A 57,671-nucleotide genomic window follows, 5' to 3' on the forward strand; every position below is an offset into this window, starting at 1 on the left:
TAGCGTTATAAATTAAATATTGATGGGTCAATTTTATTTGCAAAAGTGGGTCAAAAGTAGTTGACAATCTACAAACAATGTTTATAATCATATAAGTTTAAATTGGTATTCATTCATTTTTTATAATATCTTCAGTTATTACAAGGTATTTAAATTCCCCATAATAACTAGCTGTAAATGACCTTAAATATGATCCTGTTATCCCATTTTACTCCTCCTCTATTTTTATAAATAAAATACCGTATTATTTCATTTATATTATGAAATAATACGGTATTTAAATTTTCCTCTATAAATCTAATGAAATTTGCTTAGATTTTTCTTGATTAAGTTTTTTTTCAAGATATTTTTTATCACCCTTTAATAACTTAAAAAGAATCTTAAATATATTTTTATTTTCTTTTTCAATATTTATAGTTAATTTAGTTTTAATATCTAAATAAGATATTTGTGTAAATATTAGAGAAAATGACGATAGTAATCTTAAAAAATCATTTTCATTATTAGCGGTAGTTTGTTTATTAAGAGAGTAATTAAAAAAATCGGAAATAAATTTAGATGAATCTGAATAATTACTTTTATTTATAAAATGCCTATATTCATTAATTGATCTCTTATCAGAATTTGAAAATAAATATTCAAAAATAATAAATAAATGAAAGTATTCAGTATCTTTATCTTTATTTGAAAATCCTTTTAATCTTGGCATCTTCATATATGAATAAGACTTGGATTTAATAGTATCTTTTTGAACATTTTTATAATAATCAACAATGCTATGTATACTATAAAAATATCTTTTAACTAAATCAGGAAGTATTTTAAACTCAATTGAATTCTCAATATTATTAGTTGGAGTTATACAAGTTAATATAAGCTCATTTTCTTCAAAACAAATATAAATTGGGGGCAAAAAATTAATAAACGAATCTATTTTACTTTTTGTATCCAAATTATCTAAAGTAAATTTTAGCATTTTATAATATTGAAAAATGGTAAAGTTATGAGAGGTATAATTTTGAAAAATATTTTTTAATTGTTCTAATAATGCCTCTTTTATTATAGTTTTTTTATTTAATATATTTTCCTTTGAGTTTTCTATTTCTCTAAATGAAACAATTGACTCTCTTGACACATCTAAGTGAGTTAATGATGGTGGAAAATTGTATGTTATTGTGGAGCACCTTGAATTATCTAAAAGTAATGTCCTTCTTGAATCAAAAGCTTCCTGAAGATATATTCCTGAATTTAAAATTGTAATGTCACTATTATGATAAGGCTCTATTTCAAGTAAATTATTAAATGTAATAAAAATACCATAGCATTGCTCAAGCAAATTATTTTCTTTACTATATGATATATCTCCGCTTTCACTTATAAAAACATGTATAACAGCATCTTTTCCATAACTAATTAAATCCATTAAACGTTTTTTTTCAGAAAATTTATGAATTGTATTGGATTCATTATTTATTTTTACTATTATATCAACAGGAAAATCCAAGAATACTTTTTTTATATAATTATTTATCTCTTCAAAATTCATCGAATTTTCTGTAGAACTAGTTTTTTCATATAGAGTTATTGTGGTTCCTATATTTTCATCAGTTGTAACTTTATTTACGAAAAAACAACCATCGAAGTTTGGTATATTAACACAAATAGTATCAGAGTTTTTTTCAAAGTATTTAGTTTTTACATCAACTTCTTCTGCTACCATAAAGCATGATAAAAAACCTATACCAAAATTACTTATTGCATTATACTTTGCGTTTTTATTTTTCTTTAAATCTTCATAATCATGAGATGTATAGAAACTTCGACCTACCCCTGTAAAGTATCGTTCTATATTGTGAAGATTCATTCCTATTCCACTATCTCTAATTGATAAAAATTTAGATTGTACTTCATGTTGCTTGGAAAATTTTTCTGATTCGGTTTCAGTTCTCATTTCAATTGATATATAATCATCAATATTGCTTTTAGGGTCAAGTCTTTTCCTTAACATTATAGCGTCAAAACTATTTTGAATTAACTCTCTAACAAAAACTTCATTTTGTTTATATAAGTTTTTGCCTATAAGTAACTTTAATAAAGTTGGTAGATATGCCTCAAAATTATAATCATTTTGTTCATAGCCGTATTTTTCCACTTTTGTTTTTATATGATATAGTTTTAAACCTATGTTAGCAAATTGCTTTTCATATCTATTTATATTTTCTTCTAAATTTTTAATAATTATTATGGCAACTTTATGAAAAGACGGATTTTTACACTTTAAAGTAATACTTATCTCTCTTCTGTCAGGTATCGAATAAAAACCTATTTTATCTTCAGGAATATTGCTACTATATTGGTTTATATCTACTTTAATATTAATTTTATGCTTGATATGATTAAAATAGATATCTGTGTATTTACTTAAAAACATGTACATATCAGTTATTAAAGTAGTTGCAAGGACAAATGAAGTATAGTTTTTATACTTAATATAAACATCTTTAGTCAGATCTTTATGTACCTGATGATTTTTAATAAAATCAGTTTCTATAAACTTTATAAGATCATTATAATAGGATGTACTAAACTCAAAACTATCGATATATTTTTTCATAAATTTTCTTATACTCTCAATAGAATTAGTCGTTTTATCTTTATATGTGTTTACTCTATAGTGAATAACTATTAATATGAACAAAGATAAATATTTATCCTTTTTTAGGGTAGCAATTACATCAGGAAAATTTAATATGGTATTCTCTACAAAGGCTGTAATTTTTGATATTTCATCATTACTAGATGTAACATCCATTTCTTTTAAATTATTTTCATAATCAATTACCAAAGCACTATTTATTTCCTCTAAGGTTTCTTTTAAAATACCTTTTGAATTTGTTTCTAAAATATCTTTTGGAGGAATTTGAATTATGGGACTAATTTCACATTTATCTTGATTATACTTAAATTTTGTTATTTTAAGTTTATTATTACTTTCACTTTTGTTGAATATTTCAATTATTTGAAACATCCTGTTTGTTATGTCTCTTTTACCAATAGAGCCAGCTGAAATTGCATATATCATATCATTAGGATTCTTAATAAATTGCTCATTAGTTATTGGATTTATTAAATCCATATGTTTATGTCCATGGAGGACTACATTTATTCTATGTTTTAATAATGACTCAATAACTGAAGATGAATTTTTCATTATACTGATATCATTTTTGTTTTTCAACATTACTTCAGGGAATAATTGGAGATGATGATGAAACACAGTAATAATTGTATAAGAATCTATATCATCTATGCTATCCAACAATCGTCTCATATTTACAAGTTGCGAATCGGAAATAAAGCCATAATCTAAATAATTATTTTGCGTTTTAGAATTTATACTTTTTAAGAGATCTTCTTTTAACGATTTAATATCTAAATCAGGATTATTTTTAATAACTTCAAATTCATGAAAGTTTGTTTTGTTAATAATATTGCTCATTTGATTCTGCGTGTTTACATCCTGTGAAACACATGCAGAATTTAAACTCAAAATTGCTATTTTATTTTCTTTAAATAGATTTATAGAAATTAAATCATTTGCTGAATTATATTTTTCATATAGTTTATACTTGTCCATATACAATGAATCGCCATAAAATTTTCTTAAAAAGTTGGTGTAGACACTAAAATCTGCTTCTTTAGTGGTTCTTATAACATCATGATTTCCAGGACAAAAAATCACATTTTCTTTTTCAATTAAAATTTTATCAGCCTCAAGATTAGATAAAAGAGTTTCAAAAAAATCTATTGCATCATTAACTAAATTATCTCTTTCTTCAATTTTTGAAATTTTACTACCTTCAAAAATATCGCCACTAACGACTATAGTATCAACTCTAGATATTGATTTTTTATTTTCGGCTATTTCATTTGCGATTTTAAGAGCTAAATTTTTTACATCGTTATCGTATACACAGTCACCTATATGTATATCAGATATATGAAGTATCTTTATACTCATAATCTCAACCCCCTATAATATTAATATCAATATTATAACAGATTATTAAATTTTTACATATATATTAAGGCCTTTAGCAATCATGTTATTAGTTTTTTTAGTAATAAAATATTTAAGCATAATTATTTTTATTCTATCAAATTTTGAAAAAATTTATATCCCTATATTTAAATATTTTTAAGAATAAATATTCTAATATTCTTAAGAATATATAGTATTCATGCGTATTCTAGGGGTTTCACTTGTTTTAAATACCGTATTATTTAATTTTCAAAGAACATCAAAAAAATTACCTCGCCTCCTCTTCTCTCTCAGGAATAAATCATCTCACCATTTATAATTCCTTCTTCTTCTCTCTGTACTAAGCCTTCTATTTATTCTTAAGCTATTTTCTATTGAATAGCTTTTAGCTTCTTTTTCACCTTTTTCTTTTAATTTCTTCTTCTTTTCATCTCTATCATTAACATATTTCATAAAATCTGCTAGACTCATGTTTGCCTCCTCCTAGTACCAGGTATTAGGACCAACTACATGAAGCCACTCTTTTTTACCTAAAATAATGTATTCAAATCTCAAATAGTCTTTTGATTTGACTTTTGAAATCTTTAAAGGAATTATTGTTTCTCTGGTGTCTTTCTCCCAGGAGTCTAGAAAATTATTTAGAAATCTACGGAACATGTCCTGGCTAACTTTTAAGCTATTAAATCCTTTTATTTTTTCAACTTTTATTTCAAACATGATAACTCCTCCCTTATTCTAATTTCCTCATTTTTAAATACATATAGGTACCGCCTACTATGTCATTTACTTGTACATCACATTTAGTAAAGATGTATCCAGGATAAAGTTTTTCAAATAGAAATTTATCATCTGGGTATTTAGACATTTCTTCTATTTTTCTTTTGCTGAATCTGAAGTCATTAACTTTTACTGTAGGGGTTTTTAGATTTTTGGATTGAGTCCATCTTTTTGAACCTTTAGGATCTTTAGTGATGTATTTACCTAGAGCTTCATATCCAAACTCATCTGATTTAAGTCTGTCTGCATTAGCTCTTCCTTTTCCCCATAGATTTTCTATTACATCTCTATCCATATCACTTAGTACTACATGATGATGAATCCTTATAGGCTTCTTTCCCTCTTCCTGATCTCTGTACTCTATTACTGCTATATATTTTAATTCTGGTAATCCATTTTTCTTTCTATAATGTTTAACTCTTCTTAAAAAGTTTGTTACATCTCTCCTGGCTTCTTTTTCACTCTTGGGTAAATATCCATACTTATATGTGAGATGTAATACTAAGTCTCTATCAGTAAAGTTATTATTTAAAAGTCTGGTTAAGTTTCTTCTAGCATTTTTATCATTAAGATTTTTCTGCTTAGGTAAGGACTCCTTAATTTTCTGTTTCCTCTTCTTATTTCTCTCTTGTAAACTTATTGGATAATAATCTACTTCTAAATATTTACCCCCTTCTCCTGTATAAACTTTTTTCTCTCTATATGGCACTTCTATCCCTCCTACCTTTAATCTCTTCTCTTTTTATAACTGCTTAGTTGAAAAGATAATACCTATTACAAGGCCACTAAAGCCCTATAATGTAGCAAGTTTTTATTGTTTTAGTGCCAACTATATGGTAAAATATTCATATAGATTTGCACTTGATTTCTTTTAAAGAAAACACATTACGCTACCGCCAAGTAAAAGTAATGTGTTTTTTCATGTATTTAAATATTCTTTTTTCCTATACCTGCAGAAGATGAGGCTTGTCCTATCATCTAAGTATCTACACTTCATACAGTGAGACATACAAACTACTCCTTCACATCTTGGGCAATGAACCCATGAATTAACTGCTGAACCTTCTTTGCAGCATATAAGACACTTGTTGTCATTTATAAGCATCCAATCATTCTTTGCTACTGCATACATTCAGCTCTTTCTCTCTGCTCTATTGATATTAATTGATCTAGTTCTTCACTTAGCTTTAAACTTTCAGGATCTAATGTAGAATGATTAATAAGATGCTCATCTAACTCTTTCTTTAACTGTTCAATCTTTTTATTTCTATCCATAATTAACTCCTATATTTACAAATACATTATTATGTTAAGTTTTGGGACAAGGCTATTCAGCCTAGTTATCCTTATGCTTCTCTTCTATCTTTTTATCTTTGTTAAATAGTTCTGGATACTTGAAATAAACATCAATTAACATTTGAGTCCAAATAGTACTGACTTTACTCAAGTCTCCCACTATTTCAACTTCTATTTCCTCGTATTTCATAGTGATCCCCCTTGTAGTGCTGATATATTATATGAATTTTAAAGATTTCTGTTACTTATTTTTTGATAAAGATCTTTCAAGCTCAATTGCAAATAATCCATGTCCGGGACATTTTTCTAAGCCACAATTATAAGGTTTATGTTTTATCCAACAGTTAGGACATACTTCATTGAGCTTTTCTCCTGTTTCAGATGAAAAGTTGGCTTGCTTCTCCATCTCTTCACGCTCCTTTTAGTTTGTTTGTTCCTTTCTGCAAAATATGGTAAAATTTTGTTGAAAGGGGGTGTCTAAATGAGTAAAGCTCTAATTACTTTTTCTAATGGAGAAATTTTAGAAGTAAGAGATGGTCAATTAATTTCTACAATAACCCAACGTATTGACGAAAATGAAGAAATTACTGTATCTCATTCTCCAAGTTATACATTGTGGAATCATACTCATGATGGATTAACTACAGCAATTTGTGAGATGCTTTGCAGATGTGACTTTTTTAGCCCATCTGATTCAGCTAAAATATATTTTTCTAAATCTGTAGTAAGCATAGAAAATATATAAAATACTATGGACGATTTGTTAGTGGCAAATCGTTCACTTCTTTATCTAAAAGCCTTTTTGATTCAGCTATTAGTGCTGCATTAACAAACTTATTACTATCACGAGTAAATCTGATTTGTTTATCAAATAATTCTAATTTGCTGTACAATTCTTTATAAGTACTACAATTTATCTTTAGTTCTTTAATTAATTCCTCTGCTTTTTCATTAGTAAAACTATTAAGTTCAGCATATATAGACTCTAATTTTAGGTAGTTTTCCACCTCTTCACTCCCCTTTCATATAAATTAATGTCTTAAATCTATATCAGATTGATGGAATAGAATTTCAAGTGGAATATCAACTTTTAAAACACTTTTTATTTCTTTAGCTTCAGATAAAGTTATAGGAGACTTTCCATTAAGCTTTAATGATATGGTTCCAATTGTAAGATTTAATTTCTTAGCCAAGTCTTTTCTTTTTATATTTTTTCTTCTTAATTCTGCTTCTAAATTGCTAAACAAAATAATCACCTCCTAAAATTATTAACGAAAATCCGTTAACTATAATTACATTATATACGTATTTGCGTTAATGTCAATTATATATTAACGAAAAAACGAAAAAAATAATGTTTTTTTCATTTTCATTATTGAAAAATCGAAAATATTGATTTACTATATCTTTAGGAGGTGTATTAAAAATGGAAAATGTTGAAGAGTCTTTAAAAGAATTAATTTTAAGTAGATACAAAAGTTTAAGAGAGTTTACTTTAAAGATAGAAATGCCATACTCTACACTAGACACAATATTGAAACGTGGTGTAGATAAAGCTAATATTATCAATATTTTAAGGATATGTGATGAATTGAATATTAGTGCTGATAAATTAGCAAATGGATTTATCGAAAGTAAAACTATAAATATGAAAGATCTAGATGAAAAAACAACAATACTAGTTAACAATTTTAATAAGCTAAACGACTTAGGTAAAAAAGAAGCTAATAAAAGAGTTTCTGAGCTAACTGAAATATCTAAATATATAGATGAAAATACTATAACTACTTTCGCTGCTCATGATGATGGACTTGATCCAGATAAAGCTAAAGAAAGAATGGAAAAAGCTAAGGAAATATTTAAGCAAATGGATGAGGAAAAGTAATCGCAAGGAGGAGATTACATGACAAAGTACGAAGAATTTTTGATTAAGGCTGAATCTTTAGGTGTAAGTGTTAAGGAAATTGACTTTGGTGATGATGAAGAATGTGGCTACTACTCTGACTCTAAGGTTTTGATAAATAGTAATTTAACTGAAAGTCAAAAGCTTAGTGTTCTTGCAGAAGAGCTAGGCCATCATATTTATACTTATGGGGATATAACAGATCAGTCTAAGATTGAAAATAAGAAACAAGAGAAAGTTGCTCGTAACTGGGCTTATGAAAAACTTATTGGCATTATTGATATTATAAATGCTTTTAATAAAGGCTGTAGAAATTTCTATGAGATGGCTAACCACTTAGATGTAACTGAAAAGTTCTTAAGAGATGCCATCGAATATTATAGAAATAAATATGGCCTTCTTTTGAAAAAAGATAATTATATTGTTTATTTTGATCCTAATTTTGGAGTTTTAAAGATGTTTAAATAAAGCTTCATAAAATCCCTTTTATCATAATAAATAATATAGTATGTGAGGTGATTTCATGCTAAGGATAGCAATCTACTCTAGAAAATCAGTTTATAGAGAGCAATCAATTTCTATAGAGTCTCAGATTGAGTTATGTAAAAAGTATTTTGAGGGTAAGGAATGCTCTTTTGAGATTTATGAGGATGAAGGTTTTTCTGGTGGAAATACTAGTAGACCATCATTTCAAAGAATGATGAATAAGATTAAATCTAAGTTATTTGATGTTGTTGCAGTTTATAAAATAGATCGTATGTCTAGAAATCTTTTAGACTTCTGGGATACCTATAGTTTGATAAGCAGACATGGAGTTCAATTTATAAGTATTTCTGAAAATATTAATACCACTACTACTATTGGCCAGATGATAATGCTTCAGTATGCAGGTATGGCAGCTCTTGAAAGAGATAATATCAAGCAAAGGGTTAAGGATTCCATGGAGAGCCTTGGTAGAATGGGTAGATGGTCTGGTGGAACTCCCCCAACTGGATATAGAGTTGTTGAGGTTGAGCAGCATGGTAAGAAAGCTAAGTACCTAGAATTAGATGAAGCTATAGCTCCAATGATAGAAAGAATGTTTAAGCTCTACTCTACTGGATCAACTATATATGAAATACAGAAAGCTCTAAATGTTCCTAACAAGACAATATTAAATATATTAAGAAATCCAGTTTATTGTGAGTCTGATTATGTATCAGCTAAATATCTTGAATTACAAGGCTACAGTGTTTATGGTGAAATAAACGGTAATGGTTATCTACCATATAATCGTAGACAAAGAAAAGACGGTAAGAAAGAAACTAAAAGTAAAGATCAGCTAGTTTCTGTAAGCAAACATAAAGCTATTATTGATTCTAAACTATGGGTAAATGTTCAAGAGAAATTAAATGAAAAAGCTAGTGATCCTAAGCCTAGAATAAGTGATAAAACTTTCTTGGCCCACCTGGTTAAATGTAAATGTGGATCTGGAATGTTTGTTTATCCAGGAAAAACTAAAAAAGATGGCTCAACTGTCATATACTTTAGATGTAGCGGTAGGAAAAATGGATCAGAATGTAATTCTAAGTTTTTGAGAGCTGATTTTGTAGAAAAGAAGGTTTTAGAATCTTTAAGCAATATAGAACTTGATAAGAGTTTGTTTAATACTTCTGATATGTCTAAGTATGATTCGCAGATTAAAAGCTTAAATAAAAACTTAGTTAAAAATAAGAAGATGATTGATAACTTATTAAATAGATTGGCTCTTGCTAGTGATGATATTGCTAAGAGCATATTAGATAAAGTTGAAGATATTAATTCTGAAAATAAGAATTTAGAATTTAAATTATTAGAACTTGAAAGATTGAATTTAGAATCTATGAATACTAAAAATAATAAAGAAGCCTTTTATGCTCAGGTTAAGTCTATACTAGATACATTCGATACTCTACCAGTATCAGAGCAACAAAAAATGATATCTACCATCATTAAAAACGTGGTATGGGATAGTGATACTAAGAAGATTCGTCTAGAAATTTTTGAAGGTATTTAGTCTGGGCTGTACAGCCAGCCCATCCACCGCCAATAACGAGAACTTTCATATAAATCTCCTTCCTTCAAAAATATTTCTTGGATCTGATTGTACTTTGCATAGCCTTTTAACTACGTGACCTGCAAAACGAGCAGTACAACTTCCACAAACCCCTTCACCACAACACATCTTGGAATTATTGCAACAAGATAAACTAACATCAGCTGCTTTTATAGTATCTAAGAAATTCATAACATTGAAAGTAAGTATATCCGCTCCACCACAATGTATTAGATTAACATTATCTTTTTCTATAGAATCTCTTATAATAGTTTTACATTTATCAGTAAGTTTTCCTGTTTCCAGAAGGTTAGCTTCCGTATAGCTTAGATTCAAAGACGATAATAAATCATCTACATATACTTCTTTATAAGGAGCTCTATCAATTATAATATTTAAGTTATTATTTTGTTTTTGAAGTGCTTTTATAACAGGTATCATAGGAGCTATACCTATACCCCTGGCAAGTATTAAACAATTAGAATTTACAGTGTTTTTTATATTTTTCAGTCCAAATACACCATTCCAATAGGGGCCTCTAATAACTAACGGATCATTAGCTTTAGCAGTTAATAACCTCTTAGTTTTAATTCCTCTTACTTCAATTAATATAGAGGCAGTATTATCATCTATATTGCAGTTCATTATAGATATAGGAACATCAAAATAGAAATTTTCATCAGTTCTTAGGAATATATAACTACCTGGATTCATTAAATCTAAAGATAAATCCTCAGGTAAAGAAAATTTTATATATAATAAGTCTTTTTCGTAAAGTTCGGCCTCTAATATATTACAAGTATAAGTTTTTCTTCCTTCTTTTGCTTTTTCTCCGTTAGCTATCCATCCTTGATATATACATACTCCTTTCCAATTTAAACAATCACAAAAGCATTCACCATGAAGTTGTGAACATAAGATACATTCCCCAGCTTCAGCTAAATGACAAGGACAAAATTTTGTGCCTGAATCTATACAATCTATTTTTTCACCTTTCATTTTTCCTCCATAGAGAGTACTCTATTAATAATTTATTTAAATAAAAAGATATTGTTACAAAAATTTCAATATGGCTTAAATGAGATAGTTGACATAAAATAAATAACTACCACCTAGCTTTAGGTGGTAGTTATTTATTTTACAATATTAATTTCATAAGAAGATAACTTCTCCTTTATATCTAAAAGCTGAGAATCTACTAAGCTAGCTTCATCTATATGATTTAGTATAGTATCAGTAGTTATTTTGAGAATATCGTAAATATCATTAATTTCAAGATGCATATCCTCTATATTAGTTATTTGAGAATTAAGAGTTTTAATAACCTCTTTTACTCTTTCATCTACTAAATATATATGTGATAAACTTTCATCAACCTTATTTACAGCAATATTAGAGGCTTTTACACCTTCTTGAATTACGGAACTAGATTTATAGGAGTTGTTTAACACCGTTTTAGTATCACTTTTTATACTTTCAATTAAAAGGGATATATCAGTAGTACTTTTTTTAGTCATTTCTGATAATTTTCTTATTTCAACTGCAACAACAGAAAATCCTTTTCCATGTTCGCCTGCTCTAGCTGCTTCTATAGCTGCATTAAGAGCCAAAAGATTAGTTTGAGTAGCTATGTTAGTTATTAAACCAACTATTTCATTAACCTTGTTGAATCTAGACACTAGTTGATTTATACTGCTCATACTGTTTTGGTTTTCTAATTGAAGAGTTTTTATTATGCTAGACATCTCTTCAATAGCGATTTTTCCTTCTTTAGATTTAATCACTGAAGCATTAGTTGTGATATCTAAATTCTTACTTTCAGAATGAAGATTTTGAGTTGATATATTTGTTTTATCGGCTAAACCAGATAAGTTACTCATATGTAATTTTATCTTGTCTGCAAGTTTGGATAATGAGTTATGTTGGTTATTTACAACATGATGTTGACTTACAGTTTTCTCTAATAAAGCTTTTATAGATTTTATAAAAGTAACTATATCACTATCTTTTTTTTCTGTGACTTTAGTTGTTTCTTTAAGTTCTTCCTTAGAAACAGATTTCTTTTTTGGTTTAATAAAATTTATAAGCATACTACTTCCTCCATATTTCTATAAGAAATAGTATAATGCTTTAAAAAGTTTATAAATATGATTCATATCACATTAATAAAATAATTATACAAAATTAGGATGTATTTTATTGGTACCTTCTTTATAATGATTTAATTTGTGGGTAGCGGGACCTTCTAAGATTTCTCCATCATAAGAAAATCTTGATCCGTGACACGGACAATCCCAAGATTTTTCTGCATCGTTCCATTTTAATTCACATCCTAAATGTGTGCAAGTTATATCAACTAGATGAAGCACCTCATTTTCATCTTTGTATGCACCGTATTTATTACCATCTATATCAACAACCTTGCCTTCCCCTATTTTTAAAGTAACCTTAGTTTCTCCACCTTTTAATTTCCCCATAACTAATTCTTTAGCAACATCAAAGTTTTCTGTAACGATGTTTTTATATGCACGTAAAGTTAGTGATCTAGATGGATTATACACTTCTTCCCAAGGATTATTTTCTGATAGAATTTTATCTACAAGTATTCTAGCGGCAGCTGTTCCATTTGTCATACCCCATTTTCCAAAACCTGTAGCCACGTATATGTTTTTATCTGATAAAGATAGATTACCAACATAAGGTATTTTATCCAGAGTAATATAATCTTGGGCTGACCAATTATATAAAAAATCTTCAACTTTAAAGGTATCTTGAGCAAATTTCTGTAAATTAGAATAATGAGTGCTGAAGTTTTCTCCATGAGCGACTTTATGTCCATCTCCGCCTATTAGGATTAGTTGTTTTCCTTTGTTATTTTGGTATCTTAAAGAACGTGTTGGTTTTTCGGCGCTTATAAACATGGCATTAGGAAAAGCTTCTTTTATATTAGCGGCTACGATATAAGATCTCTCTGGTCTAAGCCTTGCTAAATACAAACCCAACCCATCATAACATGGAAAATGTGAGGATATTATAACTTTAGACGCAGTTACTTTTTTTCCTGCATTAGTAGTTATTATGATAGAGTTCCCTTTTTCTATGTCTAAAACACTTGTATTTTCAAAAATACAATTACATTCCTTTGATAGATAGTTAGCTAACTCTAGAAGATATTTTCTAGGATGGAATTGGGCTTGGTTTTCAAATACTAGAGCATTTTTAATAGGAATATTTATAGGAAGGGAATTAGTTACTTTAGCCTCTATTCCAATACTAGAGGCAATCTCTGCTTCATTTTCTATTTTCTTAATATATGAATCATCATTTGTGTATACATATGCTGGTAATCTTTCAAAATCACATTCAATTTTATGAAGATTTATTGTATCTTCAATAAAGTTTATAGAAGATTGGTTTGCGTCTGCGTATTGTTTTGCGTGTTCTATGCCAGAGGAATTTTTAATAGTTTCATATATAAGATTGTGTTGAGAAGTCACTTTTGCGGTTGTGAAGGCACTAGTTCCTTGAACAATTTGACTGGCTTCAAGTATAGCAAAGTTAACTCCTTTATTTTTTAATAGATATCCTGCAGTTATTCCAACCATTCCGCCACCAATAATAGCGACATCAACATTTATATCATCTTGAAGTGATGGATAATTAGTAGTATCAGTAGAATCTATCCAATAAGATTTTAGGTATTTATGAGCATTTGGCAAATCATTATGTTTCATAGTACTACTCCTTTCATAATTACAATTATTATTTGATTATTTTGCCAAATTATTCACTCACCTTATTACTGTGCACTTAATTAAATTTCTTTTAATATTATACTTTATTATGTGAAATAAGAATTTTATAAAATTTTATCATAAATCTGTTTTTAAAGAATATTCTCCTGATTCTAAGAGTCTTATAGTAACATCAGAACTTAATCTATGTTCCATAACTCTATTTACATTTTTACTGTCAGTTCTTTCGTAGAATTCAAGTGCTTGATTATATGTACTTCCTCCTTTTAATTTTCGTTTAATTAATCTATCCTTTAATATGTCACCAGCTGCCTCAATGAAGATACTATAATCACATAATTCTTTTAGTTTGTCCCATTTATTTTCTGCAAGTAAAAGCCAGTTACCTTCTATAATGACAATATCTGAAGTTACTTCAATAGCATCGGATATTGGATCATGTAAAGTTCTATCATATATAGGCCATTTTAAATTTTTATTTTTAAGAGTATTAATAGTCTTATATAAACTCTCAAAATCAAAAGTTTCAGGCATCCCTTTTATATCATATAGAATATATTCTTTGCTGTTAATAGTAGCTCTATGATTTTTCAAATAGCTATTAGTATAATGAAACCCATCTAAAGATAAAGCTTGCACATAAAAAAAATCCGTTAACTTTTTACTCAACTGCTCTAAAAACAAAGCCAATGTAGATTTACCTGTAGCTGGTGGTGCAGCTAGAAACACTATAATACGATTATTACGTTGTCTCCTTATGGATATTAATTTATTCAATAAAGGAATAAATATTTTCTTTATTTCACTTTCTGAATAAGTAATATTATACTTAATGCCATTAACTTCTAATTCTAAATTCAAAATACCTACCTCGTTTATCAAATATTTTAATTTTGTACTAGATTAAAGTGATCTTTCAATTTCGAGGAATATATATAGATAACTATATAACTATATATAGTGTTCATGCGGGTTTGGGACCCATGATCAATATTTTATTCAAAAAGCTATGCAATAAACTATTTGCATAGCTTTAGAATTTTTATAAAATTTTTTTTAACTCATCAATATTTTTTTGCTCAAATTGTAGTAACTTGTTAGCTAAACCTAATATTGTTTGATCTTGACTCTTATACTCTTTAATTTTTTTAGTTATATCAATTATGCCCATAGTACTACCTTGGATTAACATCTCTGCCATATGTGAAGGAGTTTTGTTTATTAAGGTATTAAAGTTTATAGATATATAAGTAGAAACTTTAGTTAATGTACCTATGCTCTTTGATTCTTTGTTATTAGATTTTAATTTTTCATCTGCTTCATTAAAGATACTATTATATTCATTTAATTGAGACTTTAGGTTGTTTTTAAAATTTTCATCTGTAGTCATCTTTATTAGCTGAGTTAATGTATCTTTTCCCATTTCAGAATTTTGATAGATATAATTTAATAATTCTATATTTCCATCCATATAAAATCACCTCCAAAAATAATTTTAACTAAATTAGTTAAATTTATTCTCATAGAAAATAATTAAAAGACCACTTTCAGCAAAAAAATGGTCTCTTATTGATTAATCTATTTGTGGATTTTCAAAGTTAGCAAAAAGAAAATTTTTAAATGTATCATGCTCAGTTGGATCTTTAAAAAATCTTTCGGGAATTAATATGCTTTGAGATCTACTTACATAAAATATGTATAAATTATTGTATTTTAAAGAATCAGTTACATCCTTCCAATAATACTGACGTCCACCTGACTCTGATTGAACATGTATTCCATTCTTATTTATAGTGTATATGTAATTGAATTTATTTGAAGAATTCTTTTTAAAACTTCTTTTTGTTTTAATGCTTGTAGCTATATATATTGCTATATAAACGAATACAGAACCCAATAAAGAAGCTATAACAACAAACGTAACGCCATATCTCTTATAAAATAAAATACCATACATAACTAGAAATGATATAAATACAATTGCTACCATCCTTTTGAAAATATTACGCATATAAATTTTATTAAGATCACTGTAATCAGTAAGAGATAAGGTTCCTTTAATTTTGATATCTTTTTTTGAATCCAATTTAACTACTCTCCTTGTAAAATTATTATTGCTAAATACAAGTAGATTTTATCATAGATACTAAATTAAATAAACAAAAGTATTTAGTAAATATAAACTAAATACTTTTGCAAAGGCTTTAAATATAAACAAATACTGCTTCTATAATGGCTTGTATAGAAGTCTCCCCTGCTTCCATAGGTGTAGAATTTGATGTTTTTAATGCTAATGATGGTGAGAATTCGTTACTTATATGAGTCTTTTCGACTATTTTTAGTGGTAATATATTAACTTTTGCTTTTAGTTTACTAGACATTATAATAGCTTTATTTTGAGCATCTTCAATAGCTAGTTTCAAAGCTTGATTGTAGTATTTTGTTGTATCAGAAATAACAAAATTAATTTTATCTATAAAATTAGCCCCTTTATCTACAGAAACATCTATAACCTCACCTACAGAATCTATGTCGGTAACTGAAATTTTTAAATAGTTACTTACTTCGTAGCCTCTAAAGATTTCTTTTCCATCTACATAGTCGTTTTTTATTCTTACAGTGTAATTTGTAGTTTGCATATCACTAGATTTAATTCCCATGTTAGTTAGTGATGAAATTATTCCGTTGACTATTCGAGTATTTTCATTCTGAGATTCTTTTAACTTTACGTTCTCTGTTATAACGCCTATAACTACCTGAGCTATATCAGGCTTTACATTTACAATGCCCTCACCCATTACTTTTAATATATTGCCAGGCTTTTTTAAATCAAAATTATCTATAGGATATCTATAATTATACATACTCACCATTCCTTTTTATAAATAACTATTAAATAATATGCTATTTCTTTGTAAAAATACGAGATTTTAAAAAATAAAGGTAGTCCGAAGACTACCTAAAAATAGTATTAAACAATTATATTGATAAATGGGAATCTTTTGTGATTTTTAATTCTACACGAACAAGAACTCTTTCAAGAATTCTGTTATAGGTTACAGCCCATTCAGGAGCACCTGCAGCTACTGGATTTGGATCCAATAATTCATCTGATGTTCCTTCAACAAATGCATCCAATATCTCTACGTCATAATGCTCTCTGTGATGGCATTTGTTGCAGTTTGCTCCGTAAGCATCAGAATAATCACTTACAGGTTCACATGTTTTTACTTCCACAAAAGTACTAAAAGGTATTCTTGTTGTAAAGTGATATACTGGACCGTTTATATCAGCTGCAGTGAAATCTGTTATAGTTTTATAGTTGATGTTTTTATCTATATATCCATCAACGATTACTTTTGCAGAATGTTCACCTTTTTTGCTGCAAATTGGTATTAACTTTGTGCTTGTTATAACAACAAATTCATCAACGCCTATTATGCGGAAAACAGATGGACTTGGTGGGGATATTAATAAATCTGCTATAACTAATTCTTGTTTTTCACCCCAACCTATAACAACTGGAGTTTGGATTAATCTTTTGCATTCAGGTTTTTTAGGCTGACATTTTCCTCTTTGAGTATATTGACTTCTATAACATTGATTTGTATTACATGCCATAATTATTTCACTCCTCATATAAAATAATGTCTCGATAAAATAAAAGAGTTTTTATCGAATTTTGTCATTAGCTATTTATATTACATTATATTCTCAGGTGTCGTAAATGACACAAATTATGTGTTTTATAAAACAAATTTTTTTAATAATTTTAATTGTATTAAATTACCAAATATAGCTATAATATGCTTTTGATTAAATCACGGCTTTAGGATAATTGTTAAATTAGTATTAAAATGTAATGAGTTTAAGAATTTTTTTAAAGAACTTCCGTAACAAATATCTAAAGAATAAAAAAGAATGTATAATGCTGGTTTCATATTCACACAATATTAGGGCAGTAAAGCCTAATAAGGATTAATAAATATAAATATGAGGAGGAAATTATAGTGAAAAAGATATTAAGTATTATTGCAACATTGGTATTAAGTTTATCTATATTGGCGGGATGTGGTAAAGCTAATACAGATACAACTAAAGACACGAAAACTGAAGATACTAAAAAGGATGAAACTACAGATGTAGTAACAACTCCTTCAATAGTTAATAAGGAAGAAGATTTTGATAAAGCAATAAGTAAGGATGGAACATGGATTATTGCTATTCTTAATGATTTAACTATTGATCATGATATAGCATTAGAAGGTGATTTTAAAAATGGTAAAAAAGATGAACAAGGAAATGAAACATACCAACGTAAACTAGCTCTTTATGCTCAAGATGCTAATAAGAAAGTTACTGCTAGATATACTCTTACAGCACCTAAATTAGCTATAAATAGTTTAAATGCTAGAATACAGAGCGGTACTTTCAAAGGAGATTTATATGTAGCTTCAAAAAACTTTGAGCTTGTTGATGCAAAAGTTGACGGAAATATATATTTTGTAAATGAAGAGGCTCAATCAACTTTTAAAATGGATGAAAAGAGTTCGGTAACAGGAAAAAAAGAACTAAAAATACCTAATAGTTAGTTAATATATCCTAAAATAGAAAAAACACTTCTATTTTAGGATATTTTTTTGTTGTATAGGAAATTATAAAATCATATTAATTTAGATAATAAAATTATTGGGTGATGTAATGGTTAAGCAAAGTAAAAAAACGAAGTTTAATTCTAAAGAATCAAGTTTAACAAAATCTATACAACATAACATGAAGTTATTTTCTGATATTTTTATGGACGATGGTACATTTAAAGTTAGAACTATTAAAAATAGATTTAATAGAGAATTACAATGTTGTGTTATATATTTTGAGGGGATGATAGATAATAGCTTTATTAGTGCAACAGTAATTGAACCTATTATGAATTGTAATTTTTCAGATTTTGATAGTGACAAAAACTTGTTTGATTTAATACAAAATGAAATAATAATATCTACTTATATTGAAATAACAAATGATATTCAAAAAATTATAGAAGCAATAACACTTGGAGATACCCTTGTATTTTTGGAAGGTTTTTCTGATTGTATGGTAATCAATACTAAGGGTTGGAAGATGAGAAATATAACTGAGCCTAGTACTGAAAAAACATTAAGAGGACCAAAGGAAGGCTTTACAGAATCACTAATAACAAATATATCTTTAATAAGACGAAAAGTTAGAAATCCTAAATTAAGATTTCAGTTTAGGGAAGCTGGTAGTGAAACAAATACAAGAATATGCATATGCTACATAGAAGGATTAGCTCCACAAAAAATTTTAGATGAGTTAAATTCTAGACTAGATAAAATAGATATAAACGGAGTATTAGATTCTGAGTATATTCAAGAAATGATAACAGATAATCCACTATCTCCTTTCGAGACAATTGGAAGCTCTGAGCGTCCAGATGTTATTGTAGGCAAGGTACTCGAAGGAAGAGTTGCTTTGCTTGTAGATGGAACACCATTTGCTTTAACATTGCCATTTCTATTTATGGAGTATTTTCAAGTTAATGAAGATTATTATGCTAATTTTTTCTTCACATCTTTTAATAGATTGTTAAGGATATTGAGCTTTTTCTTCTCAGTTAGTGTACCTTCGTTATATGTTGCTCTAGTAAATTATAATCAAGAAATGTTACCCACTCCTCTACTTTTAGGAATATCCTCTGCTAGAGAAAGTGTACCCTTTCCAACAATAGTAGAAGCCTTAGCTATGTTAATAATATTCGAAATACTTAGAGAGGCAGGAACAAGGATTCCATCTGATATGGGGCAGGCGGTTAGTATTGTTGGAGCTCTAGTTTTAGGGCAAGCGGCAGTAGAAGCCAGAATTGTTAGTGCTCCTATAGTAATTGTTGTTGGATTAACAGGTATAGTTGCACTTTTAAATATAAAAATGAAAGGCGTAAACTTATTTTTAAGGTTCATATTTTTATTTTTAGCTTCGATTATGGGACTGTATGGGATTGTATTTGGAATTATTGGTGTTTTGATATACACAATGGGATTAAGCTCTTTTGGAGTTCCATACATGCTAAAGGTTGGAACTATAAAAATGGAAAATATCAAAGACACTTTTATACGTAGTCCATGGTGGTATCTTAATTTAAACTCTTATAAAGTTTCAGTTAAAACTACATTAAAGGGAAAAAAGATAGGTACTAGAGATGAAAAATAAAAGAAAAATTAAATCTATAGTTATGATTATAATAAGTGCATATCTTTTTACTGGTTGTTGGAATTATAGGGAAATTAACAATCTCTCAGTGGTAGCAGGTATAGCAATAGATAGAAATGAACTTGATGGTAAATATGAGGTTACGATTGAGATAGTTAATATAAAAAAAGGAAATGATATATCTAATAATTCAGAATATATAACTCTTTGTGGAGATAGTTTGTTTGATATTATTCGGAATATGATTTCAGTTTCAAGTAGAAGGCTTTATTTTTCACATGCTAAGATTGTAATTATAAGTAAGGAATTAGCTAAAGACGGCTTAAGCAAAGCTATTGACTGGTACATTAGGGATGCAGAAACTAGAACTGATATATATTTATTAATATCAAAAGAAAAAACTGCTAAAGAAGTACTTATGACTAAAAGAAATGAAAATACGATAGTTTCTTTTGATTTAGCAAAAGTAATACAAAATGAAAAAAGCGTTTCAACTACTCCTAAAGTAGATTTATGGGATTTTCTTGATATTTTGAAACAAAAAGAGGCAGATACATCACTTCCATTGATATTTATAGATAAAAGCGGAGAAAAAGAAGTGCCAAGAATTGAAGGCATGGGAATAATTAAAGATGATAAGCTTATAGGGATGGTTGATAGAAATATAGCTAAGTATATATTATTTGCAACAGATGAAGTGAATACAGGAATATTAGTATTAGGTAGAAACACTTCAGAGCCTATTTCCTTTGAGATTTTTAAAAATCGTACAAAAACAAAATATAAATTAGACGATGACAAGATGATAATCCAAGTTCTTACAGATACTGTTGTATCAATTGCAGAGTATCAAGCAAAGGAACCTTTTTATACAAATGAAGAAAAAGAAGTCATTGAGAAGCAATTGTCTAATATGCTTGAAGAAAGTATTTACAATTCCATAAATATGATACAAAAAGAATATAAATCAGACATTTTTGGATTTGGGATTACATTACATAAGGATTATCCTAAAGTTTGGAAAGAATTATCAGGTAATTGGGAATATAATTTTGAAAATTTAGAGGTTGATGTAATATCAAAGGTACAAATAAAAAATAGTGCAACTACTTCAAAACCTATAATGGGAGATTAAACATGGTAGCAATTGTGATTATAATATACATAATTATAGTATTTGTAGATCAAGTTACTTTATTTAAAAATGGAGAAAAAAGAGATTTTTATGTAAGTGCAGTAATGTGTTTTATTTCCTTCATTATAGCAATTTTATTAGCATTAAAAATCCCTATATATAGTCCTGCAAAACCAATTGAAAGTTTAGTAAAATTTTTTTTAGGAAAACTATAGATAAAGGAATGAGTTTTTAATGAGAAAAGAGACAATATCGTTTGTTGAAGCTTTTAGCATGTTAACTATGTTTATAATGGGAAGCACATTAATTTTAGGAGCAGCCCCTGAAGCTAAAAGGGATACATGGATTGCTATAATTATAGCAACTTTGGCCTCCATAATTATAGTTTCTGCCTACTCTAAAATAGCAACTACATTCCCGGGGAAAACTATATTTGATATATTTGAATTACTGTTTGGTAAGATATTGGGAAATATATTAACAATTCTATACATTTGGTATTTTCTTCATCTTGGTTCATTAGTTATGCGTAATTTTGGAGAGTTTATGAACACTTTAGCTATGCCAGAAACACCTATTTTTGTTCCTATGATGTGTATAGGTATCTTATGCATATGGGTAGTTAAATCAGGAATAGAAGTTCTTGCAAGAACCTCAAAAGTACTATTTATAACATGTATAGTTGTAATAATTATAATACAAATTTGTACTATACCAATTTTAGATGTTAGCAACATTAAACCTATGGTAGAGAATGGATGGGGACCTATAATGAATGGAGCATTTTCTACTATATCTTTTCCATACGCTGAAAGTATAGCTTTTATGGGGGCTTTATATTGTATAGAAAAAAAGAATTTAGTTTATAAGATATACATAAGTAGTGTGGTTATGGCAGGTATATTTATATTAGTAATTGCCCTTAGAAATTTATTTGTTTTGGGTGGAAGTGTAGTAGGTTCTTTATATTTCCCTGCATATCTAGCTGTTAGTAAAATTAATATTGGAGATTTTATTCAAAGAGTTGAAGGTTCAGTATCCATAGTTTTTGCAGCTGGTATTTTTGTAAAGATAAGTTTATGTCTTTTAGCCGCTAGTAATGGTATTGCTAAGCTTTTTAACTTAAAAGACTATAGGTCAGTTGTAATACAGACAGGATTAATCATGAGTTATTTAGCTTATTTTGTTTATGATAGCATAATGGAAATGAGCTATTGGGCAACAAAAATATATAAATATTATGCCTTCCCGTTTCAAATAATAATTCCATTAATAATGTTAATAGTAATAGAAATAAAAGTTAAGAGAAATAAACTTAAAACCAAATAAGTCTATTTCTCTACGTAAACTATCCTATTTAGATAAATATAAATCTTTTATAAAAAAAGTAGTATTTTCAGGGTTTTTGGTAAACGGTATTGAATCTAATTTATAGAAAGTATCTACTAATGAATAATAATATTTTAGTTTATCTATAAAGTTATTTTCTTCAATATCATCTGGCATTATATCTAAAAGTATATGAATTGACAGCATTAAGATTGTTCTAATTTTAAGATTGCTTTGAATAGTTTCAAAATCTAAAGATTTATTATTAATTAAAGGTTTTACAACTGCAGACAGTTGAGGTGAGCTTAAAGTTAATTCTCCAAGTCCATGTAGCTTGCTTAAAGTATAAGGGGTTTGCTCTATTACAGGTAAATCTATTAATAATGGAATGTAATTATCTAATAATTTGCTGTAATTTTTAATTACTTTATTTATTTTATTTTTATTGTAATCTGTTTTTTTCTTACCTAGCTTCTTTCTTTTTTTACTTACAGGCATTTTATTACTCCTCTCTATAAAAATTATATCGATAGTAATTATAAATATGAATAAAGAGAAGAAACTGTGAATTAGAAATATAAAAAAATCGTAAGAATTGAATCTTACGATTTAAATTTTGTATTATTTAAAAATTTTAACTCTATCTTTTAGTGGTTTGTATTCTTTTTCACCAGGTTCTGTTGTTGGGTTTCCAAAAGGCATTTGAGCGATTAGTTTCCAACTATTTGGTACACTCCATTTTGACTTAACATCTTGTTCTATAAGTTCATTATAGTGTTGTAGGGATGCTCCTAAACCCTCAGCTTCTAAAGCAGACCATATAGCAAATTGATGCATACCGCTTGTTTGTTGAGACCATACAGGGAAATTATCCTTATATAGAGCAAATTGTTGTTGCAGAGATTCAACAATGCTGTTATCTTCAAAGAATAAAAGTGTTCCATATCCAGCTTTAAAAGAGTTGATTTTATCTTCAGTGGAGCTAAACTGATCTGCAGGAACTACTTTTCTTAAAGCTTCCATTGTTAAATTCCATAAATCATCATGAGCATTATCTAAAAGTACTAATACTCTAGTAGTTTGAGAATTAAATGCCGATGGAACATATTTTACGGCATGTTCTACAATTTCTTGTATTTTATCATGAGATACTACAACCTCTTTACCTATTCCATAATAAGATCTTCTTCCTTTAACTACATCATAAAAATTCTTTTCCATTTTAAATTACCTCCAATATAATATAAATTATTATTATTTTCTAATTTTATTCGTCTTTCTTCATCTCAAGAACTAAAATATGAGAAGTGTTTTTTGCTTTGATATATATATTTTCTTCAACTACTTCAGCCGCATCTCTTTCATTTAGAAGTAATTCATTTATACTAGAACTACCCTCAACTTGAAGTATATATGCTTGCCTTCCTTTATTTACAGGAAAATCAATTTCTTCATTTTTATCTAATTCTATAGAATAAATATTGAAATCTTGATTGATTTTTATAGGTGCATTTCCAGACTTACTAGATACCATGTGAAGCCATTTATTTTTTCTTTCCTCCCAAGTGAATCTGTAATCGCCATAATTGGGTTTATATCCTGTGTTATCAGGTAATATCCATACTTGAAGAAATCTTAATGTATCATCGCCTAGATTATATTCACTATGATATACTCCAGTACCAGCACTCATATACTGAACCTGCCCACGAGTTAAAGTATTTTCATTTCCCATACTATCGCCATGAGTAAGAGCTCCTTTTACCACATAAGATACTATTTCCATATCTTTATGAGGATGTGTTGGAAATCCTGTATTAGTTTTTACAAGATCGTCATTCAATACTCTCAAAGAACCAAAATTCATGTTCTTAGGATTATAATATTCTGCAAAAGAGAAGTGGAAAATACTTTGAAGCCAACCAAGATTACTTCTACCCATATTTTTATTTTCAATTTTTTTTATCATGAAAATCTCTCCTTAGTTTAAACATTTAATTATAAAATAATACTCAAATATCTATAAATAAACAATTAATCACTAACTTTATTATAAGTATTTAGTTACTATAAGTAAGTATCTTTATATTTATTATCCCATAAGGTTAATTATTAGTCAATAGTAATTCTCGAAAATAAAAAAATAAAAGATATTCTTTAATTTTAAGAATATCTTTTATCTTATATTTACATCATTAAAAAAACTTAGTTCCATTTTTCTGCCCATTTTTGAATTTCATCCATAGTAGCTTCTAATTCTTTACCTTTTTCTGATAGTTCGTATTCTATACGAACAGGAATTTCAGGATAAACTTTTCTGGTAATTATTCCTTCCTTTTCTAACTCCTTAAAACGTTCTGTAAGCATTCTAGCACTCATATTAGGAATTGCATCTGCAATATCAGAAAATCTTTTTTGACCACTCATTAAGGTTCGAATAATTAACCCAGTCCATCTTTTCCCCAATAATTCAAAAGCATTTTCAAATTTGGGACACATATGGTATTTTTCCATATTAAATCACCACCTAGTTTCAGTATAGCATATTAACTGTATAAAAGTAAGTGTCTTATTATATTATAGTAATATGCAAAATTTAATCAATTTACCAAATAATATTATAATATACTGATCCCAGAAGATTAAATGACTTTAATGAAAGATAGATAAAATTTTATTTGCAACAGATATTACCTTCAGACTTTAGGGTAATCAACTCTTGTTTTTTTTCTTCGATTTCATAATGAATTTTTAATCTATCATTAGAATTATATAAACTTTTTTTTAATTCTTCGATTTCATTTTCTAATACTTTCTCTATATTACTCATAATAAATCTCCTTTTCATATTATTTCATAATCATCCCCATAATATGAATTATTTATACACCTTATTGCTGTAGAAGCTCGCAGAGCTTCATTAAATTCATTGAATCTTATTGCTGTAGAAGCTCGCAGAGCTAAAAACAATCTGCTTGTTGATTTATTTATTAATACTAGTATATGAATTTTTTACTTTCTTGTTAACAATTGGGATTTATGTAAAGTAAATTATAATAACCTCATAGTTTTAAACTAAGAGGTTATTATAATTTATTAAGGTAACTTATTTCCAGCAGCTAAATAGATTTTATACCACTCTTCTCTTGTTAATTCTATTCTGGATGCCTTACATATATCTTTTATTCTTGATGAATTCATACTACCAACAACAGTTTGTATTTTAGCTGGATGTCTTAGAATCCAAGCAGTAGCAATAGCCGTATTGGTTACTCCTTTTTTCTCAGCTAATTCATCAATAGCATCATTTAGTTCAGGGAATTTTTCATTTCCTAAAAAGACACCTTCAAAAAATCCGTATTGATAAGGGGACCAGGCTTGGATTGTTATATCTTTAAGCCTACAATATTCTAATATACTTCCATCTCTGTCTATAGAATTATTTACTTTCATATTAACGTTTATTCCGGAATCAATCATTCCAGTATGCATTATGCTGAATTGAAGTTGGTTGATTATTATAGAATTGTCACCTAAATATTTGTTAAGTAATTCTATTTGCATTGGATTTTGATTACTCACACCAAAGTGTTTAACCTTACCACTCTCTTTTAATTTTGAAAAAGCTTCAGCAACCTCTTCAGGTTCCATTAAAGTATCTGGACGATGTAAAAGCAAAGTATCTACATAATCGGTTTTAAGTCTTTTAAGACTTCCATCTACAGAATTTAATATATGTTCTTTAGAAAAATCAAACATTTTTCCTGGAACAATACCACATTTCGTTTGAAGTATGATTTTTTCTCTTAAATCAGAGGTTAAATTAATAGCCTCCGAAAAAATTTCTTCTGATTTCCCACCTGCATATATATCCGCATGATCAAAAAAGTTTATTCCTTCTTCAAGTGAGGTTTTAATTACTTTCTCTGCTTCATCTTTATTAAGTGCACCCATTCTCATGCATCCAAGAGCAATCTCTGAGCCTTGAACTTTTCCATTACCAATATTAATATTTTTCATTATTTTACCCTCCTTGTTATTTTATTTCATCTTTACTATTTTACCAATATATTCAGATGGATGTAAAGGATTTTAATGCTTAATATATAAGCAAATAAAAACAACCAATAAATTTTATCAGTTGTTTTTAATAAACACTAGATTTAAGCAAATTATTTTGATAAAAAGTTATTAATTATATTAGCTGGGAATTGATTTTTATTAAATAGTATAATGGCTGATAAAATGGCCTGGATTAATCCTAGTGTAAAAAATAGAACATGTAAGAAAACAATATCTCCAAGCATAATGCACTGTACAATAATCCAAATAACTAAAGCCCAGCTAAAAGTACTGCTTATATATCCTTGATAATTAGACTTTAAAGAAAGAGTTAATGCACTTAAAAGATTTCCAAGACCAATAACTGTAAATAAGATTATGCCAGGTATCAAAAAGTTAGAAAAAGGAGAGTTTTTAAGAATTGAAGTTGGTACTCCAACTGGATTATTAGGATTGGTAATAGCAGCTAGTCCACCAAACATAGCGCCAATTCCAATGATTAAATGTAATATAAATAGAATTCTATAAAGTAGCTTCATAATTTCCTCCTAATATTAAATTTTACATCTTTATCTAATTATTATAACAAAAGATATAGAATCAAAGCGAGAATAATAAATTAAATTCTTGTAAAAATAATATTTAGGAATGTTCAATTAATATTTTAGTTTAATCAGTTAAAAGCTTATATGCTTTTTTATATTTTTCTATTCTTGCAAAATCCTTTTCAGTTGGATTATTAATTCTTGAGATATTCATATTGTCTCTAAGATCAGCTAATTTTACTCTAAGAGCTATAGGATTTAATTTAACTCTTAATATGAAGTCCTTATAAGACTCATTTGATTTCCTTGTGATGCTAACTAATGCATCAAGAATTTCTATTTCACCGAGAAACCCATTATCCTCTAAATGTTGTAAAGTTATACTCGTATCTTCTAATACATCGTGAAGTATTCCGACGATTCTATCCTCATCATTATCTAAAGAAAGCATTACCCTTAAAGGATGCAAAATGTAAGGACTTCCCCCTTTGTCAAATTGGCCACTATGAGCTTTTGTAGCAATAATTATGGATTTTTCTAATAAAGAAATCATTAATTAATCACTTCCTCTTAGAGTTAATTATAACATATATGAAAATAGAAAAAAGTAGGAATAAATCCTACTTTAGATTAAATCATTTCTAAATCTTCACCATTTGATGCAATTACTTTTTTATACCATCCAAAGGATTTCTTTTTACTACGTTTAAGAGTTCCGTTTCCCCTATCGTCCATATCAACATAAACAAACCCATAACGTTTTTTCATTTCACCAGTTCCAGCTGATACTAGGTCGATACAACCCCAAGGTGTGTATCCCATTAAGTCAACGCCATCAATTTCAACAGCTTTTTTCATTTCTTCTATATGTTCTTTTAAATACTTGATTCTGTAATCATCATTTATTGAACCATCAGCTTCAACTACATCTGTAGCACCTAAACCATTTTCAACAATAAATAAAGGAAGCTGATATCTATCATATAAATAATTTAGAGAAACTCTTATTCCAACTGGATCTATAGGCCAGCCCCACTCTGATTCTTTAAGATACTTATTTTTAACTACTCTAAATATGTTTCCTTCAGTAGTCTCTAAATCTTTATTAGAAGAAGATACATGAGAGTTATAATAACTAAAAGCTAAATAATCAACGGTTCCCTCCTTAAGTATCTCATCATCTCCAGGTTCTTTTTTTATAATAATACCTTTTCTTTCAAATTCCTTTAGTTTATAAGAAGGATAATAGCCTCTACATTGTACATCACTAAAGAAATATTTAAGATCTCTAGAGCCAGCAATATCTTCTTGAACATCTAGAGGATTACAGGTTTCTGCATATGACAATATATAAGCTAGCATCATTCCAATTTTAAAATCAGGATTTATTTCATGTCCTAATTTCACAACCTTAGCACTAGCTATAAATGCATGATGAATTGCTTGAAAACGAGTTTGCTCATCCGTATTTCTAGTGCCTAATGTTGTATATCCATTTAATAAATTGATTTCATTAAAAGTCATCCAGTACTTAACTTTATTTTTATAACGTTTAAATAAAGTTTCTGAATAGGTTACAAAGTAGTCTACAACTCTTCTATCTAACCATCCATCCATTTTGTCAGCTAGGTATTTAGGAATGTCAAAATGACATATAGTAACCACAGGTTCAATGCCATATTTTAAACATTCATCAAATACTTCATCATAAAATTTTAATCCTTTTTCATTTGCTTCAGCTTCATTTCCATTAGGAAAAATTCTTGTCCAACTTATAGACATTCTAAAACATTTAAAACCCATTTCTGCAAGTAGCTTAATATCTTCTTTATAATGATGATAGAAGTCTGTTGCTACATGGCTTGGATAATAAAAGTCTTTGTCAATATAACCAATAGCTCCTGGTGGTAAAGCTTCAAATCGTGGAACAGAAGAAGTAGTTCCATCTTCAAGTTTAAATGTAATTCTTCTTGGAGTGTGTAAATCACCTTCAGTTATAACATCAGAGGTAGCCAAACCTCTACCATCAGAATAATAACCGCCTTCATATTGATTAGCAGCAGTTGCTCCACCCCATAAAAACTCTTTTGAAAATCCCATAGTAAATCTCCTTTTAAGTAATCTTTTACATTAATTATAACATAATTTATATTATTTTATTTTCAAAATATAAAAAGCAATTAGTTATTGTTTCTAATTGCTTTTTATTAATATATATTTATGAGGGGGATCATAAAAAATATTACTCACGTACATATATATTAAATCATTAAGATGTTTCACGAATGTGATAACTATGTAAAGTTTATGTGAAATATATAAGAGATAGTTGAAACTTATAGCTCAACTATCTCTTACTTTTTAGTTAGTCAATTCTGAATATACATCTTTAGGGTTTACTGTACCTTTAAGCAATCCCTTATCCTTTAACCATTTAATATTATTTTTCCAATTTTCCTCATCTTGAGTTAAGAAACTACCTGACTTATCTTCCATTAAAGGCATTAATATATCTAAGCTTTGTTTTTCTATATCCGCTTCTAATGGAAAACTTTCATTTTGAATTTTAAGAACTAAATCTAATGCTTTGCTAGGATTAGCTACTGTATAGTCATATCCTTTTTTTGCAGCCTTTAGGAAGGCTTCGATATTATCCTTATTTTTATCTAAAGCATCATCACTTGCAATAAATACTAATTCATAGTTATTAGGGACATCATAATCTACTGGATTAAAAGTTAAAAGTTCTATACCTTCTTTTTCTAAAAGTATCTTTTCATGGTTAATATATCCGCCTATAATTCCATCTACTCTTTTAGTTTGCATAGATGCCATTAAATCATAGCCAACATCTACAAAATCTATTTTAGAAGGATCGCCTCCAGCCTTTTTAACCATTTCTTTAATGGTCTCTTTATCAATTTCAAAAGAAGGAAAACCTATCTTTTTACCTTCTAAATCTTTTAAAGTTTTAATTCCAGAATCTTTACGAACCATAAGTTGATTTAGAGAACTTCTAACAATTGCTCCAACAGATTTAACAGGGATTCCTTCTCCTCTAGATAAAATAACTTGTTTTGGATAGCTTATAGCTAAATCAGCTTTATTAGTAGCTACTAGCTTAATACCGTCTTCTGTACCAGCTGGAGTTATTAAATTAACTTTTAAGCCAGCTTCTTTAAAGTATCCCTGCTCTTCTGCAGCATATAGGAAAGAATGAACTGCGTTTGGATACCAATCTAGAAGTATGTTCATTTCAGTTAAGTTATCAACATTTTTTTCTGAATCTTTTTTAGTGCAAGACAATAACGTAAAGCTTACTAACATGATTAAGCATAAAATAAGACTAAATTTTTTTAATTTCATAAGTATTCTCCTTTATTCCTCTTCTATATTTTAATAAAATTTTTTCCAATAAAAGACCAATTGAAAACAAAAACAATCCTAAAAAGGATAAAACCAAAATACCAGCAAAAACTGCATCCGATTGAAGCATGCCGGCTACTCTTTTTACATAAATTCCAAGTCCCTTATCAGAACCTAACCACTCTCCTATACTGGCACCAGCAATACTGTATGTTGCTGATATTTTAAAACTACTTAGAAAGTTTGGTAGTACTGAATTCATGTGAAGTTTTATAAATATTTGGGTTTTGCTTCCCCCCAATGCTTTTAAGACATCTTCTAAATCTTTGTCTACACTGTTTAGTCCATCTAAGGTACTAACTACAATTGGGAAAAAACAAAATAAAATAACAACCGAAACCTTTGACCATATACTATATCCAAACCACATTACCATAATTGGCGATAAGGCTATAATAGGAATAGTTTGAGAAACCACAATAATAGGATATAATATTTTACTGATACTTTTAGAAGAATATATAGAAAAAGCACACAATACACCTATTATTACTGATATACTAAGACCTAATAATGCTTCTCCTAAAGTTACTAATGAATGCTTATATAATATCTCCTTTTGATTCCATAAAGCTTCTATTACCTTTGAGAATCGTGGTAAAATAAAGTTTGGTATATCAAAAAACGGTACTAAAAACTCCCAAGCTAAGAGTATAGAGGTTCCAATAATCAAAGGGAGGAAAGTTTTCTTAAAAATATTCATTTTAAAACTCCTCCTTAATGTTTTCAAAACTATCTAAAATATTTAAAATTTGTTTTTTTAAAGCTATGAAGTCTTGAGTCAGAGTTGTATCATAATTCCTTGGTCTAGGTAATGTTACATCTATGGATTTTAAATTTTTATATGGAAGCTCTGTACATATTAGTATTCTATCTGACAAAAGTAAGGCTTCATCTATATCATGTGTTATCATAAAAACAGTATTTTTCTCTTTTTGACATAGATCTAGTAACCAAGTTTGCATTTTTCTCCTTGTTAGAGCATCTAATGAAGAAAATGGTTCATCAAGAAGAAGTAATGAAGGATTATTAACGATAGCTCTTAAAAAAGAAGCTCTTTGTCTCATACCACCAGATAATTCATGAGGATATAGATTTTCTGTGCCTCTTAAGTTAAAGCTCTCAAAATATGTAGAAACTTTCTTTCTAGCTTCTTTTTTACTAAGTCCATTTAGTTCTAAACCTATAGCAGCATTATCTAAGATTGTTCTCCAAGGCATTAAAGAATCCTTTTGCGGCATGTATCCTATTATATTTTTTCCTTTGATATCACTAACTCTTATTGCGCCACTGTTAGGTTTTAGAAGGCCTAAAATAAGTCTAAAAAGAGTACTTTTGCCTGTACCACTAGGGGCTATTATTGTTATAAATTCATTTTTATTAATACTAAAAGATAAATCCTCTAGGATTAGCTTATTTGTATCATTATATTTAAAGGTTAGATTTTCTATTTCTAAGGCTTTCATCTAAATGCTCCAACTTTCTTTTTTATAACATGAATCCCAAAACATGTATTCATATTTAGAGGACAATACAAAAATTTCTTCTAATTTTAGTAATTCCCTTTCAGGCAATCCTTCTGATATTCTATTCATAAGATCTATACACCAATTATTTTCACTGTTATACTCTTCACTTGCATATGTCATTATCCATTCCCTATAAAGAGGATGAGCTAATGCTTTTTTATTGTTGCTTAAAGCTTTACCTATATAAGCATAGCTCCACATACATGGAAGCAAAGCAGCCGTAAGTTCTGGAAGACCACCTTCTGTTGATACTTGCAGCATGAATTTAGTATAAGATAGATTACTGGAGTTTGGTTCCGTGCTTTCTAGATCTTCTTTTGTTATACTAAATTTTTTAGCAAACTCGATATGACCATCCATCTCAATATTTACTATAGTATGCGCACATTTTGAAAAAGCTTGCATATCTTTAAGTGAACTAGATTTAACCATTCCTAAAGCAAATAATTTTATATAGTCTATTAAATAAACAGAATCTTGTTTTATATAAAAACAAAACTTGTCCTCTGGAAGTATACCTTGGCTTAGCTCATTTAAAAATGGATGTTCTAAACAAGAATTCCATATAGGTTTTCCTTTTAAAAATAATCTTTCAGAAAATTGCATAAAAAAACTCCTTTCAAAGCAGTAGTGATAATACCACTTCGAAAAGAGCTAATAATCTAATAACTAATCTAAGATAGATTAAGTCTCATATTACTTCTCACTTCCCTTCGCTGGCATTACCCAGTGCAGGTTCAAGGGTCTGAATAAATTCATCTCAGCCTTAACAGCTCCCCTAGTGCACAATAAAATTTTACCTTCTAAAGATAAATATGTCAAGTTATCTGTATAAGTTAGAAATAAATATCCGAAAATTCAATTTCCGTAGCCTGTATTATTCTGCTATCCCTTGAGACAAAAGAATCATTAAAGATTTTTTTAGGTTGAGACGAATTAATGGGCAATTTTATTGTGAAGGTACTCCCCTTTCCTAACTCACTTTCTAATTTCAAGTTTCCTTTAAGAGTTTTAACTAACAGACAAACAAGATAAAGTCCGAGACCTGTCCCTTCTGCTTGACTTGATAAACTACTATCAACTTGTCCGAAGCGTTCGAAAACAACTTTTTGCTTTTCTTTAGGTATCCCTATGCCCTCATCTTTGACTTTAATAACAAGTAATTCTTCTTTAGATATTACTTCAGAAGATAAATTCACTGAAATAGATTTACCTTCTGGAGTAAATTTTAGAGCATTTGATAAAAGATTAAATAAAATTCTTTCTAATTTTTCTTCATCTAATAATACATTTTTTGAATTGAAGTGAGATTTGAAGGTAAGATGTATATTTTTTTGTTTTGCATATAGTTGTACTGAGTCAACTAAAGAATTCAGTACATATACAATATCAAAGGCATCTTCGTGTATTTTAATATAACCTGAATTAATTCTTGTAACTTCTAGAAGGTTATTGACTAGTCTTAATTGCCTATTTGTATTTTGCTTAATTACTTTTAAATAATTATTTATTCTAGGAGTAAGATCATTTTTACAAATAGATTCTATTGCTTGTATAGCTAAGTTTATTACAGACATAGGTGTTTTAAACTCATGCGTAATAAAATAAAGAAAGTCATCTTTTGTTTTCATAGACTGCTCTAGAATAAGGTTTTTCTCTTTTTCTGCTTTTAGAAGAGTTTTATTTTTAATATTTAATTGAACTTCATATTCAAAAGTTTTAGTAACATCAGAGCAAACTAATATGCAAAACTTTATATTATCTTTATCCTTATAAACAGGTATTGCAGTAAAATTTAAATAAAAATTTTTATCATCTTTTTTTACTACAACTATTTGATTTTTTACAGTTATTCCTTTTATGACTTTCGAAACTGGTAAATCCTCTTTTGAAAGTAGGTTCCCATGTATGTCATAGTATTCAGAACCGCTATCTAAAGTTTCGCCAATATACCTAAGTTCTTTATTTGTAGTTGAGTAAATATAATCTCTTAAAGTTTTGCTTAAACTCAAGTATTTACCATTACCATCTACAACTGCTAAACAATCATAAATATTGTCTAATATTGAGTTTAATGTTTCATTTTTTAGGTTTAATTCCTCTTCTTTTTTTATAAGCTCTAAGTTTTTAAGTTTTATTGTATTTAACTGTTCGGAAATTTTTAGCCTATTTAATACCCGAGTAGTAACATCAAAAGTATTTATCACTAAATACTTTAGTTCACCACTAGCGCATAAGGGGGTAATAATTAAATCGCAATATGCTGGATCTTTATGGAAAAATTTATGAAGATATTCTTTAATTTGAACAGCTTTTTTAGTCTCAACAACTTCTTTAAAAGTTTTCTCTAGTAGACTGCCTTTCCAGCCTGTATTTATATGTTCGATTTTTTTTCCTAAGCTTTCATACTTATTATTAAAAGGTTCATCAAGAGAATCTAAATATTTCTCATTTGCTTTAATAAGTATCATGTTTGGTATGCTATATACAGCTATTCCAGATATATTGGATTTGTATATTTCTTCTAAATACATATTATTATACTCAAATCTTGATTGTGGTATTTCGGAGATAGAATATTTATCTCCACCTATTAAATTATCTTTGGATCTAGTAATAACTACAAATCTAACCTCTAAGTTTTTAGTAAATAGAAAGGCTTCTTGTACTTCACCTAGAGTTTCTAGTTTTATATTAATTTTAAGTTTATTGTCCCATACATCTAAAAATTTTTTTGAAATTAGATCCTCTCTGCTAAAATCTGATAAACATAAAAAATCTTCACTTATATATTCTAATTTTCCATTATTCTCTATAATATAAGATGTTTCTACGATATTATCCATATTATAACCCCCTAAAGCAAATATTTTAATGTCTGAACTCAAATTCATCATTAATAATATTATATATACTCACTTATTTCTATAATATAACAAAAATACAACAAATTATAATAAAATAATGTGAATTTTTCATTTTATATGAATGTTTAAACTTTAGGAAAGATATTTATACAATAAAAAATAGTGGAAATTTTTCTCCACTATTTTAGTTTAATTTATATATCCATGATCCAAAGAAATACTAACTTGAAAATCCATATTATCTATTGCTAATTCAGCAGATATTAATTTTGCTAAGTCTGAGTTAGACTTAAAGTCTCCATCAATTAAGGTTGGAGTTGAAATGTTTATTGAAATATTTTGGGAAGATAAGGTAGTGGCTGCATTGGCTGTAAGCATATTAGTAAGTTCTGATATGGCACTTTGAGCTAATTCATCAAAGTTATTTACAGGCATACCCATCATCATAATAGAAGCAATTTTTTTAGCATTATCTACAGTGGTTCCGTAAATAACATTTCCTTTAATATCACCAATTATGTCTAAAACAATCATAACTCCTGGACTTGATATAAAATTATCTTTAAGTATTATTCCTTTTTTTTCAACATTACATAAACCTATTTGCGGCATCACATTAACAAAAGATTCTACAAAGGGATCTATATGTTTAGCATTCATCAAGTTTCACCTCATTTAAATTCTACTCTTTTAATTCCTTTTATAGTTATATTTAATTATATAAAATAATTAAGCATAACTCAATAAAATATATAAAGAAAAAATAAACTTAGATGGTTAATATGTCTCAATATGCTATAAAAAAGTATAAGAAATAAAAAAGATGATTACTATTTTAAATAATCATCTTTATAGACTACATTAAGGTATGAAATTCATAACCCTCATTTCTTAATTCATTTATTAATTGAGGAAGGGCTTCTGCAGTAGATTCCTTTCCGTAAGTGTCATGCATAAGAACAACTAAATCTCCATTTTTGGCATTTTCAGTTTTGGTTTGATTAAATCTTTGAATAAGTTCCTCTTTATTTCTATGCTTTCCCTCTGCATCCCCAACTAAGGAGTTCCAATCTATATAAACATAACCCTTTTCATCTAATAGTCTGTCTATTTCTTCAGTACCCTTCCAAGAAGCGTGTCCACCAGGAAAACGAACTACTCTAGGCTTGTGTTTTTCTCCTACAACATCAGTTATTAGTTTGTTTGTTCTTTCGACTTCATCCATAAAGGCAGCGGCATTAACATGTCCACCTGGATAAAGAGTTTTATAGTTATGAGAATAAGTATGATTAGCTAAAGTATTCCCGTCATTTACTATTCTTTTTAATAAATCTTTTGCTTTATCTGACTTATCTAATTCACTGCCCACAATAAAGAAAGTCCCATGGATTTTATTTTGATTTAGAATATCTAAAATCTTTGGAGTAACAGTTACTGAAGGACCATCATCAAAAGTTAGATAAGCGATTTTCTTTTCTTTACTTGTATAAACTCCTGATTTTAGCATGTCCTTAACTTTTTTACTATCAGAAATAGGATCTATTTCTTGTTGATTATTTTGATTTAAAGGAGATTTATCTCCATTTTTAATATTGTTGTTTGATTCTTCACTAGAAGACGTTGTATCTTTATCAGTTGAATTGGATTTTGAATCGTCATTAGATGAATCCTTTTCATCTGTAGAAGAGTTTCCAGCAAGAACTGTTTCTTCTTGACTACTTGGAGAATAAAACTTTGTTAACAAGTATTTACCACTAAAAAAACCAACGATTACTAATAATAAACAAAATACTACATACCTAGCTATAATTTTTTTCTTTTTTCTTGCTTTTGACCTTCTTTTCATGATTATCCCCCTAAAAATGATATAATTATACTATACTCCTTTTATTATAAATTATTATTACATAAAAATTAAATTTTGATAAATATTTGATTATTTGAATAAATGTAAAATTTAGGGCTATAATAAAGCTAATAGAGAAAGTTACTCCTAAAAATATTAAATTTTAAATTACTTTCTTTATTAGTTTAGTCCCCCATATACTAAACATTTTCTTTATTGTAAGATAAAGAAGACATCAATTGATGTCAAGAAGAAATAATCTCTATATCGGGTTAGAGATTATTTCTTTTTTTTATTTTATGCTTAATTAAGTTAATGGTGAATTAAAAAATATAAAGGCAAAATTATATCAAAAATAGAAAATTTAAGTCTAATAATTACTTTTAAATAATATCTATTAATATAGTAATTATTAGGAGTAATCTGAGTACATGGAAACAAATCATTTTATAAATCAACCTCCAAATCCAAGTGATGATGCCAGATATAAGCTACTTAAAAGAGCTTTATCAACAGCAGGACGAGAAGAAGACTTTGAGAACATAATTAAACTTCTAAGTCCGCCGCCTGATATTTTGAATTATTCGCCAGCTGGAAGTTTAAAAGGAAGAAAAATAGGTGTTATTGGTGCTGGAGTTGCTGGAATGGCGGCCGCATTTGAACTTAGAAAACTTGGATGCGATATTACGATATTTGAAGCTAATGATGAAAGAATTGGTGGAAGAATTTATACTCATTATTTTGATGAGGATAAAAAAATTTACGGTGAACTTGGAGCTATGAGAATTCCAGTATCCCATGAAAGTGTTTGGCACTACATCAATTTATTTAAACTTAATACAGATGTTTTTATTCAAAGAGATCCAAATGGATTTATATATGTTAAAAATACTAGAATTAGAAATTATCATGGAGAAGTTGAAAAACACTTTTATCCCAAATTTAATTTAACTCCAACTGAAAGAAATACTTCTTGGAGAGAGCTTTATGATTACGCAATGAATAGTCCAATGAAAAACTTATCTCCTTATGTAAGAAGTGAAATACTGAAGATTTTATCTGTATATAATCCTGAATATGCTCCGTTATTAAATATTAGCCTACGTCAGAATTTTGAGTTTTTAGGTCTAAGCCCTGGAGCTATTCAACTTATAACAAGCGTTGATCCAACTTTATCTCCTCTTATGGATATATCGTATAATCATCTTTTATCACAAAATTATCCTGTTGATTTAGAATATGTATATAGAATAGAAGGTGGATTATCAAATCTTCCACTAGCATTTTATAAATCTTTAACTACAGAAACCCCAAAAGAATATATTAATCAGGGATTGGATAGCTTAGGAATTGTTAAATGGAAGCTTGGATACTGGGTATCTGGAATATATAAATCTGAAGATAGCGATAAAGTTTTTATAAAATATAATAATAAAAATTCTACAGAAAAATCTTATGAAAATTTTGATTATGTTGTTTGTGCTATTCCTTACTCTACTCTTAGGACTGTAGAAATTGATCCTGTATTTTCTAATATAAAAATGCAAGCAATTAAGGAGTTGAATTATGTAGATAGTCAAAAAACGCTATTTTTGTGTAAGAAGCGTTTTTGGGAGGAAGATGCTGAGTATGGAGGGATTAATGGAGGGAACTCACTTACCGATATGTCTATAATTAATATAATATATCCATCTGATCACGCTTATGGTGGAGAGTCAAGTGATCCTGGTGTACTAATAGCGTCATATAATCAAGCAAGAGAAGCCATTTATTTGGGGAATACTGATCCTGCGGTTCATAATGAAATTGTTAAGAGACAGGTTGAGATTGTACATGGATTACCAAATGAATATTTAGATTCTATAGTTCAGGATTCAAAATATTTAACTTGGAATAATGAGCAATGGTCTAGAGGGGCTGTGTGCAAATATTCACCAGAACAAAAAAGAATATTTGGAGATAGTTTATTAAAACCAGAATACAATTGTAGGGTTTTCTTTGCCGGAGAGCATGTTTCATCAACCCCTAGCTGGATTCAAGGATCTTTATATACGGGTAAGCTTGCAGCTAACGATTTAGCTAAGGTAGCTAGAAACAAAGGTTAATTTCTTAGAGTCTTGATTATTATTTAATCAAGACTCCATTTTACGTTTATACACGTTTTATAGGTTGATATATGTGAAGCTCACAATAATTATCTTTAGACAAAGAATTATCTATATATTCAAGTCTAAAGGAATCTGCAAATTTAAAGTCCGATTGAAATATCCATTTTCTATATAAGTGTGCTAAAATTCTTCCTATATGTTTGCCCTTAATATAGTCAGGCTTGAAAAATCCAATAAATTTAAATACAACATATTCATGATCAGGGATTGCTATTCCTTTCATGTTTTCAGGAATATATTTTAGATTTTCAACTTGTACAGAAGGCATATAATATATATATCCATCTGGATTTTTACTCCAATCAGTATATCCAATATATATGTGAGGGTTAATAGGATTTTCAATGATATTCTTATTATTGTAGAAAAACTCACGCCCATAAGCATTAGCTGAATTATCCCCAGACTTACTTAAAATTTTATGTTCTGTTCCTATAATATTAAACCCTTTCTTAAATACAAAAAAAGGTTTATATGTAATTGAGTTATCTATAGTTAGAATTTCATCAGTATTAATCTTCTCTGTAATAATAACTGATATATCTTTTGAGCGTATTTTAAGGGGTGTATATCCAAACTTCTTTCTAAATGATCTTATATAGGATTGTTCATAGTTAAATCCAAAATCCATGGCTATATCAATTATTCGTTTGTTAGTATAAACTAATTCATTAATACTTAAAGTTAATCTTCTTGATTGAACATATTCTATAATAGACTCCCCTGTTAATGATTTAAACATCCTGTGGAGATAATATTTAGATACACCTGTTTCTTTTGATAAGTCATCTAATGTTATTTTATTGTATATATTATTTTCAATATACTCTACGCAAACCTCTAATGTATCTTTTAAATTCAGCATAATACTCCTCATAAATTACTAGTAGAAAGCAATAACTGTTCATTTTGAGTAAATTATATATGATATTTTTATTTATGTAAATAATACTATAAAAATCTGAAATTTATGGAGGTTTTTAGCTTGAAAAAACGTGTAGTTATAACAGGGATGGGTGTTGTATCATCTGTAGGAATGGGAACAGAAGAGTTTTGGAATAATATAAAAGAAGGTAAAAGTGGAATAAGCAAAATAGAAAGAGTTGATGTTTCTGACATACCAACAAAGGTAGCAGCTGAAATTAAGGATTTTAACGGTGAGTTATATATAAGCAAAAAAGAAATTAGAAGGACTGATAGATTTTCGCAATATGCTATAGCAGCTGCGCAAATGGCTATAGAGAACTCTAAAATTGATTTAGACATAATAAATAAAGAACGTCTAGGGGTTATTGTTGGTTCAGGAATAGGGGGAATTGAAACCTTGGAGAATCAACATAAAGTACTTCTAGAAAAAGGGCCTGGAAGAGTAAGCCCATTTTTAGTACCTATGATGATATCTAATATGGCTTCAGGGCTTATTGCTATAAAATATGGGGCTAAAGGGTTTGTAGAATGTGCTGTTACTGCTTGTGCAACTTCTACGAATACTATTGGGGATGCGTTTAAAGTAATACAAAGAGGTGATGCAGATGTAATTATTGCTGGAGGCGCCGAAGCTTGTATTACTAGGTTATGTCTTGCTGGTTTTTCTTCAAGCAAAGCTATGACAATAGATGAAAATCCAGAAACAGCTTCTAGACCATTTGACAAAAATAGAGATGGGTTTGTTATGGGAGAAGGCGCTGGAATGCTTATTCTTGAAGAATATAGTAAAGCTCTAGAAAGAAATGCAAATATAATAGCAGAAATTGTTGGATATGGCTGTACTAATGATGCTTATCATATAACTTCACCTGCTGAAAAAGGGGAAGGCGCGGCTAGGTGTATGAAAATGGCCATTGAAGATGCTGAAATAAGTCCAACAGATATTGGATATGTAAATGCGCATGGAACATCTACAGAAGTTGGGGATAAAAATGAGACAGCTGCAATAAAGACTGTATTTGGAGATTATGCTTATGATATATCTATAAGCTCAACAAAGTCTATGACAGGACATATGTTAGGCGCTACTGGAGCTGTAGAAGCAATTATAACAGCCTTATCAATTAAAGAGGGATTCATTCCGCCTACAATAAACTATTCTACTCCAGATGAAAACTGTGATTTAGACTACACTCCTAATAAAGGAAAAATTAAAACTATATCATATGGAATTACTAATTCTCTTGGATTTGGTGGTCATAATGCAAGCTTGGTTTTAAAAAAATATAAAGATTAGTTGAAAAATATAAATGCTTTAGCAAGATTTTAAAATCTTACTAAAGCATTTATACATTAATCTAATATAGAATATTTTATATAATTTTTGTTACAATAATCTACTATTGTGTCGTAATAATAATTAAAAACAATATCATCAATGTCAAAAGAAGATTTTTTTATCAGAATCTTATCGACAAAAGAAACTATTTTAAGCAACTTGCTTAAAGCAGCACTTTCAAGTTTTATTTTGGGATTAATTTCGAGATTTATAAATGTTTTAAATCCAGAATCATTAAGATCCCTTAAGCAACTAATTCTTTCTAAATAAGAAGGAGAATTTGGTTCAAGCTCATTTCTAACATCTTCATCTAAAGATATTAAACTTATACCAAATTCATTTTTCCTATCTAAATTAAGTATATTTTCAGGAAAATCAAGAGTGTAAAGTTGAACTTTATTATCTTTGTTTAATAATTGTTGTAATTGAACCTCTCCCACTTTAAATACCTCACTAATCAAATTATATAATTAATAATAACATAATTTATTTGATAAATACTAGTAATATACTTTTAACTAATAAGAATACTGCTCAAGTCTAACCTTTATGCCAAATAAAAATTGGTAGTATATTTATGAATGAAGTAACTTCGTTTATTTCGCTAATTTGTTTTCTGGATATAACTCTATCTAAATGGCAATCCCTCATTCTAATGTCTACATATACGGGTTGAGGAGCTATATTATGTTTAATTTCTTTTACAAAGCAAGAATATTTTTGCTGTTCAGAGCCTTCATAATCAAGTTCATTAAAATCTAGATAATTTAATGAATATAAATAACTAATTTTAAAGTCGCTCAAGCTTCCTCTAATTCTTAATTTATACATTTTCATTTGTTCTATTCTCCTTTAATTTTATTATATTTTTTATAAAACAGAACTAAGTACCATAAATATGATACTTAGTTCTTACATAAATTTTTATAACATACTAAACATTTAAGCTTGATGCTTCAACTTCTGCTTCTTGCTCATTCTTAAGATTCATAGCATCTATCTTTTTAAAGAATGGGAAATAAACAACAACTGAAATTCCGATACAAACTATTTGCATTAATGCTGTTCTCCAGCCTCCAAGGATAAATCCAGAGATTATAGGAGGTGTAGTCCAAGGAACTGTTACCCCAGTGAATAACGGAACCAATCCAACGCTAATTGCAAGGTATGATACAACAGCTGAAAGTGTTGGAGCTACTATAAATGGTACAAACATTATTGGATTCATAACCATTGGGAATCCAAATAATATAGGTTCATTTATATTAAACACACCAGGCCCTATAGCAAGTTTTCCTAAAGCTTTATTTTGCTCAGATTTTGCTATAGTAAGCATTAATATTACTAAACCGATTGTTAAACCTGAACCAGTTACAGTTACAAAGCTTGCTTGGAATTGGTCGGTTACAATATGACCACCATTAGCTATTGTTAATTCTTTACCAGCATCTAAAATAGCTTGGTTATCTAGTCTATTAGCAGTTAATAAACCACTCATAACACCACCAACTATAGTAGCACCATGAACACCAAACCACCAGAAGAATGGTATAAGTGCTTGAGTTATAATAACGCCTATAAGTGAGTCGGTAAATCCTTGTAATGGTGTTTGTAATACCTTAAATATAAAGTCTATAAATGTTGTATTAAGTGCATATCTAAAGAACATGTATACAAACATTGTAGCTGTTATTATAACAAGTCCTGGTATTAAAGCTGAGAATTGATTTGATACACCTTGTGGAACTCCAGCAGGCATCTTAATAGTTATTTTCTTAGTTAAAAACCATGAGTAAACAAATCCAACCAAGAGCCCGATAATTATGGCCGTAACCATACCTTGGCCTCCTAGCCATGTTCTAGGTATAACTCCTGACACAACTTCTCCTGTTGTAGATGTTGTATATTGATTTAAAGTTATTAAAAATACTGCAAACGCTATGATTCCTGCTCCTAATGGTTCATGGCCTTCATTTTTAGCATACATGTATGCTATACCTATAACTGCGATTATGGCCATAATCTGCATGGTAGAGTTATATACTTGGAACAATGGTTCAGTCCACCCTGCTCCAAAAATACCTGCCATCCAATCATTAAATGGTTGGTATGGTATTTGTGCAAGTAGTAAAAATACTGATCCTATTAGTGACATAGGTAGCGTGTATATTATTCCATCTTTTAGTGCGACAATAGCTTTTAGTTCTACAAATTTCATTACGATACTTATAAGTTTTTCTCCACGTGTTTCTGACATATATAAGTCCTCCTTAAAAATTTTTATATAAGACAAATTAAAATATAATTTGTGACTTAACACATTGAATTTCTTATAAATAAATTCTTAAAACTATTATCTATATTTCTTTATTTATTCAGTAGCTTTAAAGCAAAATCTAAAACTTTATCCCCTTTCATCATTCCATAGTCTACTGAATTTATTACATCTACTGGTACTCCTTTTGCACCGCATAATTTTTTTGCATTAGGTAACTTATATCTAACTTGTGGTCCAAGTAAAGCTACATCTATACCTTCTTCTAATTTTTTTGACATAGTTGATTCTGGGAAAGCTTCTATAACAGCCTCTACTCCTTTAGTTTTAGCAGCCGCTTTCATTTTTTCCACCAAAACACTTGTTGACATTCCTGCAGCACAAAATAATGTAATTTTAATCATTTATTTTTCCTCCTTAATAAATTAATTTCATATTAACCCAAATTATTATTTATCTAGTAATTCATTAACTATCTTTCTTAATTCAATTATTTGCTCGATCATGTTTTTTTCTGATATAGTTGTCATTAAATGGTCTTGTGCATGAACAAATAATACTGAAACTTCGGTTTTAATACCTGCGGCTTCTTTTTGTAATAAACTTGTCTGAGAATTGTGAGCTAACTCAAGAACTTCATTTGCCTTATTTATTAATTCATCTGCTTCGTCATATTTTCGATCATTTGCTGCGGTAAGGGCTTCATAGGAATAAGCTTTAGCATCACCAGAATTTATTATGATGTCCATTATAATTTTCTCTAACTCCTCCATATTAAACCTCCTAATTAAATATTTGACACCTATGCAATTAATTACAGCAATTTCCATGCCAAAACACTAAAGTGTAGAAGATAATGGGGTTATTGAAAAAGAAATTTATAAGTGTTTAAAGATTATTTTGAAAAATAAGACAGTGTTTAAAGAATTTTAAATAGTGTTTAGATGTTTTAGCAAAAAAAAAATGATAATGTTTACAAGTGTTTGGATTTATAGTTAATCTGTTTACATGAAAAAAAGTCTAAATTTCTTTATAAAATGAAATTTAGACTTTAAAGATTTATTATTTATAATAGTTTGTCCCCCATACTCCTATGAGAATCATGGCAGAACCTATTGTATGATATAAGTGAAAATTTTCTTTTAAAAAAATGACTCCAGCTAATATTGAGACTATTGTGGAGATGTTGGCAAATACAGCAGATTTAGAGGCTTCCATTTTAGATAATGTAAAATTAGCAAGAAAATATGCAACTATAGATGATAATATTCCTAAATACAAAATTGATAAAACAAAGCTTGAACTTTTTAAAGGCTCAAAGTAATTGGTTAATGATCCATTTAAGATATGATTACTTACAGAAACTATATTAAAAAAGATTGCTCCTAAAAACATCATAAAGTAAGTAACTTCTATAGCGGTAAAATGTTTAGATATTTTTCTAGCTATTATATTAAAAAATGCAGCTGAAAATACTGCAACGCTCAAAAATAATACACCTAAAATAGAGTTTCCAGAGTTTTTTGATCCATCCATAAGTATGATTAACACAACTCCAGATACAGATAAAATAATACTTAATACTTGCTTTCGTGATGGTTTTTCATTTAAAAAGTATATAGCAAGAATTGTTACTACTATAGGAATGAGGGCTATCATAAGTCCACCTAAGGAGCTTGAAGTCCTTTGAAGTCCATAGGTTTCAAAAATGAAATAAATTATTGGCTCTATAATAGCTAAAACTATTAGCCATTTCATGGGTTTATTTTTATAATTTACTTTAATTACTTTAAATGCTATAAGTAAGCTCATAATTATAAAAGCTAATAAAAATCTAAAAGCGACTAGGGTTATAGGGTTTGATACCATTAAAGCTTTTTTGGTAAATAAAAAGCTTAGCCCAAAGATAATATTAGTAATTAATGCAGTGAAATACGGAATAATTTTTTTGTCTATTTTCATATTTTAGTATCCTTTCTTAAAGCTGAATTTAACTACAAAGAGTAAGTATACTATAAATTCATTTATTACTCAATATTATATCTCCATACATGCATATCACTGTAATACCATAATTATGGTATTACAGTGATATGCAGATATTCAAGTATGTAGGTATGAAGTGCTTTTTTGCTTGAATTTTTATAACGAGTGAAAGAATCCGCTTTCCTTTAGTTAAAAAAAGTGATATTCTCATTTATATATGTGTTAGTGAGGTATAACAAATGAGAAAATTTAAGAAGATCTATATTGAAATAACCAATGTATGCAATCTTTCTTGTAGTTTTTGTCCTGAAACTCTAAGGAAACCTGAGTTTATGAAGATTGATGCTTTTTCTAAAATACTAGATGATATAAAACCTTATGGTGAATATATATATTTTCATATAAAAGGGGAACCACTACTACATCCAGAATTAGAAACTTTATTAGATATTTCTTTTAAAAAAGGATTCAAGGTTAATTTAACAACAAATGGAACCCTTATAACTAAAGTAAAAGATATATTACTAAATGCCCCTGCTCTAAGGCAGATTAACATTTCTCTTCATAGTTTTGATGGTAATGAAAAAGCTGTAAATAAAGAAGAATATATTAATAACGTTATTGAATTTTCAAAGGAAGCTAGAGAAAAGAAGATTATAACTGGACTTAGACTTTGGAACTTAAATGAAAACAATAATACAAATCTTAAGTTAAATAAAAACAAAGAGATTTTAGAAATTATAGAGAGGGAATTTAATCTTCAATATAAAATTGAAGATAAAATAAGTGAATGTAGAGGAATTAAGATATCAGAATATATATACCTAAATCAAGATTATGAATTTAATTGGCCTGCCTTAACGGAGGATGAGGATGATGGTATAGGCTTTTGTCATGGGCTTAGAAACCAAATTGGTATATTAGTAGACGGAACCGTAGTTCCTTGTTGTTTAGATGGAAATGGAATTATAGATTTAGGAAATATCAATAACAGTAGTTTTTCAGAAATAATAGAAAGCTCTAGAGCTAAGGATATTACAGAAGGATTTTCAAATAGAAGAGCTGTTGAGGAGCTTTGCAGAAAGTGTGGGTATAGAAAGCGATTTGGGAGGTAATTTTATAAATGGATATTAAAGAAAAAGTAAAAGGACTCCCCTCTTCTCCAGGTGTATATTTAATGAAGGATTCTCTGAATAATATCATATATGTAGGAAAGTCTAAAAATCTTAAAAATAGAGTTGGTTCATATTTTATTAATTCTAAAGCACATTCACCTAAAACTTTAAAATTAGTAAAAAACTTAAAAGATTTTGATTTTGTGGTTACTGATACCGAGTTTGAAGCTTTTATGCTGGAATGTAAATTAATAAAAGATATAAAACCAGCTTATAATAGGCTTATGAAAAGTCCTAAGTCTTATAAGTATGTACATATAAATCTAAACAAAGAATATCCTGATTTTAAAATAGTGGATGAAATAACTTCGGGAGATGGTATGCTTTATTTTGGACCTTACGTAAGCAAAAGTTCTCCTGGAAAGGCTGTTGAAGGAATCAAGGAATTTTATAAAATATTATGCTCTAATGACTTTAAAAGAAAAGGTTCGTGTTTAAACCACTCTCTTGGTCTTTGTGTTGGATTATGCTTAGATGACTCAAAAAAAGATTATTATATGGACGTAATTAATAAGGTTATAAATTTATTAGAAGGTAAAGACTCATCTATATTAAATGAAATCGAAGAAGCAATGAGGCAGTCATCTGAAAACTTTGATTTTGAGAGAGCTGCTAAATACAGGGATTATTTAACTTTTATAAACTATTTAGTTGTGGGTATTAAAGCGGTTGATTTTACTGAAGAAAATAAAAATATAATTTTAGTAGAATACTTGGATAATGAAAACATAAAGATATTTTTTATAAAGGGAAATAAAGTTATATTCAAGGAAAAAGACTCGCTTATTAAACTAACGACCTTAGCTCAAAATATAATAAAGCATTATAAAAAGTTTAATCTTAATGATGGGACTTTTGTAGGTAAAAACGAGGTGGATGAGGCGCAAATAATCTATAACTACATAAATAATAAATCAGATAATCTAAAGTTTATAGTAATTCCAGATGAATTTATATCCGATACCAAGTACATAAATAGAGAGATTAAAAAATTATTTGAATAAACTAAGGTGTAAGAAATACTTTATGTAATATTTCTTACACCTTTATTATTTGATTTTAATCCAATAACTCAATATTGAATCTTCTTTAAAACCTCTCTTTTTATACATAGTATAAGCTTTAGAATTTTCCTCAATGACTATTAGAAAGATTTTATCTATATTTTTATTGTTTAGGAAGTTTATGGCTGTTTCTAAAAGTGATTTACCATAACCAACTCCCCTGTATTCCTTGCAAAGCCCTATGTCAAACGAACCTTCTTTATTCTCTATAGAACAATTCATAAACCCAATAATCATATCCTTTATGCTGACCATAAAGTAATAGTTACAATCATCTGATTTTTTTATATACTCTTCTACTCCACTGATATCTGAATAAGTACCGTGAGGCATATCACTAAAAGAATCGTTAAAAACTTCTAAATATTTTTCTTTGTTATCATGTGTGAGTGGAATTAAATCTAAAAGGGGTGCTTTTAAGGATGCATCATCTAAATTCATTTTAAGAGATCTATAGGAATTATTTAAGCCTAAATTTTCTAAAAGCTTTAGTTGAATAACATTTCTTTCTCCTAAAAGTATACTTTCAGCATTATATTTATTTGCTATTAATACAGCTTTTTCTATAAGTTTTTTTGCAATATTAATATTATCTTCAGAAACATCTAGTAAATCTAAAAAATGTATATATACAGTTTTTAGTTTTTCAACTACTTCAAGGACTATATTTATTTTACCAACTACTTTTCCATTATTAAAATAAAAAAGAACACCTCTTCCATAATCATAAACTTTTGAACCAAACATGGTATTAAACTTGTCCCAAGTCATGCTGTTGTCATTTCTAGTTACAAAATCAAAAGCAAGTTTTTTCTCTTCTTCATTTAAGTTAATATATTCTTTAATCATTTTAAGTATCTCCTTAACTATGTATAAATCTATATCAATATTTTACTATTATATACTATTGTACTATAATAGTGTTGTATGATTTAAATTTTTAGGGGGGATTATATGAGTAAAAAAAGAGTGATTTTATACATTATTGCTATATCTAATTTAATAGGCGGAATTATAGGATCACTTTTCATGTATCAGTCAATAAAGAATAACTTAGTAGTCAATTGGACAGATATATCTATTAATACTAACGTTAAAGTTATAATTTTTATTATTTCAATACTATTTTGCTTATCGCCTATTCTTATTTTTACTGGAAAAAGAAAAGCTTTACTTATATTCTATATAATAAATATTTCAAATATTCTATTTGAAATCATTACGTTTATAAGAGCTAAATATTTTGTAGAAGACGTAGAGATTTCTAATAGTTCTGGTATTCCAATAATCAAAATCCTAATATTTGTGTACTTAATTAAAAATGAATTAGATGAACATAATTTAAATGGTAGCAATAATATTACCGCTTAAAGATAAAAGGATGCTTTTATGTGCATCCTTTTATTTTATACATATTTTATGGTTTTATTTCTTCTGTAATAAAGATATAAAATAGCCAGGTTTACTATTAAAATAAAGGTAACAGCAGCCCCACCCTCCGGACCAAATGCCCCACCATTTATTAGATTATTCTGAGCTACTGTAGTTTCATATAGTCCGTTTGTAGGGTTTCCACTAACTTGAAATCCAAAGACATACCCTTGAAAATAGTTCCAAGTTATATGATAGCCTATAGGCATCCATATACTTGAAGATTTAATAAACATATATGCAAAAACTATTCCTACTAAAAAGATGTTAAATAAACCTAAAGGATTAGCATTAAGATTACTAGCATGCATCAGAGAAAAAATTAATGAAGATACTAAAACTATAAGGAAACTGTTATTTGTTTGTTTTAATACTGACATCAAATATCCTCTAAAAAACATTTCTTCCCCAAAACCCACTAATATAAATATTACTATACCTAAAAGTATTTCGTAAGAAAAATTAGGTTTAAGAAAAGAAGTAACCAAGGTTGCATTATTAGTAGCTATTAGTATAAAAAATACTATGGTTATAGACAGAGCACCTAAAAATAATCCAAATAATAAATCAAAACCATCTCTTTTTATTGAAGTTAACCCCATATTTCTAAAAGGTTCTTTCTGAACAAGTTTCCAAGAAATCAAAGAAACCAAAATAAAAGATATTGTGCTAACCCCCATGTTTAACAGTGAATAAATAGGATTATTACGGCTAATAGAGAATATACCGCCGAAAACTCCGATTATTATTGATAAAATAAATATTGTTAGGAATAAAATTAAAAATGAAATAACGATTTTCCAGCCACTTCGAAGCTGATTATACTGATTTTTAAAAATTAACATTATTATAAGCCCCCCCAACTTTTAAGCTTTACAAAGATTGAATAATTAATCTTTGTAAAGACTATATAATTTATGATGTGTATATAATATTCTTCCTCAGGGATAATATTCCTCTTTTATTTTTAGAAATTAGTTCAAAAACAATTAACGCTTGCATATAAATTTTCATATAATACTTGGGAAGTCTCTTTTGTACAAATATGAAAAGCCATTGAGTTTTCTTCTGATTTAAACTTAATATATATTTCAAAAGAGACTTCTCATATTTAAATTTAGCAGTTAATGAATATATTAATTATATTTTGTCTATAATTTAAATAACATTCTCAATATGGATGTTATTTTACAAAGAAAGGTACTATATCCTTACTTTTCTTTAAATTCGGCATATAACATAACTACCTCCTCTTATTTGCAAAAAAAAGAAAGCTTTCTCATGATTTTGAGAAGGCTTTATTTTATAGAAATTATAAATTTGGAAATAATCTCATTCTGTATGAATTCATTGAGGTTGTTCCAAGTTTATCTAAAAGCTTTGCGTTAGCATAAGCTCCAACAAATGCACCAATAACAGGAACTAGTTGGAGTAATTTTGCTAGATCTATATAGTCTCTATATTCTTGTTGAAAGTCGCGCCAATTAAACTCATTTATGTCCCTAGGAAGTTTACTTGAAGTCTCTTCCCAATTTTCCATCTCTAGAAAGACTTTATTAGTTTTAGATTGGCTAGAAAATGCTAATTGAAATATATAAAGTATATAAATTCTTTCTTTATAGTTTTTTACGTCATATCCGTATATAGCAGCTATTTCATATAAAAACTTTATTTTAATACTAAGTAATAGTGGAAAGTCAGCTAAGCCTAGAAAAAATCCTCCTGCACCTGTACTCGCTCCTTCAACGATAGCTGTAGTCTTATAAAACTCTATTTTTTCTCTTGCAAGTTTATCTCTTTCCTCTAAAGATAAGTTTCTAATAGGATCTTTAGCGATAAATTCTGATCCAACTAAAACAGCTTTAATCATGTTTTTAATTGCAACTGTCATTATTTCATGATATTTTTCAGGCAAAACATCATTAAATTTATTTTGAATACCCTTGGATGCTTTATTAAAAATCGAGGGTTTTTTCATCATTTCAATTTTCCATTTACTTAATTCAGGTATCAACGACCTTTTGTATTCAGACATAAAATCCTCCTTCTTAACTTTTACTATATTATATACCAATTCTTATACTACTACACAATTATTAGATATTTATTAGAATTTTAAAAATAAATATGTATTTTAAAGCCATAGAAAAACACCCTAACTACTTAGGGTGCCTTTCTACTCTAAATTTATTATTCAATTATAGCTATAGTATCATCAACCATGCCTATTATCTCTACGCCTTGATTAAACATGTCCTCAATATAGTCAGCAACTTCTTTGTTTATCTCTTCGCCAATGCTAACTATAGGAATTCCAGGAGGATAAACAATTATAGTGTCTCCACTTATTTTGTTAACTGCATCTTTTAGGCTTACATACTTTTTATCACTAAAAAATGCATCTCTTGGATTTAATAAGGTTTTAGGTATGCTTAAGATCTTAAAATCAAAATTTAATTTTGTATCTTTACGATGATTTTCTCTTATATACTTAAGAGCTTTTACAAGTTTATCTAAATCCTGAGTTGTATCATCTAAACTTATAACAGCTAATATATTGTACATATCGCCAAGTTCCATTTGAATCCTGCATTCACTTCTTAGAAGGTTAACAACTTCAAATCCACTAAGTCCAGTATCTTTTACACAGATACAAAGTTTACTTAAGTCTATTGACTTCATATTGTATTTAGTTATTTCTTGTTCATCTAAAACATGATAACCATCTAGAGCATTTATTTTTTTTCTACCTTCAACACATATTTCCACTACTTTATCTAATTTAGCTTCTCCAGTAAGGGCTAAATTTTTTCTAGCAACATCTAAGCTTGCCATCAATAAATATGAACCGCTAGTAGTTTGTAATAAGTTAAGGGTAGCTTTTACCTTTTTAGGATCAACTTTAGTAGAATTTATTAACAAAGCCGAACTTTGGGTTAATGAACCACCAGTTTTATGAAGACTTACACAAGACATATCGGCTCCCATCCTCATTGCAGGAGCAGGATACTTGTCATTAAAATAGAAATGACTTCCATGCGCTTCATCAGCTAAAACTAGCATATTATGCTTATGAGCTTCATAAACTATAGGTTCAAGGTTTGTAGTTACACCATAATAAGTTGGGTTAATTACTAAAACTGCTTTAGCATCAGGATTATCTCTTATTATATTAATCATCTTATCTTCAGTAACGTTCATGAAAATTCCGTACTCAGTGCTTATTTCAGGTTCTATAAAAACTGGAATTATTCCACATAGTATTAATGCATTTAATACACTTTTATGAACATTTCTTGGTATTATTAGTTTTTCTCCAGGTCTACAAACGCTCATAATCATGGATTGAATACCTATTGTGGTACCATTAACTAAAAACAATGCCTCATCTACGCCAAAAGCATTTGCCATTAGTTTTTGAGCATCTTTAATAACTCCAGTGGGTTTTATCAAATTATCTAAATTTATCTTGGAATTAACATCATATTTAAATATCTCTTCACCAAGACAATCTTTTAATTCATTATCATTCCCTCTATTTTTGTGTCCAGGTACATCAAAGGGAGTTACATCATCTTTTACATACTCTTTTAGTGCATTCAAAATCGGAACGCTTTCTTGCTCTAACATTTATCAGTCCCCCTAAATTTAATTAGTCTAGTATATTCAATTGTATATTTAATTGAAACTAGAAATTTTAATAATATTATGTATAAATTAAAATAAAAAATTACGACAACATTTATTTAACAGCAAAACTTTTGAAAAGTAAAGCATAATATATTATTTTGTCGTATTGTTCACAAATAATTTTTAATATATAAGTTATTTTAAAAAAAATGTAGTTTTTGAAGGACTTTTTTATTGTTTTAATCTAGGTTTTAAGAAAAAATTACTATTAAAAAAATAGTGGCAAACCCATGTCTTTAGCGGTCTTACGCATATTTATAAATAAAAATAAATATTTATACATAACTATATTTCTGAACTTAAAATTTTCTATAAAAAATTTAAATAGATTAAAAAAATCAGAATTTTTTTATAGATAATGGTAATGATATCAAGTGAAGTTTTATTTAGGAGGATTATTTATGGAAACAACAATAATGGCGTTAAGCATAGATCCTAGAACTGCTCATGCACCGCAAGTTCAAACTGTATTAACAAAACATGGTTGCGCTATAAAAACGAGACTAGGATTACATGAGGCAAGTGAAGATTCTTGTTCCCAAAAGGGGTTAATTCTTTTACATCTTAGCTCGGATTTACAAGAGGTAAAGGAACTTGAAGATGAGCTTATAGATATAGATGGAGTAAGGGTTAAATATATGACCTTATAATAGAAAGAACCTGATAGCATGTACACTATCAGGTTCTTTCTATTATAGAATTTTTTATCCAATTCATAAGCATTAACTCCATCTCCGCTTCTCCTTTTACAGGATATTTTAATGCTAACGCTTCTCCTTCTTTAAAATACTTAAGTGCTTTATCTAAATCTTTTTCGTAAAAAGCTTCATAGGCCATTAGGAATCTCTTTTTACTAATAGAAAATTTTGAAGCCTTAATGTATTTCTTTAAGCTATCATCATATAATTTATCTACTACATCTTTATTACAATCACCTGTAAGCTCTAAAAAGATTTTTTCGCAGTTTATTTCGTACTTAATAATTGGTATTAAATCAGTATTTGAATCAAAGGCTTTTAAACAAAGTTCGGCATTATTAAAATCCATCTTATCTAAATACCAAGAGTGTTCTAAAAGCTTAAGAGAAGCTACTAGGGGGTTACTAAGGTCAACCCCTTCTTTACACTCAATATCTTTAAATGGGATATCCTTCATTCTATATCCTTTAGTTAAAAGAGCATAAGTTTTAAGTTGAGCATAAAAACCATATCTAGCATATTCATCTTTAAGCATAGATAAGATATTATAGCCGTCATTAGCTACTCCACCTACCTTAAGAGGAATAATATTAGTCAAGCCAGCTATAATTCCTGCTATACTTTCTAAAGTTAGTATTAAGTTTAGCGTAGAGACTCTATTTTCAGTAATTATAATTATTAGTATACTAGCGAAAGAGATTAATAAGTTCATTAATCCTCCACCTAGATTATATATTATAAAAGGATATTTTCCGTCTTTAAGCTCAGGTGGCATCATAAGACATTGACCTGCTGTGCCTGGAATGCTAAATTTTTTTATCTTAAATTTATTATTTTCTTTGATTAAAGTAATAGAAGCAATTCTAAAAGATACAAAAGTATATCCAGTCAAAATGCCAAATATTAAGTGACCAGCTTCGTGAATTATTATATGCACTAGATAGAAGAAAAAAACTGCTCCTATTAGCGCATAGATTTTAAGTATAAACAACAATCCACTTTCACTTTCTATATAGGGTGACAGAGATTTAATAATGAAAACTGCCAAAAATAATCCGATAAGAGCCCCTAAAATAAGGCTTTTTATTGTTTTTGAATACATTTTTATTTTGTTACTCATATAAACTCCTTTCAATATGATATAAGAATTATTATAACATAATAAGAGTAAATATTTAGAAATTAAACTTTCTTATTAGCTTCTTATTATATAAATTTTAAGAAGGTGGATTTAATTAACTGTATTTTTTAAGCTATAGGAAGGATGATACAGTCCAGTAGGTTCATAAAATTCATCTCTTAAATAACTAAAGCCAATCTTTTTAAGAAGATTTTCTGAAGCTTTGTTATAAGGATTATGACCTGCAAATAACTCTTTTATATTTAAATCAGTAAAAGAATAATTAATCATTGAGTGTAATGCTTCAAAAGCAAGTCCCAAGCCCCAATACTCGGGCTTTAAATGAATTCCTACTTCGTATATATTGTTTTCTATATCATAAGGTCTCAACCCGCAGCAACCGATATTTTCAAGATTACTAAGGAGGTATATTGGAGAGTATTGAACCTTGTAAGTATTATATGTAGCTATTTCTTTTTGTAGTCTACTCTCTATATCTTTATGTGACATTACTCCAGTTGAAGTAATAAACCTTGTAACTTCTGGGTTACCCCAAAGTTCTATTGCGTCTTTCAAATCTTCAATATTCCATGTTGAAAATCCTATCCTCTCACTTTTCAGAAAAAATTCTTTCATATACTATTCTCCTAACGATTAACTAGATCACTAATCTTATTTATTGTTTTCCAATTACGTGTAGTTAAAGTGTTATCTAATTTACCTAGGTTATTCCCAAGTTTTGAATTTCTTATGCTGTCATGAAATAATAAATACACGTCTCTGCCTATTATTTTATATTTATCCTCACCAATTTCATAAACACTGAATTTATCAATATTTTCTGCTAAAGGTTTTTGTTTTAGAAATGCTACATACAGTACCTCGCTAGAAGTATTTCCTTGAGCTTCTAATATCTCTTTTTCTGAGAATGGACAATTCTTTATAAGGTTATTAAGTTCTTCTTCACTTCGTAATATTACTGAAACTTTAAAACCCACATCTGTATGTATTTTTTCTTCAATTATATTAATAAGAACACTTTCACTTTTATCTGAAGAAAACAATACATTACCACTTTGAATATAGGTTTTTACATTTTGAAAGCCTATGTCTTCAAAAATTGCTTTTAGCTGTGCCATTTTGATTATATTTTTCCCACCAACATTTATTCCTCTAAGTAGTGCTATATAATTCATCATAAAACTCCTTTACCTAAATTACTTGACCTGACAACCGGTTGACCGGTCAACTGGTCAACCGATCATTATAATATTATAATAACCGATTTTAGCTAAATAAAAAAACTAAAGCATTAATTAAATTAATAACTTTAGTTTTTTTAGCTTTATTATGCAATTGAATTAGCATTAATAACTTTATCTAAAAATTCTTTGCATCTATCACTAGTTGGTGCTGTAAATATAGTATCTGGTTCGCCTTCTTCTAATATATATCCGTGATCCATAAATACTACTCTATCAGCAACATCCCTTGCAAAGCCCATTTCGTGAGTAACTATTACCATAGTCATTCCTTCTTTAGCTAAGTCCTTCATAACCTTAAGAACCTCTCCAACCATTTCAGGATCTAATGCTGATGTTGGTTCATCAAATAACATTATTTTAGGATTCATTTCTAAAGCTCTAGCTATAGCTACTCTTTGTTTTTGTCCACCAGATAAAGTGTCTGGATAAACATCTTTTTTATCCTTTAATCCAACCTTATCTAATAAATCAATAGCTTTTTTTGTTGCTTCTGTTTTGTTCATTTTCTTTAACTCAACTGGAGCTAAAATCATATTCTGTAATACTGTTAGATGAGGGAATAGATTGAAGTGTTGAAAAACCATGCCTATATTTTGTCTTAGTGTATCTATGCTTTTGTTGTTTACTAGTTCTTCTCCTAAGATAGATATACTTCCAGCTTGGATTTCCTCTAATCTATTTAAACATCTTAAAAGAGTGCTTTTACCTGAACCAGATGGACCTATTATACATACAACTTCTCCTTCTGTAATTTCAAGTGATATATCTTTTAAAACTTCTAGTTTACCATACCTTTTTTTAACATTAGACGCTTTTATGACCACGATGAAGTCTCCTTTCTATATACTTAGATAATAAAGTAAGTAAAGTAATTAAAACTAAATACATTAGAGCAACTGCAGCATATGTTTCAAGTGGTTTAAAGTTTCTAGCAACTATTATTTGTCCACTAGCTGTAAGTTCACGTATACTTATTACTGATAAAATAGATGTATCCTTAATTGTTATTATAAATTGATTTATAATAGAAGGAATCATTATTTTAATAGCTTGTGGTAGTATAACCTTTTGCATAGTTTTAAAATAACCAAGTCCTAAGCTTCTAGAAGCCTCCATTTGTCCAACATCGATAGCTTGTATACCTGCTCTAAAAATCTCAGACATATATGCACTAGCATTTAAAGTAATTGCAATAATAGCACATACCATTGGGTCTGACCTTTGCGCGATTAATGGTGCTATACCAAAGTATATGAAATAGGCTTGAACCATTAAAGGGGTTCCTCTTATTATGTAGATGTATACTGTTGATATTGCATTTAATATCTTTGATTTACTTATTGTAAAGATTCCTAAAATAATTCCTAATATAAATGCAAGTATCAAAGATATTATAGATATTCTAATTGTAACTAAAATACCTGTAGTTAAGCTTGGCAAACTTTCTTTTAGTATTTCCAAAAGCTGCATATTTTCCTCTCCTTACTAAAATAATAATTAATGATAAAGAATGAATTAAAATCCATTCCCTATCATTATCAAAAATAATTATTTTCCTATATATTGACCAACGATTTTATCGTATTCTCCATTTTCTTTTAACTTTTTAAGTCCATCATTGAATTTCTTAAGTAATTCTGCATTTTTACCCTTGTTTACTGCAAAACCATAATCAACTGATGATAATTTATCTCCAGCGATTTTTAATTTAGAAGATCC

General features: G+C 28.3%; 66 protein-coding genes and 1 riboswitch (1 of these 67 running past the window's edge). Of the genes, 15 read left to right on the forward strand and 51 right to left on the reverse strand.

The window, feature by feature from the left end; translation table 11 throughout:
• Positions 1-289: 289 nt before the first annotated feature.
• The 8 genes from L1S49_RS14240 to L1S49_RS14275 form a co-directional block, all read right to left on the reverse strand.
• A complete protein-coding gene (locus L1S49_RS14240; protein ID WP_238905639.1) occupies positions 290-4,021 on the reverse strand; it encodes a metallophosphoesterase in 3,732 nt (1,243 codons plus the stop codon).
• A gap of 327 nt (positions 4,022-4,348) precedes the next feature.
• On the reverse strand, positions 4,349-4,513 hold the full coding sequence (locus tag L1S49_RS14245; RefSeq protein ID WP_238905641.1) for a hypothetical protein: 165 nt from the start codon (positions 4,511-4,513) through the stop codon (positions 4,349-4,351).
• A 12-nt stretch (positions 4,514-4,525) separates the two neighbouring features.
• The gene (locus L1S49_RS14250) at positions 4,526-4,759 is read right to left on the reverse strand and encodes a hypothetical protein (protein WP_238905643.1); all 234 of its coding nucleotides are present in this window, start codon (positions 4,757-4,759) and stop codon (positions 4,526-4,528) included.
• A 13-nt stretch (positions 4,760-4,772) separates the two neighbouring features.
• The gene (locus tag L1S49_RS14255; protein ID WP_238905644.1) at positions 4,773-5,528 is read right to left on the reverse strand and encodes a hypothetical protein; all 756 of its coding nucleotides are present in this window, start codon (positions 5,526-5,528) and stop codon (positions 4,773-4,775) included.
• Between the two features lie 210 nt (positions 5,529-5,738).
• Positions 5,739-5,951 (reverse strand): hypothetical protein, encoded by a 213-nt coding sequence (locus tag L1S49_RS14260; protein ID WP_238905646.1) that lies wholly within the window; start codon positions 5,949-5,951, stop codon positions 5,739-5,741.
• Positions 5,939-6,094: a Spo0E family sporulation regulatory protein-aspartic acid phosphatase gene (locus tag L1S49_RS14265; RefSeq protein WP_238905657.1), complete on the reverse strand. Its 156-nt coding sequence runs from the start codon at positions 6,092-6,094 to the stop codon at positions 5,939-5,941. Before L1S49_RS14265 ends, L1S49_RS14260 begins: the two co-directional genes overlap by 13 nt.
• 61 nt (positions 6,095-6,155) lie before the next feature.
• Complete coding sequence (locus L1S49_RS14270) at positions 6,156-6,305, reverse strand: hypothetical protein (protein ID WP_175550830.1); 150 nt, start codon at positions 6,303-6,305, stop codon at positions 6,156-6,158.
• A 51-nt stretch (positions 6,306-6,356) separates the two neighbouring features.
• Positions 6,357-6,521 carry a hypothetical protein gene (locus L1S49_RS14275; protein WP_238905659.1) on the reverse strand — a complete coding sequence of 55 codons (165 nt, stop codon included), beginning with the start codon at positions 6,519-6,521 and terminating at the stop codon, positions 6,357-6,359.
• A gap of 75 nt (positions 6,522-6,596) precedes the next feature.
• On the opposite strand from L1S49_RS14275, the gene L1S49_RS14280 reads away from it, so the two are divergent.
• A complete protein-coding gene (locus tag L1S49_RS14280; RefSeq protein WP_238905661.1) occupies positions 6,597-6,860 on the forward strand; it encodes a hypothetical protein in 264 nt (87 codons plus the stop codon).
• A gap of 4 nt (positions 6,861-6,864) precedes the next feature.
• Here the strand turns inward: L1S49_RS14280 and L1S49_RS14285 are convergent, their stop codons facing one another.
• Positions 6,865-7,122, reverse strand: a complete 258-nt coding sequence (locus tag L1S49_RS14285) for a hypothetical protein (RefSeq protein WP_238905662.1) — start codon at positions 7,120-7,122, stop codon at positions 6,865-6,867.
• Positions 7,123-7,146: 24 nt separating this feature from the next.
• Positions 7,147-7,362, reverse strand: a complete 216-nt coding sequence (locus L1S49_RS14290) for a helix-turn-helix transcriptional regulator (protein WP_238905664.1) — start codon at positions 7,360-7,362, stop codon at positions 7,147-7,149.
• 179 nt (positions 7,363-7,541) lie between these two features.
• On the opposite strand from L1S49_RS14290, the gene L1S49_RS14295 reads away from it, so the two are divergent.
• From L1S49_RS14295 to L1S49_RS14305, 3 genes are read left to right on the forward strand one after another with little or no spacing between them, the layout of a single operon-like run.
• On the forward strand, positions 7,542-8,000 hold the full coding sequence (locus L1S49_RS14295; RefSeq protein WP_238905666.1) for a hypothetical protein: 459 nt from the start codon (positions 7,542-7,544) through the stop codon (positions 7,998-8,000).
• Between the two features lie 18 nt (positions 8,001-8,018).
• The gene (locus L1S49_RS14300; protein WP_238905669.1) at positions 8,019-8,486 is read left to right on the forward strand and encodes an ImmA/IrrE family metallo-endopeptidase; all 468 of its coding nucleotides are present in this window, start codon (positions 8,019-8,021) and stop codon (positions 8,484-8,486) included.
• A 55-nt stretch (positions 8,487-8,541) separates the two neighbouring features.
• On the forward strand, positions 8,542-10,053 hold the full coding sequence (locus tag L1S49_RS14305) for a recombinase family protein (RefSeq protein WP_238905670.1): 1,512 nt from the start codon (positions 8,542-8,544) through the stop codon (positions 10,051-10,053).
• 45 nt (positions 10,054-10,098) lie between these two features.
• On the opposite strand, the gene L1S49_RS14310 is transcribed toward L1S49_RS14305, so the two are convergent.
• The 8 genes from L1S49_RS14310 to L1S49_RS14345 form a co-directional block, all read right to left on the reverse strand.
• Entirely contained in the window at positions 10,099-11,091 is a 993-nt protein-coding gene (locus L1S49_RS14310) for a sulfide/dihydroorotate dehydrogenase-like FAD/NAD-binding protein (protein WP_238905672.1), read from the reverse strand.
• A gap of 134 nt (positions 11,092-11,225) precedes the next feature.
• Positions 11,226-12,182 carry a methyl-accepting chemotaxis protein gene (locus L1S49_RS14315; protein WP_238905674.1) on the reverse strand — a complete coding sequence of 319 codons (957 nt, stop codon included), beginning with the start codon at positions 12,180-12,182 and terminating at the stop codon, positions 11,226-11,228.
• An 84-nt stretch (positions 12,183-12,266) separates the two neighbouring features.
• Positions 12,267-13,826: an FAD-dependent oxidoreductase gene (locus tag L1S49_RS14320; RefSeq protein ID WP_238905676.1), complete on the reverse strand. Its 1,560-nt coding sequence runs from the start codon at positions 13,824-13,826 to the stop codon at positions 12,267-12,269.
• 138 nt (positions 13,827-13,964) lie between these two features.
• The gene (locus L1S49_RS14325) at positions 13,965-14,708 is read right to left on the reverse strand and encodes a nucleoside/nucleotide kinase family protein (RefSeq protein WP_238905678.1); all 744 of its coding nucleotides are present in this window, start codon (positions 14,706-14,708) and stop codon (positions 13,965-13,967) included.
• A 181-nt stretch (positions 14,709-14,889) separates the two neighbouring features.
• The gene (locus L1S49_RS14330) at positions 14,890-15,318 is read right to left on the reverse strand and encodes a hypothetical protein (RefSeq protein WP_238905680.1); all 429 of its coding nucleotides are present in this window, start codon (positions 15,316-15,318) and stop codon (positions 14,890-14,892) included.
• Between the two features lie 102 nt (positions 15,319-15,420).
• Positions 15,421-15,933, reverse strand: coding sequence for a YcxB family protein (locus L1S49_RS14335; protein WP_073016205.1), 513 nt, complete (start codon positions 15,931-15,933; stop codon positions 15,421-15,423).
• A gap of 118 nt (positions 15,934-16,051) precedes the next feature.
• Positions 16,052-16,711, reverse strand: coding sequence for an SIMPL domain-containing protein (locus L1S49_RS14340; protein WP_238905682.1), 660 nt, complete (start codon positions 16,709-16,711; stop codon positions 16,052-16,054).
• 115 nt (positions 16,712-16,826) lie between these two features.
• The gene (locus tag L1S49_RS14345; RefSeq protein ID WP_073016208.1) at positions 16,827-17,468 is read right to left on the reverse strand and encodes a DUF3794 domain-containing protein; all 642 of its coding nucleotides are present in this window, start codon (positions 17,466-17,468) and stop codon (positions 16,827-16,829) included.
• A gap of 389 nt (positions 17,469-17,857) precedes the next feature.
• Between L1S49_RS14345 and L1S49_RS14350 the strand changes: the two genes are divergently transcribed.
• The 5 genes from L1S49_RS14350 to L1S49_RS14370 all read left to right on the forward strand — a co-directional run bounded on the left by L1S49_RS14350 (position 17,858) and on the right by L1S49_RS14370 (position 22,539).
• Entirely contained in the window at positions 17,858-18,439 is a 582-nt protein-coding gene (locus tag L1S49_RS14350) for a hypothetical protein (RefSeq protein WP_073016210.1), read from the forward strand.
• Between the two features lie 109 nt (positions 18,440-18,548).
• Positions 18,549-20,075: a spore germination protein gene (locus L1S49_RS14355; protein WP_238905685.1), complete on the forward strand. Its 1,527-nt coding sequence runs from the start codon at positions 18,549-18,551 to the stop codon at positions 20,073-20,075.
• Positions 20,065-21,210 (forward strand): Ger(x)C family spore germination protein, encoded by a 1,146-nt coding sequence (locus tag L1S49_RS14360; protein ID WP_238905686.1) that lies wholly within the window; start codon positions 20,065-20,067, stop codon positions 21,208-21,210. Before L1S49_RS14355 ends, L1S49_RS14360 begins: the two co-directional genes overlap by 11 nt.
• Before the next feature lie 2 nt (positions 21,211-21,212).
• Entirely contained in the window at positions 21,213-21,425 is a 213-nt protein-coding gene (locus tag L1S49_RS14365) for a hypothetical protein (protein ID WP_238905697.1), read from the forward strand.
• A gap of 19 nt (positions 21,426-21,444) precedes the next feature.
• Positions 21,445-22,539, forward strand: a complete 1,095-nt coding sequence (locus L1S49_RS14370) for an endospore germination permease (RefSeq protein ID WP_238905699.1) — start codon at positions 21,445-21,447, stop codon at positions 22,537-22,539.
• A 24-nt stretch (positions 22,540-22,563) separates the two neighbouring features.
• Here the strand turns inward: L1S49_RS14370 and L1S49_RS14375 are convergent, their stop codons facing one another.
• The 16 genes from L1S49_RS14375 to L1S49_RS14450 form a co-directional block, all read right to left on the reverse strand.
• Positions 22,564-23,037 (reverse strand): hypothetical protein, encoded by a 474-nt coding sequence (locus L1S49_RS14375; RefSeq protein ID WP_073016219.1) that lies wholly within the window; start codon positions 23,035-23,037, stop codon positions 22,564-22,566.
• Positions 23,038-23,160: 123 nt separating this feature from the next.
• On the reverse strand, positions 23,161-23,760 hold the full coding sequence (locus tag L1S49_RS14380; protein ID WP_238905701.1) for a nitroreductase family protein: 600 nt from the start codon (positions 23,758-23,760) through the stop codon (positions 23,161-23,163).
• Between the two features lie 46 nt (positions 23,761-23,806).
• A complete protein-coding gene (locus L1S49_RS14385) occupies positions 23,807-24,508 on the reverse strand; it encodes a pirin family protein (RefSeq protein WP_238905710.1) in 702 nt (233 codons plus the stop codon).
• A gap of 236 nt (positions 24,509-24,744) precedes the next feature.
• Positions 24,745-25,053, reverse strand: a complete 309-nt coding sequence (locus L1S49_RS14390; RefSeq protein WP_073016223.1) for a helix-turn-helix domain-containing protein — start codon at positions 25,051-25,053, stop codon at positions 24,745-24,747.
• 160 nt (positions 25,054-25,213) lie between these two features.
• Entirely contained in the window at positions 25,214-25,369 is a 156-nt protein-coding gene (locus L1S49_RS14395; RefSeq protein ID WP_175550831.1) for a hypothetical protein, read from the reverse strand.
• Between the two features lie 266 nt (positions 25,370-25,635).
• A complete protein-coding gene (locus L1S49_RS14400) occupies positions 25,636-26,559 on the reverse strand; it encodes an aldo/keto reductase (protein WP_073016225.1) in 924 nt (307 codons plus the stop codon).
• Positions 26,560-26,711: 152 nt separating this feature from the next.
• Positions 26,712-27,140 (reverse strand): hypothetical protein, encoded by a 429-nt coding sequence (locus L1S49_RS14405; protein ID WP_073016227.1) that lies wholly within the window; start codon positions 27,138-27,140, stop codon positions 26,712-26,714.
• A gap of 130 nt (positions 27,141-27,270) precedes the next feature.
• On the reverse strand, positions 27,271-27,699 hold the full coding sequence (locus L1S49_RS14410) for a GTP pyrophosphokinase (protein WP_238905712.1): 429 nt from the start codon (positions 27,697-27,699) through the stop codon (positions 27,271-27,273).
• Between the two features lie 77 nt (positions 27,700-27,776).
• Entirely contained in the window at positions 27,777-29,246 is a 1,470-nt protein-coding gene (locus L1S49_RS14415) for a family 1 glycosylhydrolase (RefSeq protein WP_238905714.1), read from the reverse strand.
• Positions 29,247-29,507: 261 nt separating this feature from the next.
• The gene (locus L1S49_RS14420) at positions 29,508-30,512 is read right to left on the reverse strand and encodes an ABC transporter substrate-binding protein (protein WP_238905716.1); all 1,005 of its coding nucleotides are present in this window, start codon (positions 30,510-30,512) and stop codon (positions 29,508-29,510) included.
• On the reverse strand, positions 30,493-31,275 hold the full coding sequence (locus L1S49_RS14425) for an ABC transporter permease (protein WP_238905718.1): 783 nt from the start codon (positions 31,273-31,275) through the stop codon (positions 30,493-30,495). Before L1S49_RS14425 ends, L1S49_RS14420 begins: the two co-directional genes overlap by 20 nt.
• A gap of 1 nt (position 31,276) precedes the next feature.
• On the reverse strand, positions 31,277-32,038 hold the full coding sequence (locus tag L1S49_RS14430; RefSeq protein WP_238905719.1) for an ABC transporter ATP-binding protein: 762 nt from the start codon (positions 32,036-32,038) through the stop codon (positions 31,277-31,279).
• Positions 32,039-32,707, reverse strand: a complete 669-nt coding sequence (tenA, locus tag L1S49_RS14435) for a thiaminase II (RefSeq protein WP_238905728.1) — start codon at positions 32,705-32,707, stop codon at positions 32,039-32,041.
• Between the two features lie 85 nt (positions 32,708-32,792).
• A riboswitch (TPP riboswitch) is annotated at positions 32,793-32,891 on the reverse strand.
• Between the two features lie 46 nt (positions 32,892-32,937).
• Positions 32,938-34,947: a HAMP domain-containing sensor histidine kinase gene (locus tag L1S49_RS14440; RefSeq protein WP_238905731.1), complete on the reverse strand. Its 2,010-nt coding sequence runs from the start codon at positions 34,945-34,947 to the stop codon at positions 32,938-32,940.
• A gap of 210 nt (positions 34,948-35,157) precedes the next feature.
• Entirely contained in the window at positions 35,158-35,628 is a 471-nt protein-coding gene (locus tag L1S49_RS14445; RefSeq protein ID WP_238905733.1) for a chemotaxis protein CheX, read from the reverse strand.
• 196 nt (positions 35,629-35,824) lie between these two features.
• Positions 35,825-36,814 (reverse strand): polysaccharide deacetylase family protein, encoded by a 990-nt coding sequence (locus L1S49_RS14450; RefSeq protein ID WP_238905735.1) that lies wholly within the window; start codon positions 36,812-36,814, stop codon positions 35,825-35,827.
• A 431-nt stretch (positions 36,815-37,245) separates the two neighbouring features.
• On the opposite strand from L1S49_RS14450, the gene L1S49_RS14455 reads away from it, so the two are divergent.
• Positions 37,246-38,919 carry an NAD(P)/FAD-dependent oxidoreductase gene (locus L1S49_RS14455; protein WP_238905737.1) on the forward strand — a complete coding sequence of 558 codons (1,674 nt, stop codon included), beginning with the start codon at positions 37,246-37,248 and terminating at the stop codon, positions 38,917-38,919.
• Between the two features lie 46 nt (positions 38,920-38,965).
• On the opposite strand, the gene L1S49_RS14460 is transcribed toward L1S49_RS14455, so the two are convergent.
• On the reverse strand, positions 38,966-39,847 hold the full coding sequence (locus L1S49_RS14460) for a helix-turn-helix domain-containing protein (RefSeq protein WP_238905739.1): 882 nt from the start codon (positions 39,845-39,847) through the stop codon (positions 38,966-38,968).
• A 120-nt stretch (positions 39,848-39,967) separates the two neighbouring features.
• Between L1S49_RS14460 and fabF the strand changes: the two genes are divergently transcribed.
• Entirely contained in the window at positions 39,968-41,206 is a 1,239-nt protein-coding gene (gene fabF, locus L1S49_RS14465; protein ID WP_238905747.1) for a beta-ketoacyl-ACP synthase II, read from the forward strand.
• A gap of 56 nt (positions 41,207-41,262) precedes the next feature.
• Here the strand turns inward: fabF and L1S49_RS14470 are convergent, their stop codons facing one another.
• From L1S49_RS14470 to L1S49_RS14495, 6 genes are all read right to left on the reverse strand, one after another.
• Positions 41,263-41,688, reverse strand: coding sequence for a hypothetical protein (locus tag L1S49_RS14470; protein WP_238905749.1), 426 nt, complete (start codon positions 41,686-41,688; stop codon positions 41,263-41,265).
• A gap of 100 nt (positions 41,689-41,788) precedes the next feature.
• Entirely contained in the window at positions 41,789-42,085 is a 297-nt protein-coding gene (locus tag L1S49_RS14475) for a hypothetical protein (protein ID WP_238905751.1), read from the reverse strand.
• A gap of 97 nt (positions 42,086-42,182) precedes the next feature.
• Positions 42,183-43,505 carry a PTS sugar transporter subunit IIC gene (locus L1S49_RS14480; RefSeq protein ID WP_238905753.1) on the reverse strand — a complete coding sequence of 441 codons (1,323 nt, stop codon included), beginning with the start codon at positions 43,503-43,505 and terminating at the stop codon, positions 42,183-42,185.
• A 110-nt stretch (positions 43,506-43,615) separates the two neighbouring features.
• Positions 43,616-43,927 carry a PTS sugar transporter subunit IIB gene (locus tag L1S49_RS14485; RefSeq protein ID WP_021802022.1) on the reverse strand — a complete coding sequence of 104 codons (312 nt, stop codon included), beginning with the start codon at positions 43,925-43,927 and terminating at the stop codon, positions 43,616-43,618.
• A 45-nt stretch (positions 43,928-43,972) separates the two neighbouring features.
• On the reverse strand, positions 43,973-44,296 hold the full coding sequence (locus L1S49_RS14490) for a PTS lactose/cellobiose transporter subunit IIA (RefSeq protein ID WP_073016260.1): 324 nt from the start codon (positions 44,294-44,296) through the stop codon (positions 43,973-43,975).
• 289 nt (positions 44,297-44,585) lie between these two features.
• Positions 44,586-45,485, reverse strand: coding sequence for a DMT family transporter (locus L1S49_RS14495; RefSeq protein WP_238905755.1), 900 nt, complete (start codon positions 45,483-45,485; stop codon positions 44,586-44,588).
• A 263-nt stretch (positions 45,486-45,748) separates the two neighbouring features.
• Between L1S49_RS14495 and L1S49_RS14500 the strand changes: the two genes are divergently transcribed.
• Together L1S49_RS14500 and L1S49_RS14505 are read left to right on the forward strand one after the other, a co-directional pair.
• Positions 45,749-46,624 carry a radical SAM protein gene (locus tag L1S49_RS14500; protein ID WP_238905764.1) on the forward strand — a complete coding sequence of 292 codons (876 nt, stop codon included), beginning with the start codon at positions 45,749-45,751 and terminating at the stop codon, positions 46,622-46,624.
• Positions 46,625-46,632: 8 nt separating this feature from the next.
• Positions 46,633-47,688, forward strand: a complete 1,056-nt coding sequence (locus L1S49_RS14505; protein WP_238905766.1) for a UvrB/UvrC motif-containing protein — start codon at positions 46,633-46,635, stop codon at positions 47,686-47,688.
• A gap of 45 nt (positions 47,689-47,733) precedes the next feature.
• On the opposite strand, the gene L1S49_RS14510 is transcribed toward L1S49_RS14505, so the two are convergent.
• Positions 47,734-48,597 (reverse strand): GNAT family N-acetyltransferase, encoded by an 864-nt coding sequence (locus L1S49_RS14510; RefSeq protein ID WP_238905768.1) that lies wholly within the window; start codon positions 48,595-48,597, stop codon positions 47,734-47,736.
• Positions 48,598-48,702: 105 nt separating this feature from the next.
• On the opposite strand from L1S49_RS14510, the gene L1S49_RS14515 reads away from it, so the two are divergent.
• Positions 48,703-49,119, forward strand: coding sequence for a hypothetical protein (locus L1S49_RS14515; protein WP_238905770.1), 417 nt, complete (start codon positions 48,703-48,705; stop codon positions 49,117-49,119).
• 35 nt (positions 49,120-49,154) lie between these two features.
• Here the strand turns inward: L1S49_RS14515 and L1S49_RS14520 are convergent, their stop codons facing one another.
• The 3 genes from L1S49_RS14520 to L1S49_RS14530 form a co-directional block, all read right to left on the reverse strand.
• A complete protein-coding gene (locus tag L1S49_RS14520; RefSeq protein ID WP_238905772.1) occupies positions 49,155-50,024 on the reverse strand; it encodes a type II CAAX endopeptidase family protein in 870 nt (289 codons plus the stop codon).
• 467 nt (positions 50,025-50,491) lie between these two features.
• Positions 50,492-51,214, reverse strand: a complete 723-nt coding sequence (locus L1S49_RS14525) for an EcsC family protein (protein WP_238905774.1) — start codon at positions 51,212-51,214, stop codon at positions 50,492-50,494.
• A gap of 155 nt (positions 51,215-51,369) precedes the next feature.
• Positions 51,370-52,809 carry an aminotransferase class I/II-fold pyridoxal phosphate-dependent enzyme gene (locus tag L1S49_RS14530; protein ID WP_238905780.1) on the reverse strand — a complete coding sequence of 480 codons (1,440 nt, stop codon included), beginning with the start codon at positions 52,807-52,809 and terminating at the stop codon, positions 51,370-51,372.
• Positions 52,810-53,270: 461 nt separating this feature from the next.
• On the opposite strand from L1S49_RS14530, the gene L1S49_RS14535 reads away from it, so the two are divergent.
• Positions 53,271-53,519: a hypothetical protein gene (locus tag L1S49_RS14535; protein ID WP_073016282.1), complete on the forward strand. Its 249-nt coding sequence runs from the start codon at positions 53,271-53,273 to the stop codon at positions 53,517-53,519.
• Positions 53,520-53,547: 28 nt separating this feature from the next.
• Here L1S49_RS14535 and L1S49_RS14540 read toward each other — a convergent pair whose 3' ends face one another.
• From L1S49_RS14540 to L1S49_RS14565, 6 genes are all read right to left on the reverse strand, one after another.
• On the reverse strand, positions 53,548-54,687 hold the full coding sequence (locus L1S49_RS14540; RefSeq protein ID WP_238905782.1) for a hypothetical protein: 1,140 nt from the start codon (positions 54,685-54,687) through the stop codon (positions 53,548-53,550).
• A 111-nt stretch (positions 54,688-54,798) separates the two neighbouring features.
• On the reverse strand, positions 54,799-55,323 hold the full coding sequence (locus tag L1S49_RS14545) for a GNAT family N-acetyltransferase (protein ID WP_238905784.1): 525 nt from the start codon (positions 55,321-55,323) through the stop codon (positions 54,799-54,801).
• A gap of 11 nt (positions 55,324-55,334) precedes the next feature.
• Entirely contained in the window at positions 55,335-55,883 is a 549-nt protein-coding gene (locus L1S49_RS14550) for a DUF1697 domain-containing protein (RefSeq protein ID WP_343073982.1), read from the reverse strand.
• Positions 55,884-56,035: 152 nt separating this feature from the next.
• Positions 56,036-56,776 (reverse strand): amino acid ABC transporter ATP-binding protein, encoded by a 741-nt coding sequence (locus tag L1S49_RS14555; RefSeq protein WP_343073983.1) that lies wholly within the window; start codon positions 56,774-56,776, stop codon positions 56,036-56,038.
• Entirely contained in the window at positions 56,757-57,422 is a 666-nt protein-coding gene (locus L1S49_RS14560) for an amino acid ABC transporter permease (RefSeq protein WP_238905788.1), read from the reverse strand. Before L1S49_RS14560 ends, L1S49_RS14555 begins: the two co-directional genes overlap by 20 nt.
• A 78-nt stretch (positions 57,423-57,500) precedes the next feature.
• A protein-coding gene (locus L1S49_RS14565; protein WP_021802005.1) for a transporter substrate-binding domain-containing protein crosses the window boundary here: on the reverse strand, positions 57,501-57,671 show its 3' end. 606 nt of this gene lie beyond the right edge of the window; only the last 171 of its 777 coding nucleotides appear in the window; the start codon falls outside the window, past its right edge; its stop codon occupies positions 57,501-57,503.

The organism is Clostridium sp. YIM B02506 (assembly GCF_022324845.1).
Taxonomy (GTDB): domain Bacteria; phylum Bacillota; class Clostridia; order Clostridiales; family Clostridiaceae; genus Clostridium_T; species Clostridium_T intestinale.

Excerpts from the sequence above, each read along its gene's own strand:
- L1S49_RS14355 (WP_238905685.1), top strand. The coding sequence starts at position 18,549 with ATGGTTAAGCAAAGTAAAAAAACGAAGTTTAATTCTAAAGAATCAAGT.
- tenA (WP_238905728.1), bottom strand. The coding sequence starts at position 32,707 with ATGCAATTTTCTGAAAGATTATTTTTAAAAGGAAAACCTATATGGAAT.
- L1S49_RS14400 (WP_073016225.1), bottom strand. The coding sequence starts at position 26,559 with ATGAAAAATATTAATATTGGTAATGGAAAAGTTCAAGGCTCAGAGATT.
- L1S49_RS14425 (WP_238905718.1), bottom strand. The coding sequence starts at position 31,275 with ATGAATATTTTTAAGAAAACTTTCCTCCCTTTGATTATTGGAACCTCT.
- L1S49_RS14340 (WP_238905682.1), bottom strand. The coding sequence starts at position 16,711 with ATGTATAATTATAGATATCCTATAGATAATTTTGATTTAAAAAAGCCT.
- L1S49_RS14445 (WP_238905733.1), bottom strand. The coding sequence starts at position 35,628 with ATGAATGCTAAACATATAGATCCCTTTGTAGAATCTTTTGTTAATGTG.
- L1S49_RS14415 (WP_238905714.1), bottom strand. The coding sequence starts at position 29,246 with ATGGGATTTTCAAAAGAGTTTTTATGGGGTGGAGCAACTGCTGCTAAT.
- L1S49_RS14440 (WP_238905731.1), bottom strand. The coding sequence starts at position 34,947 with ATGGATAATATCGTAGAAACATCTTATATTATAGAGAATAATGGAAAA.
- L1S49_RS14460 (WP_238905739.1), bottom strand. The coding sequence starts at position 39,847 with ATGCTGAATTTAAAAGATACATTAGAGGTTTGCGTAGAGTATATTGAA.
- L1S49_RS14345 (WP_073016208.1), bottom strand. The coding sequence starts at position 17,468 with ATGGCATGTAATACAAATCAATGTTATAGAAGTCAATATACTCAAAGA.
- L1S49_RS14280 (WP_238905661.1), top strand. The coding sequence starts at position 6,597 with ATGAGTAAAGCTCTAATTACTTTTTCTAATGGAGAAATTTTAGAAGTA.
- L1S49_RS14270 (WP_175550830.1), bottom strand. The coding sequence starts at position 6,305 with ATGAAATACGAGGAAATAGAAGTTGAAATAGTGGGAGACTTGAGTAAA.
- L1S49_RS14360 (WP_238905686.1), top strand. The coding sequence starts at position 20,065 with ATGAAAAATAAAAGAAAAATTAAATCTATAGTTATGATTATAATAAGT.
- L1S49_RS14550 (WP_343073982.1), bottom strand. The coding sequence starts at position 55,883 with ATGAATTATATAGCACTACTTAGAGGAATAAATGTTGGTGGGAAAAAT.
- L1S49_RS14300 (WP_238905669.1), top strand. The coding sequence starts at position 8,019 with ATGACAAAGTACGAAGAATTTTTGATTAAGGCTGAATCTTTAGGTGTA.
- L1S49_RS14420 (WP_238905716.1), bottom strand. The coding sequence starts at position 30,512 with ATGAAATTAAAAAAATTTAGTCTTATTTTATGCTTAATCATGTTAGTA.
- L1S49_RS14525 (WP_238905774.1), bottom strand. The coding sequence starts at position 51,214 with ATGTCTGAATACAAAAGGTCGTTGATACCTGAATTAAGTAAATGGAAA.
- L1S49_RS14305 (WP_238905670.1), top strand. The coding sequence starts at position 8,542 with ATGCTAAGGATAGCAATCTACTCTAGAAAATCAGTTTATAGAGAGCAA.
- L1S49_RS14395 (WP_175550831.1), bottom strand. The coding sequence starts at position 25,369 with ATGAGTAATATAGAGAAAGTATTAGAAAATGAAATCGAAGAATTAAAA.
- L1S49_RS14480 (WP_238905753.1), bottom strand. The coding sequence starts at position 43,505 with ATGTCAGAAACACGTGGAGAAAAACTTATAAGTATCGTAATGAAATTT.
- L1S49_RS14520 (WP_238905772.1), bottom strand. The coding sequence starts at position 50,024 with ATGTTAATTTTTAAAAATCAGTATAATCAGCTTCGAAGTGGCTGGAAA.
- L1S49_RS14450 (WP_238905735.1), bottom strand. The coding sequence starts at position 36,814 with ATGAAAAGAAGGTCAAAAGCAAGAAAAAAGAAAAAAATTATAGCTAGG.
- L1S49_RS14485 (WP_021802022.1), bottom strand. The coding sequence starts at position 43,927 with ATGATTAAAATTACATTATTTTGTGCTGCAGGAATGTCAACAAGTGTT.
- L1S49_RS14245 (WP_238905641.1), bottom strand. The coding sequence starts at position 4,513 with ATGAGTCTAGCAGATTTTATGAAATATGTTAATGATAGAGATGAAAAG.
- L1S49_RS14385 (WP_238905710.1), bottom strand. The coding sequence starts at position 24,508 with ATGATAAAAAAAATTGAAAATAAAAATATGGGTAGAAGTAATCTTGGT.
- L1S49_RS14455 (WP_238905737.1), top strand. The coding sequence starts at position 37,246 with ATGGAAACAAATCATTTTATAAATCAACCTCCAAATCCAAGTGATGAT.
- L1S49_RS14560 (WP_238905788.1), bottom strand. The coding sequence starts at position 57,422 with ATGCAGCTTTTGGAAATACTAAAAGAAAGTTTGCCAAGCTTAACTACA.
- L1S49_RS14315 (WP_238905674.1), bottom strand. The coding sequence starts at position 12,182 with ATGCTTATAAATTTTATTAAACCAAAAAAGAAATCTGTTTCTAAGGAA.
- L1S49_RS14365 (WP_238905697.1), top strand. The coding sequence starts at position 21,213 with ATGGTAGCAATTGTGATTATAATATACATAATTATAGTATTTGTAGAT.
- L1S49_RS14405 (WP_073016227.1), bottom strand. The coding sequence starts at position 27,140 with ATGAAGCTACTTTATAGAATTCTATTTATATTACATTTAATCATTGGA.
- L1S49_RS14475 (WP_238905751.1), bottom strand. The coding sequence starts at position 42,085 with ATGAAAATGTATAAATTAAGAATTAGAGGAAGCTTGAGCGACTTTAAA.
- L1S49_RS14495 (WP_238905755.1), bottom strand. The coding sequence starts at position 45,485 with ATGAAAATAGACAAAAAAATTATTCCGTATTTCACTGCATTAATTACT.
- L1S49_RS14295 (WP_238905666.1), top strand. The coding sequence starts at position 7,542 with ATGGAAAATGTTGAAGAGTCTTTAAAAGAATTAATTTTAAGTAGATAC.
- L1S49_RS14430 (WP_238905719.1), bottom strand. The coding sequence starts at position 32,038 with ATGAAAGCCTTAGAAATAGAAAATCTAACCTTTAAATATAATGATACA.
- L1S49_RS14490 (WP_073016260.1), bottom strand. The coding sequence starts at position 44,296 with ATGGAGGAGTTAGAGAAAATTATAATGGACATCATAATAAATTCTGGT.
- L1S49_RS14370 (WP_238905699.1), top strand. The coding sequence starts at position 21,445 with ATGAGAAAAGAGACAATATCGTTTGTTGAAGCTTTTAGCATGTTAACT.
- L1S49_RS14510 (WP_238905768.1), bottom strand. The coding sequence starts at position 48,597 with ATGATTAAAGAATATATTAACTTAAATGAAGAAGAGAAAAAACTTGCT.
- L1S49_RS14545 (WP_238905784.1), bottom strand. The coding sequence starts at position 55,323 with ATGAAAGAATTTTTTCTGAAAAGTGAGAGGATAGGATTTTCAACATGG.
- L1S49_RS14330 (WP_238905680.1), bottom strand. The coding sequence starts at position 15,318 with ATGGATGGAAATATAGAATTATTAAATTATATCTATCAAAATTCTGAA.
- L1S49_RS14410 (WP_238905712.1), bottom strand. The coding sequence starts at position 27,699 with ATGATTTCTTTATTAGAAAAATCCATAATTATTGCTACAAAAGCTCAT.
- L1S49_RS14250 (WP_238905643.1), bottom strand. The coding sequence starts at position 4,759 with ATGTTTGAAATAAAAGTTGAAAAAATAAAAGGATTTAATAGCTTAAAA.
- L1S49_RS14380 (WP_238905701.1), bottom strand. The coding sequence starts at position 23,760 with ATGGAAAAGAATTTTTATGATGTAGTTAAAGGAAGAAGATCTTATTAT.
- L1S49_RS14320 (WP_238905676.1), bottom strand. The coding sequence starts at position 13,826 with ATGAAACATAATGATTTGCCAAATGCTCATAAATACCTAAAATCTTAT.
- L1S49_RS14530 (WP_238905780.1), bottom strand. The coding sequence starts at position 52,809 with ATGTTAGAGCAAGAAAGCGTTCCGATTTTGAATGCACTAAAAGAGTAT.
- L1S49_RS14535 (WP_073016282.1), top strand. The coding sequence starts at position 53,271 with ATGGAAACAACAATAATGGCGTTAAGCATAGATCCTAGAACTGCTCAT.
- L1S49_RS14390 (WP_073016223.1), bottom strand. The coding sequence starts at position 25,053 with ATGGAAAAATACCATATGTGTCCCAAATTTGAAAATGCTTTTGAATTA.
- L1S49_RS14260 (WP_238905646.1), bottom strand. The coding sequence starts at position 5,951 with ATGTATGCAGTAGCAAAGAATGATTGGATGCTTATAAATGACAACAAG.
- L1S49_RS14275 (WP_238905659.1), bottom strand. The coding sequence starts at position 6,521 with ATGGAGAAGCAAGCCAACTTTTCATCTGAAACAGGAGAAAAGCTCAAT.
- L1S49_RS14515 (WP_238905770.1), top strand. The coding sequence starts at position 48,703 with ATGAGTAAAAAAAGAGTGATTTTATACATTATTGCTATATCTAATTTA.
- L1S49_RS14265 (WP_238905657.1), bottom strand. The coding sequence starts at position 6,094 with ATGGATAGAAATAAAAAGATTGAACAGTTAAAGAAAGAGTTAGATGAG.
- L1S49_RS14500 (WP_238905764.1), top strand. The coding sequence starts at position 45,749 with ATGAGAAAATTTAAGAAGATCTATATTGAAATAACCAATGTATGCAAT.
- L1S49_RS14375 (WP_073016219.1), bottom strand. The coding sequence starts at position 23,037 with ATGCCTGTAAGTAAAAAAAGAAAGAAGCTAGGTAAGAAAAAAACAGAT.
- L1S49_RS14505 (WP_238905766.1), top strand. The coding sequence starts at position 46,633 with ATGGATATTAAAGAAAAAGTAAAAGGACTCCCCTCTTCTCCAGGTGTA.
- L1S49_RS14310 (WP_238905672.1), bottom strand. The coding sequence starts at position 11,091 with ATGAAAGGTGAAAAAATAGATTGTATAGATTCAGGCACAAAATTTTGT.
- L1S49_RS14540 (WP_238905782.1), bottom strand. The coding sequence starts at position 54,687 with ATGAGTAACAAAATAAAAATGTATTCAAAAACAATAAAAAGCCTTATT.
- L1S49_RS14240 (WP_238905639.1), bottom strand. The coding sequence starts at position 4,021 with ATGAGTATAAAGATACTTCATATATCTGATATACATATAGGTGACTGT.